52 protein-coding genes and 3 pseudogenes (2 of these 55 only partly in view) are annotated in these 57,671 nt (G+C 36.4%); 48 read left to right on the top strand and 7 right to left on the bottom strand.

Going from position 1 to position 57,671, the window contains the following annotated elements; translation table 11 throughout:
• The 19 genes and pseudogenes from B1R93_RS15400 to B1R93_RS15490 form a co-directional block, all read left to right on the top strand.
• Positions 1-577: the 3' portion of a glycoside hydrolase family 88 protein gene (locus B1R93_RS15400; RefSeq protein ID WP_088104857.1), read on the top strand. 536 nt of this gene lie to the left of the window's left edge; the window shows 577 of its 1,113 coding nt (coding positions 537-1,113); the start codon falls outside the window, past its left edge; its stop codon occupies positions 575-577.
• 24 nt (positions 578-601) lie between these two features.
• Positions 602-1,744, top strand: a complete 1,143-nt coding sequence (locus B1R93_RS15405) for a DUF2264 domain-containing protein (RefSeq protein ID WP_088104858.1) — start codon at positions 602-604, stop codon at positions 1,742-1,744.
• A gap of 406 nt (positions 1,745-2,150) precedes the next feature.
• Positions 2,151-4,316: an AraC family transcriptional regulator gene (locus B1R93_RS15410; RefSeq protein WP_165763844.1), complete on the top strand. Its 2,166-nt coding sequence runs from the start codon at positions 2,151-2,153 to the stop codon at positions 4,314-4,316.
• 419 nt (positions 4,317-4,735) lie between these two features.
• Positions 4,736-6,358 carry an extracellular solute-binding protein gene (locus tag B1R93_RS15415; protein WP_088104860.1) on the top strand — a complete coding sequence of 541 codons (1,623 nt, stop codon included), beginning with the start codon at positions 4,736-4,738 and terminating at the stop codon, positions 6,356-6,358.
• Between the two features lie 200 nt (positions 6,359-6,558).
• A complete protein-coding gene (locus B1R93_RS15420; RefSeq protein WP_088105648.1) occupies positions 6,559-7,428 on the top strand; it encodes an ABC transporter permease in 870 nt (289 codons plus the stop codon).
• A 10-nt stretch (positions 7,429-7,438) separates the two neighbouring features.
• Entirely contained in the window at positions 7,439-8,314 is an 876-nt protein-coding gene (locus B1R93_RS15425) for a carbohydrate ABC transporter permease (protein WP_088104861.1), read from the top strand.
• Positions 8,315-8,885: 571 nt separating this feature from the next.
• Positions 8,886-9,104: pseudogene (locus tag B1R93_RS15430) on the top strand (alanine dehydrogenase); the annotation flags it as partial.
• A 310-nt stretch (positions 9,105-9,414) separates the two neighbouring features.
• Entirely contained in the window at positions 9,415-10,104 is a 690-nt protein-coding gene (locus B1R93_RS15435; RefSeq protein WP_088104863.1) for a GntR family transcriptional regulator, read from the top strand.
• Positions 10,105-10,243: 139 nt separating this feature from the next.
• Positions 10,244-11,254, top strand: coding sequence for an ureidoglycolate dehydrogenase (gene allD / locus B1R93_RS15440; protein ID WP_088104864.1), 1,011 nt, complete (start codon positions 10,244-10,246; stop codon positions 11,252-11,254).
• A 103-nt stretch (positions 11,255-11,357) separates the two neighbouring features.
• Positions 11,358-12,392: a TRAP transporter substrate-binding protein gene (locus B1R93_RS15445; RefSeq protein WP_088104865.1), complete on the top strand. Its 1,035-nt coding sequence runs from the start codon at positions 11,358-11,360 to the stop codon at positions 12,390-12,392.
• Between the two features lie 97 nt (positions 12,393-12,489).
• Complete coding sequence (locus tag B1R93_RS15450) at positions 12,490-12,963, top strand: TRAP transporter small permease (protein ID WP_088104866.1); 474 nt, start codon at positions 12,490-12,492, stop codon at positions 12,961-12,963.
• A 2-nt stretch (positions 12,964-12,965) separates the two neighbouring features.
• On the top strand, positions 12,966-14,240 hold the full coding sequence (locus tag B1R93_RS15455; RefSeq protein WP_088104867.1) for a TRAP transporter large permease: 1,275 nt from the start codon (positions 12,966-12,968) through the stop codon (positions 14,238-14,240).
• Between the two features lie 23 nt (positions 14,241-14,263).
• Positions 14,264-15,280, top strand: coding sequence for a zinc-binding alcohol dehydrogenase family protein (locus tag B1R93_RS15460; RefSeq protein WP_088104868.1), 1,017 nt, complete (start codon positions 14,264-14,266; stop codon positions 15,278-15,280).
• A 62-nt stretch (positions 15,281-15,342) separates the two neighbouring features.
• The gene (uxuA, locus tag B1R93_RS15465) at positions 15,343-16,407 is read left to right on the top strand and encodes a mannonate dehydratase (RefSeq protein WP_088104869.1); all 1,065 of its coding nucleotides are present in this window, start codon (positions 15,343-15,345) and stop codon (positions 16,405-16,407) included.
• 50 nt (positions 16,408-16,457) lie between these two features.
• Positions 16,458-17,306: an SDR family oxidoreductase gene (locus tag B1R93_RS15470; RefSeq protein WP_088104870.1), complete on the top strand. Its 849-nt coding sequence runs from the start codon at positions 16,458-16,460 to the stop codon at positions 17,304-17,306.
• Positions 17,307-17,706: 400 nt separating this feature from the next.
• Entirely contained in the window at positions 17,707-21,462 is a 3,756-nt protein-coding gene (locus tag B1R93_RS15475) for an alpha-L-arabinofuranosidase C-terminal domain-containing protein (RefSeq protein WP_088104871.1), read from the top strand.
• Between the two features lie 507 nt (positions 21,463-21,969).
• Complete coding sequence (locus B1R93_RS15480) at positions 21,970-22,767, top strand: hypothetical protein (RefSeq protein ID WP_088104872.1); 798 nt, start codon at positions 21,970-21,972, stop codon at positions 22,765-22,767.
• A gap of 33 nt (positions 22,768-22,800) precedes the next feature.
• Entirely contained in the window at positions 22,801-23,646 is an 846-nt protein-coding gene (locus B1R93_RS15485) for a hypothetical protein (protein ID WP_088104873.1), read from the top strand.
• Positions 23,647-23,870: 224 nt separating this feature from the next.
• A complete protein-coding gene (locus tag B1R93_RS15490) occupies positions 23,871-24,845 on the top strand; it encodes a quinone oxidoreductase family protein (protein ID WP_088105649.1) in 975 nt (324 codons plus the stop codon).
• Positions 24,846-25,085: 240 nt separating this feature from the next.
• On the opposite strand, the gene B1R93_RS15495 is transcribed toward B1R93_RS15490, so the two are convergent.
• The gene (locus tag B1R93_RS15495) at positions 25,086-25,397 is read right to left on the bottom strand and encodes a hypothetical protein (protein WP_088104874.1); all 312 of its coding nucleotides are present in this window, start codon (positions 25,395-25,397) and stop codon (positions 25,086-25,088) included.
• A 206-nt stretch (positions 25,398-25,603) separates the two neighbouring features.
• On the opposite strand from B1R93_RS15495, the gene B1R93_RS15500 reads away from it, so the two are divergent.
• Together B1R93_RS15500 and B1R93_RS23060 are read left to right on the top strand one after the other, a co-directional pair.
• Positions 25,604-26,167: a CBO0543 family protein gene (locus B1R93_RS15500; protein WP_088104875.1), complete on the top strand. Its 564-nt coding sequence runs from the start codon at positions 25,604-25,606 to the stop codon at positions 26,165-26,167.
• Between the two features lie 287 nt (positions 26,168-26,454).
• Positions 26,455-26,622 (top strand): hypothetical protein, encoded by a 168-nt coding sequence (locus B1R93_RS23060; RefSeq protein ID WP_165763845.1) that lies wholly within the window; start codon positions 26,455-26,457, stop codon positions 26,620-26,622.
• Between the two features lie 70 nt (positions 26,623-26,692).
• On the opposite strand, the gene B1R93_RS15505 is transcribed toward B1R93_RS23060, so the two are convergent.
• The 4 genes and pseudogenes from B1R93_RS15505 to B1R93_RS15520 form a co-directional block, all read right to left on the bottom strand.
• The gene (locus B1R93_RS15505) at positions 26,693-28,168 is read right to left on the bottom strand and encodes a rhamnogalacturonan acetylesterase (protein WP_088104876.1); all 1,476 of its coding nucleotides are present in this window, start codon (positions 28,166-28,168) and stop codon (positions 26,693-26,695) included.
• 396 nt (positions 28,169-28,564) lie between these two features.
• A pseudogene (locus tag B1R93_RS15510) lies at positions 28,565-29,193 on the bottom strand (transposase); the annotation flags it as partial.
• Between the two features lie 21 nt (positions 29,194-29,214).
• Positions 29,215-29,370 carry a hypothetical protein gene (locus B1R93_RS23065; protein WP_165763846.1) on the bottom strand — a complete coding sequence of 52 codons (156 nt, stop codon included), beginning with the start codon at positions 29,368-29,370 and terminating at the stop codon, positions 29,215-29,217.
• A 456-nt stretch (positions 29,371-29,826) separates the two neighbouring features.
• A complete protein-coding gene (locus B1R93_RS15520) occupies positions 29,827-30,735 on the bottom strand; it encodes an AraC family transcriptional regulator (RefSeq protein WP_088104878.1) in 909 nt (302 codons plus the stop codon).
• Positions 30,736-31,058: 323 nt separating this feature from the next.
• Here B1R93_RS15520 and B1R93_RS15525 point away from each other — a divergent pair, with 323 nt between their 5' ends.
• The 11 genes from B1R93_RS15525 (at position 31,059) to B1R93_RS15575 (ending at position 44,141) form a co-directional block, all read left to right on the top strand.
• On the top strand, positions 31,059-33,335 hold the full coding sequence (locus B1R93_RS15525; RefSeq protein WP_088104879.1) for a glycoside hydrolase family 127 protein: 2,277 nt from the start codon (positions 31,059-31,061) through the stop codon (positions 33,333-33,335).
• Positions 33,336-33,818: 483 nt separating this feature from the next.
• Positions 33,819-35,426 (top strand): extracellular solute-binding protein, encoded by a 1,608-nt coding sequence (locus B1R93_RS15530; RefSeq protein WP_088104880.1) that lies wholly within the window; start codon positions 33,819-33,821, stop codon positions 35,424-35,426.
• Between the two features lie 187 nt (positions 35,427-35,613).
• Positions 35,614-36,471, top strand: coding sequence for an ABC transporter permease (locus B1R93_RS15535; protein ID WP_245308339.1), 858 nt, complete (start codon positions 35,614-35,616; stop codon positions 36,469-36,471).
• A gap of 43 nt (positions 36,472-36,514) precedes the next feature.
• Complete coding sequence (locus B1R93_RS15540; RefSeq protein ID WP_088104882.1) at positions 36,515-37,414, top strand: carbohydrate ABC transporter permease; 900 nt, start codon at positions 36,515-36,517, stop codon at positions 37,412-37,414.
• Between the two features lie 619 nt (positions 37,415-38,033).
• Positions 38,034-39,299: an extracellular solute-binding protein gene (locus tag B1R93_RS15545; RefSeq protein WP_088104883.1), complete on the top strand. Its 1,266-nt coding sequence runs from the start codon at positions 38,034-38,036 to the stop codon at positions 39,297-39,299.
• Between the two features lie 65 nt (positions 39,300-39,364).
• Complete coding sequence (locus B1R93_RS15550) at positions 39,365-40,243, top strand: carbohydrate ABC transporter permease (RefSeq protein ID WP_088104884.1); 879 nt, start codon at positions 39,365-39,367, stop codon at positions 40,241-40,243.
• A gap of 46 nt (positions 40,244-40,289) precedes the next feature.
• Positions 40,290-41,135: a carbohydrate ABC transporter permease gene (locus B1R93_RS15555; RefSeq protein ID WP_088104885.1), complete on the top strand. Its 846-nt coding sequence runs from the start codon at positions 40,290-40,292 to the stop codon at positions 41,133-41,135.
• Between the two features lie 75 nt (positions 41,136-41,210).
• Positions 41,211-41,651 carry a hypothetical protein gene (locus B1R93_RS15560; protein WP_088105650.1) on the top strand — a complete coding sequence of 147 codons (441 nt, stop codon included), beginning with the start codon at positions 41,211-41,213 and terminating at the stop codon, positions 41,649-41,651.
• A gap of 177 nt (positions 41,652-41,828) precedes the next feature.
• On the top strand, positions 41,829-42,803 hold the full coding sequence (locus tag B1R93_RS15565) for a glycoside hydrolase family 43 protein (RefSeq protein WP_088104886.1): 975 nt from the start codon (positions 41,829-41,831) through the stop codon (positions 42,801-42,803).
• A gap of 165 nt (positions 42,804-42,968) precedes the next feature.
• Positions 42,969-43,331 carry a VOC family protein gene (locus tag B1R93_RS15570; RefSeq protein ID WP_088104887.1) on the top strand — a complete coding sequence of 121 codons (363 nt, stop codon included), beginning with the start codon at positions 42,969-42,971 and terminating at the stop codon, positions 43,329-43,331.
• A gap of 267 nt (positions 43,332-43,598) precedes the next feature.
• Positions 43,599-44,141: a hemerythrin domain-containing protein gene (locus B1R93_RS15575; protein ID WP_088104888.1), complete on the top strand. Its 543-nt coding sequence runs from the start codon at positions 43,599-43,601 to the stop codon at positions 44,139-44,141.
• Between the two features lie 133 nt (positions 44,142-44,274).
• On the opposite strand, the gene B1R93_RS15580 is transcribed toward B1R93_RS15575, so the two are convergent.
• Positions 44,275-44,994, bottom strand: coding sequence for a YwiC-like family protein (locus tag B1R93_RS15580; protein WP_088104889.1), 720 nt, complete (start codon positions 44,992-44,994; stop codon positions 44,275-44,277).
• 125 nt (positions 44,995-45,119) lie between these two features.
• Between B1R93_RS15580 and B1R93_RS23070 the strand changes: the two genes are divergently transcribed.
• From B1R93_RS23070 to B1R93_RS15640, 15 genes and pseudogenes are all read left to right on the top strand, one after another.
• A complete protein-coding gene (locus B1R93_RS23070) occupies positions 45,120-45,266 on the top strand; it encodes a hypothetical protein (RefSeq protein WP_165763847.1) in 147 nt (48 codons plus the stop codon).
• A gap of 290 nt (positions 45,267-45,556) precedes the next feature.
• The gene (locus B1R93_RS15585) at positions 45,557-46,642 is read left to right on the top strand and encodes a hypothetical protein (protein ID WP_088104890.1); all 1,086 of its coding nucleotides are present in this window, start codon (positions 45,557-45,559) and stop codon (positions 46,640-46,642) included.
• Complete coding sequence (locus B1R93_RS15590; RefSeq protein WP_088104891.1) at positions 46,629-48,821, top strand: molybdopterin oxidoreductase family protein; 2,193 nt, start codon at positions 46,629-46,631, stop codon at positions 48,819-48,821. Before B1R93_RS15585 ends, B1R93_RS15590 begins: the two co-directional genes overlap by 14 nt.
• Positions 48,822-48,823: 2 nt before the next feature.
• Positions 48,824-49,384 (top strand): 4Fe-4S dicluster domain-containing protein, encoded by a 561-nt coding sequence (locus B1R93_RS15595; protein WP_088104892.1) that lies wholly within the window; start codon positions 48,824-48,826, stop codon positions 49,382-49,384.
• A gap of 37 nt (positions 49,385-49,421) precedes the next feature.
• Positions 49,422-49,946 (top strand): Rieske (2Fe-2S) protein, encoded by a 525-nt coding sequence (locus B1R93_RS15600; protein WP_088104893.1) that lies wholly within the window; start codon positions 49,422-49,424, stop codon positions 49,944-49,946.
• Entirely contained in the window at positions 49,936-50,139 is a 204-nt protein-coding gene (locus tag B1R93_RS15605; protein WP_088104894.1) for a hypothetical protein, read from the top strand. The genes B1R93_RS15600 and B1R93_RS15605 overlap by 11 nt, the downstream gene beginning before the upstream one ends.
• Positions 50,140-50,454, top strand: coding sequence for a hypothetical protein (locus B1R93_RS15610; protein ID WP_088104895.1), 315 nt, complete (start codon positions 50,140-50,142; stop codon positions 50,452-50,454).
• Positions 50,438-50,587 (top strand): hypothetical protein, encoded by a 150-nt coding sequence (locus B1R93_RS23075; protein WP_165763848.1) that lies wholly within the window; start codon positions 50,438-50,440, stop codon positions 50,585-50,587. The genes B1R93_RS15610 and B1R93_RS23075 overlap by 17 nt, the downstream gene beginning before the upstream one ends.
• 211 nt (positions 50,588-50,798) lie before the next feature.
• A pseudogene (locus tag B1R93_RS15615) lies at positions 50,799-51,903 on the top strand (nitrate/nitrite transporter); the annotation flags it as partial.
• Between the two features lie 15 nt (positions 51,904-51,918).
• Entirely contained in the window at positions 51,919-52,248 is a 330-nt protein-coding gene (locus B1R93_RS23490) for a PAS domain-containing protein (protein WP_245308341.1), read from the top strand.
• A 135-nt stretch (positions 52,249-52,383) separates the two neighbouring features.
• Positions 52,384-53,043, top strand: coding sequence for a sensor histidine kinase (locus B1R93_RS15620; RefSeq protein ID WP_088104896.1), 660 nt, complete (start codon positions 52,384-52,386; stop codon positions 53,041-53,043).
• 79 nt (positions 53,044-53,122) lie between these two features.
• Positions 53,123-53,779 (top strand): response regulator, encoded by a 657-nt coding sequence (locus tag B1R93_RS15625; RefSeq protein ID WP_088104897.1) that lies wholly within the window; start codon positions 53,123-53,125, stop codon positions 53,777-53,779.
• 14 nt (positions 53,780-53,793) lie between these two features.
• On the top strand, positions 53,794-54,240 hold the full coding sequence (locus tag B1R93_RS15630) for a GAF domain-containing protein (RefSeq protein ID WP_165763849.1): 447 nt from the start codon (positions 53,794-53,796) through the stop codon (positions 54,238-54,240).
• Positions 54,241-54,263: 23 nt separating this feature from the next.
• Entirely contained in the window at positions 54,264-55,982 is a 1,719-nt protein-coding gene (locus tag B1R93_RS15635) for a PAS domain-containing sensor histidine kinase (protein WP_425348984.1), read from the top strand.
• Positions 55,983-56,093: 111 nt separating this feature from the next.
• Positions 56,094-56,756 (top strand): NAD-dependent epimerase/dehydratase family protein, encoded by a 663-nt coding sequence (locus B1R93_RS15640; RefSeq protein WP_088104899.1) that lies wholly within the window; start codon positions 56,094-56,096, stop codon positions 56,754-56,756.
• Positions 56,757-56,910: 154 nt separating this feature from the next.
• On the opposite strand, the gene B1R93_RS15645 is transcribed toward B1R93_RS15640, so the two are convergent.
• Positions 56,911-57,057 (bottom strand): YjcZ family sporulation protein, encoded by a 147-nt coding sequence (locus tag B1R93_RS15645; RefSeq protein ID WP_088104900.1) that lies wholly within the window; start codon positions 57,055-57,057, stop codon positions 56,911-56,913.
• Positions 57,058-57,294: 237 nt separating this feature from the next.
• Between B1R93_RS15645 and B1R93_RS15650 the strand changes: the two genes are divergently transcribed.
• Positions 57,295-57,671, top strand: the 5' portion of a protein-coding gene (locus B1R93_RS15650; RefSeq protein WP_165763850.1) for an FBP domain-containing protein. 1 nt of this gene lie beyond the right edge of the window; 377 of the gene's 378 nt are visible here — the first part of the coding sequence; its start codon is at positions 57,295-57,297; only part of the stop codon is in view: it crosses the right edge, with 2 bases visible at positions 57,670-57,671.

Raw genomic sequence — 57,671 nt, forward strand, 5'->3', positions numbered from 1 at the left:
GACATTACAATATGGAATCAGGGATGATGGTTCAACTAGTCATATTTTATCTTTCAATCCTGATACAGGAGAGTTTATTGAATCCGTTGGTGGGCAAGGAAATGCAGGTGACTCAGCATGGAGTAGAGGGAATGCTTGGGCACTATACGGATTTGCAAATACGTACAAACATACTGGAGAAGTACGATATTTGAATGCAGCAAAACGAGTGGCTCATCACTTTATTGCAGCTCTTCCAGAAGATTATGTTCCACATTGGGATTTCCGACTTGAACAAAAAGAAAATGAGCCAAGAGATAGTTCAGCCGGTGCTATAGCTGCTTCAGGGTTATTGGAAATCGCCGATGCTGTACCGGCAAATGAGAGCGGTATGTATAGAGTGGCTGCACTAAATATCCTAAACTCTTTGACTGAAAACTATGGTACATGGGAACAACCAGAGCACCAGGGGATTCTTCTGCATGGGACCAGTCACAAGCCTGCTGATGCTAATGTTGATGTATCGCTCATCTATGGTGATTACTACTATGTTGAAGCTATCGCTAAGCTTAATGGTTGGAAGAGAAGAATTTTCTAAACAGTGAAAAAGGATGTGTACAAAATGAAGGCGTCTAGTGAACGGGAATATTGGATCGCTACATTACAAAAAATTGCGGATCCAGTGCTTACTTCCTTAGCAAACAAACAATTAAAACTCCTTATGCCCGTCGAAGCACACCCCCACGTCCGAGATAGAGAAGACTATAGTCATCTGGAGGCGTTTTCAAGATTAGTGTGTGGAATGGCTCCATGGATTGAACATGGTCCAGATGAAGGAGAAGAAGGTCTTTTACGAAAGCGCTATGCTGAGCTTATTAGAAAAGGGATTGATGCAGCAACAGACCCACAATCTCCTGATTACATGAATTATTCATCTGGAATGCAGCCTATCGTCGATACCGCTTTTTTTGCACATGCCATTCTTCGAGCGCCCGTTGAACTTTTTGAAAAACTTGAGCCAGAAGTGAAGTCTAATGTAGTCAAGGCTTTAAAATCTACCCGTGATAGAAAACCCTTTTTTAATAATTGGTTGTTATTTTCAGCAATGACTGAAACAACGTTAATGTTAGTAGGAGAAGATTGGGACCCGATGAGGGTAGATTATGCTTTAAAACAACATGAACAGTGGTATGTAGGTGACGGGGTGTATGGAGATGGTCCGGCGTTTCATGCAGATTATTATAATAGTTTTGTCATACAACCGATGCTGGTCGACATTATCGAGAAAATGTCTAATCAATCAGGTGATTGGAAGGAGATGAAACAACCGATTCTCGAGCGTGCTAAACGTTTTGCCGTGATTCAAGAAAGAAGCATTTCTCCTGAAGGGACGTTTCCGATTGTAGGTCGCTCTATCGCATATCGCTTTGGAGCATTTCAACACTTGGCGCAAATGGCATTACAACATCGCTTAGATAGCTCTCTGATGCCTAATCAAGTTCGTTGTGCATTAACGGCAGTGATTAAACGCTTAATAGAAATGCCAGGTACGTTTGACGATAACGGTTGGCTCCAAATTGGTCTTTGTGGGCATCAGCCTGAATTAGGAGAACCGTATATTTCAACAGGTAGTTTATATCTATGTGCTACAGTATTCCTTCCACTTGGATTATCTGAAGAAGACTCTTTTTGGCAAGGCGAGGAAGAGTGGACAACGAAAAAGGCATGGTCCGGGAAGACGATTTCAATTGATAAAGCTTTGTAGACAAAACAATATTCGTCTGAGTACAATCAAAATTTAATGATAGAGCTACTTTACTAAATATATTGTCTTCCCCTCCCTACTTAATGGGAGGGGAAGAAATAAATTTTTTAAAACAGACAATATAAAGTAAGGCGAAATATCGCTTTTTGACAGTAGCATTCAAACTATAATGAAAACAAAACTCTTGTTTTAAGGCTTTTTATGACTTTTTCCGTTGCAAGGGTTTTTTGTGTATAGTTTAAAAGGGGGTCTTATTATGTATTTTTGGAATCGCTTTAATTCAGTTAAACTCAAAGTGAGAGAAAGGCAAAAGACTATTTTAATTAGACTGCTGACCTCTTATATACTAGTTTTGATTTTACCAATTGTCGTTGGCGTAATTTTATTCATTAAGATTGAATCCATCATGATTGAAAATGCGAACAGATCAAATACTGCTATGTTAGAACAAGTAAAACAAGTTGTTGATAACAGGTTAAAGGAAGTAGAACAGTTTTCCATCCAGGTATCTAAAAATCAAAAGTTAATAAAGCTTCTGAATGATGAGGAAACAGAGAATTACAATTATGTTAGTTTGATTCATGAGCTTGCAAATTATCAAACCGTTAGTACGATTATCAATGATTATTATGTGTATTTTTCAGAGTCTAATACAATACTTTCGCCAACAATGAAAACAACCCCCTCGATGTTATTAAATCATATCAAGCGATACGATAACGTTCCCTATGAAGAAGTCGTTAAGGAAAAACTTTCTGGATTTCATTTCAATCAATATTATCCATCGGAAAAAGTAGTGATGAATTCTGGAGAGAAAAATCTTATTACATTTGTTCAATCATTGCCATATGGAGAAAAGTCAGATGTACAGGGTATGTTTATTGTTCATATCGATGAACAACAAATAAGAGACCTGTTTCATCAAATTGAAGGTTTAAATAGTGGGTTTATGTATATTGTAGATGAACATAAAAATATCATGATGTCTACTAGTACAAATGAAGATAATATAAATCAAATTACCCCATTACTTACTAAACAAGTAGGTTTTTTTGAAAAGAATATCGCAGGAAACAAAATGATTGCTTCTTACACAACTTCTGAAAAAAATGGTTGGACTTACGTTTCAGTCGTTCCAAAAAATATCGTCGTATCACAGGTAAGCAAAGTTAAATTGTCGGCGATGGTTGTAATGATCGTCTCACTTATTATAGGGATATTATTGTCCTATTATTTGGCTAGTAAAAATTATCGTCCAATACGAGAAGTAGTCAATACCGTCATTGGGAAAAGGCGTCCAAAAGGGGAATTTTCAAATGAAATTGAGCTAATCAAGCAAACAATTGTAAATTCTATGAAAAAAGAAAGTCAATTAAATCAAATTGTTTCACAACAGGAACCGGTAATAAAATCCAATTTTATATATAGAGTGTTAAAGGGTCAGGTTGATGTGCAGAATATGTCTGAAAAAGATTTAGAATTTATGGGAGTTGATACACCTTTAAATTATTATGGCATATTACTTATTCAAATTGATGGACATTGTCAGTTTAATAACGAGAATCTAGAAAAGAAATGGGCTTTAACACGATTCATCATCGCTAATCTTAGTAATGAACTTTCAAATGAGAATGGGTTTACGATTGATATTGAACGAGACAAATTAGTCATAGTTCAGAGTTATCCAAGAAATACAAATGAAGAACAAGAAAGACAATTAGTCTTTATAAAAAGATTAAAAGAAATATTGGAAGAAAAATTTGATATTAATATTACAGTGGCTATAAGCCATCTTCATCATGGGTTTAAAAATCTCTCGCAATGTTACGTTGAAGCATCAATGGCCTTAGATTATCGGATGGTGAAAGGGTTAGGCTCAATTATCTTCTATAATGATGTAAAAGATAATAGCGGCTATGATTACTACTATCCAATGGAAACAGAAATGCAACTAATAAATTACGCAAAGTCTGGAGATTCGACAAATGTTGAGAAAACGCTTCATGATATTTTTAACAATAATGTGCAAAAACAAGGAATGACTCCAGCCATAAGTAAGTGTTTATCTTATGATTTACTAAGTACATTAATAAAATTAGTTAGTTTATTGGATGATAAGAAACAATCGTTAGAGCTAAATCGCTTGATTAAAATGATTGCAGACAGTGGTACAGTTGATGAAATACAAGAAAATATAAAATTACAATTTCATATGATATGTATGAAAATGAAGGAAAAACAACTGAGCCAAGGAGAGCGCCTCTATCAAGAAATTAAAAAATATATTGAACATAATTATGCCGACGACAATCTAAGTCTTACGATGATTGCTGAGCACTTTGGGATGAATGCATCTTATTTATCTACATTTTTTAAAAGACAAGGGAATCAAACCATTTCAGACTATCTTGTGAAGGTTCGAATTACTGAGACGAAAAAAATGTTATCAAATCAAATGCTCACTATAGCTGAAATTGCTAAAAAAGTAGGTTATGCCAACAGCGTTGGACTAATCAGAGTATTTAAAAAATACGAAGGTGTAACACCAGGTCAATACCGTGAAATTATGTGAAAGTTAAAAATAAAGTTACGGATTTCATTAACTAGTATTCGGTTTACACGAAGAACATATGCAATTCACTTTGATGAAAAATAGTCGAAATGTTCACTCGAATTATTTGGTAAACAATTGATGTGTTTCATAGTCAAGTTAGAAATGCCTAACCAAATTAACAATCTAAATTGGTTAGGTATTTCTTTTTTGTTAAAAAAGATTGTCATCCTGTTTATTCAAGATTGATAGCCAACATGTAGGTAGAATCTCCCTGAGTAAAGATTAGATAACGTAAACAACGGACGTTTAATGGGCTTTCTAACAATCAGATAATCTATCTAAAGTATAAGCTATATCGTTTGTGATAGCTCTAATCTATAGTGAAATCAAGTCATTCGACTTAATCAACAAACACTTTATAGAAGGAGGGCATTAATATGGCCATCAGAGAAATGAAAACGCTTTTATTATCACTTTTGCTTTTTATTTTCGTTGTAGGATGTTCAAACAATGAAGAAGCGAATCAGTCAGAGGAAGTACCAGAGGCAACAACGAATCCTGAAGACGTTGGTTATCCAGATGAAATAACATACTGGACAGAACTTCATCCAAGTGTTGCTAATAGTTTAGAAGACTTAAACGGTGTTGGTGTTTACCAGGAGCTTGAAAAAGCGACAGGGACGAAGGTGAGTTTTCAACATCCATCTGGTGAAGGGACTCAGATTACGGAACAATTTAACTTACTAATTGCTTCTGGAAATTTGCCTGATGTTATTGAGTACAACTGGCATGCTGTTCAACGAGGTCCTGATAATGCGATTGACTCAGGAACGATTATTAGACTAAATGAGTTAATTGAAGCTCATGCTCCGAATTTATCTAAATATCTCGAAGAGAATCCAGAAGTTAAGAAAAGCATTACGACAGATGGAGGAAATATCTATGCATTTCCTTTTCTACGTAGCGATGAAAAATTAATGGTATTTATGGGTCCGATTATCCGTCAAGATTGGCTTGATAAGCTAAATCTAGAAATGCCAACGACGATAGACGAATGGGAAAATGTGTTGCGAACAATTAAAGATGGGGATCCTAACGGTAATGGAGAGAAAGATGAAATTCCTTTATTGTTACATCCTGATCAATTTAAAAATCTAGGTGCATTTGCAAGTGCATGGGGAATGACACCAATGTTTTATCATGAAAATGGAACTGTTAAGTTTGGCTCAATCCAGCCAGAGTATAAAGAGTTCTTGTCAAGAATGAATAGCTGGTATGAAGATGGTTTACTTGATGCTGACTTTGCAGCAACTGATTTGAAATTGCAAGATGCAAAAGTTACAAACAATCAACTCGGAAGTTTATATGGTTATACAGGTGGAGGAATTGGGAAGTACACTGGTTTAATGGCTGATAAAAATCCGGAATTCAAATTAGCTCCAGCCCCAAATCCAAGTTTAAAAGAAGGTGAAAAGGCGGCAAGAGGGCATAGGGATTTTCCATATTCAGGTTGGCATAGTGTAGCGATAACAGGAAATGCTGAAAATCCAGAGGAAATTGTAAAGTGGCTTGATTATGCCTATTCAGAAGAAGGACATTTCCTATTCAACTTTGGTGTTGAAGGTGTCAGTTATGAAGTAGAAGATGGTTATCCAAAATATACAGATGAAGTTATGGAAAATCCAGATGGGTTACCTGTTTCAGATGCATTAGGTAAGTATGTGCGTTCTTCGTATGGTGGACCATTTATTCAAGATGTTCGGTATCTTGAGCAATATTTAGAGCTACCTGAGCAAAAAGATGCTATTCAAATATGGAGTGATTCGGCTGAAAATGAGATTCTCTTACCACTTATTACGTTGACAGCTGAAGAATCACGTGAATATGCTTCGATTATGAGTGATTTGGAAACGTATTATGATGAAATGGTTGTTAAGTTTATTATGGGTGCAGAACCGTTAGAGAACTTTGATAAATTTGTAGAAACATTAAAGGGTATGGGGATTGAACGTGCAATTGAACTTCAGCAAGCAGCTTTAGAACGTTACGAGCAAAGATAGAGATGGTCATCATGCTAGACGTGTTAAAAGTATTCCCGACACGTCTAGCATTTTAAAAAAAGTACCAGAAGAAAGGGAGTGGAAAATTGGCAAAGCTAGAAAGGAATCTCGATTATGATCCTGTAGAATCGCCTAAAGGGTTTCGCGGGAGAGCTCTCACATTTGGAGAAAATGTAGTAAAAGATTTTAAACGGAACAAAATGATCTATTTGATGGTTTCTCCTGTTGTCTTGTATTATATTATTTTTCAATATGGACCAATGTATGGATTGCAAATTGCCTTTAAAGATTACTCCCCTACACTAGGTTTTTTAGGAAGTCCGTGGGTGGGGTTTCAGCATTTTATCGATTTTTTTAACAGTTATTACTTTTGGAGATTATTAAGAAACACTCTTTTACTGAGCTTGTACAGTTTGATTTTTGCCTTCCCTGCAGGTATCATCCTTGCATTACTACTAAATGAAGTAAAGAGTAAGGTATTTAAACGAAGTGTACAAACGATCACGTATATGCCACATTTTGTGTCTCTTGTTGTTATTGTCGGTATCTTATATGACTTTACTGCTAGAGACGGAATGGTAAATCAAATTTTAGTATCTTTATTCGGAATTGAACCGATTGCATTCATGAGAGAGGCTGCATGGTTTAGAACGTTGTTTATTGGTTCAGATATATGGCAAAACGTTGGGTGGAGTTCCATAATCTTTTTGGCTGCGATGTCAAATATTGACCCATCACTATATGAAGCGGCTAAAATGGATGGCGCCGGTCGCTTTAAACAAATGTTCCATATTACGATACCTGGGATTATGCCGACAGTTGTCATTCTCTTAATTTTAATCATTGGGAAATTTATGACCGTTGGTGAAGAGAAAATACTATTAATGTATAATTCTCTAACGTATGAAACAGCTGATGTTATTGGAACATACGTTTATCGAAAAGGGATTCTCGAAGCAAACTATAGCTTTAGTGCTGCAGTTGGGCTTTTCAAGGCATTGATTGCATTTACGTTATTAGTTATTGCTAATGGCATTGCTAGAAAAGTAGGCGACACAAAATTATGGTAAGGAGGATAAAATGAAAAAGCCATTGAGTGAACGAATATTTGATATTCTTAATATAACGTTTTTAATAATTTTGTCTATTGTTTCAATCTATCCTTTGATTTATATCCTTTTTGCTTCAATAAGTGACCCCACATTCGTTGCACAAGCTAGGGGAATTCTGCTTGCCCCGAAGGATATAACACTTGAAGCATATCGACTTGTTTTTAATAATCCAATGATTGTTACATCCTATTTGAATACACTTTTTTATGTAATCGCTGGGACAACGATTAATATTCTATTAACATCGTTAGGGGCATATGCTCTTTCACGTAAAAAAGTGATGTGGAGTAACTTTATTATGCTTATGATTGTGTTTACGATGTTTTTTGAGGGTGGAGTCATTCCGTTGTATTTGTTGGTTAATGAACTAGGCCTCCTAAACACACGTTGGGCAATTATCTTACCAACAGCGATAAGTGCGTTTAACCTAATTATTATGCGTACCGCTTTTCAGGGGATTCCTGACAGTTTAGAAGAATCAGCTCGGATTGATGGTGCAAATGACTTCACTATCCTTTTTAGAATCATTATACCTCTATCATTACCGGTTATTGCCGTTATGGTTTTATTTTACGGAGTGTACCATTGGAATTCATGGTTTCATGCGATGATCTTTTTACAAGATCGAAGTCTATTTCCATTGCAAATTATTTTACGTGAAATATTAATAGCAAATGATACGAGTAATATGACGACTGGTATAAGCTCTGCTGATGTGTTACCAATAGGGGAAACTGTAAAGTATGCAGCCGTTATTGTAGCAACCTTACCAATTCTCTGTTTATATCCATTTCTGCAAAAGTACTTTGTGAAAGGTGTTATGATAGGGGGAGTAAAAGGGTAAGACTTATGCAGTTTTAATATTATTTTGTCGTTTAAACTACTCTTGGAAACAGTACTACAACTGGCTTTGTGAACTCTCTTCAGATTATTGAACCTAGGCTCTTGTATTAACGGAGTGCAGGTCATTGGTTCGAGTCCAGTACGGGTCATTCAAAGAAATAACTATTATAGCACGTGTTCTCATGAATTGAGACGCGTGTTTTTTTTTGTATTAGGGGTGCAGTATTTCGAATTTTTGGTAGTAGAAATAACTAGATGGAAGAACGTAGCTTCTAATAAAAGATTAATTAAGTTATGGAACAAGTCTCCAAGTTTTGGTCAGACAATTAACATAAAAAAGGGGATTTCCGTTTATTATCGGAAATCTCCTTTTTTAAATTTAGCAAAATTGTACTCTTTCTTAGGAAGGACCTCATAGTGTCATAAAATTCTCTGCATGCATTTAACGATGTGTCTAATGTAGTGTAACAACACAACCCTTATCCTTATTTTATAAACCTATCCGCAACAAAGATGGTCATGGAAGATTAAAAGATTTTAGACAAAAAATACTTTTTGGAAGGAAGATAAAGGTGATTATTGGCGTACCTCGTGAAGTTAAAAATAATGAAAATCGTGTAGCTCTAACACCAGCAGGAGTAATCTCTCTTTTAGAGGCTGGACATAATGTAATAGTTGAAATTGATGCTGGGATTGGTAGTAGTTTTACAAATGAAGATTATATTAGTGCTGGCGCAGAAATTATTGAAGCTGCCGAGGTTTGGTCTCAAGCGGAAATGATTACGAAAGTGCTAAGTCAAAATAAAAAATGGCTCGAGTTTTAATCATTTTTAAGAATGTACGTATGAAGTGATGTTAACGCAATTGTAATGCCTTATTCTTATTCAATTTGCAAAGTCTTAGCAGAAGTGAAACTGCTTAAGATGAACGCGCCTGCTAATACAACACTGAAAAATTAATTCCTTAGTAATTTGGATTTATTAATTAATCAAAATTTAAAATTTTTTCACTTCCTACATTGACAACGCTTTCATGATATACTAGTATACAAGTATGGAAGAGGGATTGTTTTTAATTTAAAGAACTGTGGGGGCACTAAATATGACTGTTATAGATTTTTCAAATAAACAAAATCTTTCTATGGGAACAAGAGTATATGAATTTTTGAGGTCTGAAATTGTAAGTTTGAAGCTGTCGCCAGGAAAATCAATTAGTGAAAATGAGATAGCTGAACGGTTGCAAGTTAGTAGAACACCGGTGAGAGAAGCTTTTTTAAGACTCTCTCAAGAAGATTTAGTAAATGTATTTCCTCAGAAAGGTTCTTTTGTATCCTTAATTGATTTAGAACATTTAGAGGAAGCAAGGTTTATGAGAGAACACTTAGAAGTTGCTACAACTAAATTAGCTTGTGAGTTATTTACAGAAAAGAATCTAATAGATATTACTGCCAATTTAGAGGCTCAGAAAATGGCTATTCAAACAAAAGATATTGAAGGATTCTATGAATTAGATGATAAGTTTCACTCAATTATTTTTTCGAGTTGTAAAAAGTCTAGAGTTTGGGAAGTTATACAGAACATGATGAGTATTAACTTTAATCGTATGCGGTATCTGAGTTTAACTGAAAAACTTAATACAGATATGATTATTTCGCAACATCAAGAAATAGTTGAATCGATTAAAGAGCAGAATCCCGTAAGAGCTGAGAAAGTGGTACGTGAACATTTAAATCTAGTAGTGATTGATCACCAGGCATTAAATAAGAAGTATCCTAATCATTTCAAAGGTTAAGCAAGATTGGATGATGGTTGTAAGTGAGAAAGGTGACTATGAGGGTCTCTTTCCTTAGAAGATTTACTGGTCAAATTAGAAGAGCAAGAGTTTATTGAGCAGTTAATTTAAACACTAGGGAACTTTGAAAGGAAATGTTATGAACAATATTAAAGTAGAAGCTCAAGAGTTAGAAAATTTAGTAGTAAAAAAATTAACAGAAGTGGGTTTAAATAAAGAACATGCCTGTATTGTATCAGAGGTGTTGGTTCACGCAGATTTAAGAGGAGTTAGCTCGCATGGGGTTTTGCGTACTGAACATTATGTAAAAAGACTGACTGAGGGTGGGCTTAATCCTAACCCGAAATTTTCCATAAAAGAAACAGGTCCTTGTTCTGCTGTTTTTAATGGTGATGACGGGATCGGGCATGCTGTTATGAAAGAGGCTATGGGGCATGCAATTAAAATGGCAGAGAAGAATGGGATTGGGATGATTACAGTGATGAATAGTAGTCATTGTGGAGCGTTATCGTATTTTGTTCAACAGGCAGCTGAGAAAAACATGATCGGTGTAGCGATGACGCATACGGATAAGGTTGTAGTTCCTTTTGGGGGGGCCAGCCCATTCCTTGGTACGAATCCTATCGCATATGGCTTCCCGGCAAAACAGAATAAACCAGTTATTTTGGATATGGCTACTAGCAATGTAGCTCTTGGGAAAATATTACATGCGAGAGAGAGCGGCTCATCCATTCCAGCAGAATGGGGAGTAGATGAAAACGGTAAGGGAACTACAGATCCAAATAACGTGGAAGCGCTCTCTCACTTTGCAGGGCCAAAAGGATACGGTTTAGCCTTGGTTGTTGAGATTTTTTCAGGACTTTTAGCTGGAGCTGCTTTTGGGCCACACATTACTAAGATGTATGGTGATTATCATAAGCCGCGTAAGTTAGGGCATTACCTATGTGTCATTAAGCCATCCGTTTTTATAGAGGAAAATCAATTCTTAGAAAACATGGATTCGATCATTAATGAACTTCATGAATCAGAACCGGCAGAAGGATTTGAAAAAGTAATGGTGCCAGGTGAGCCAGAACAGTTAAAAGAGGAATTGGCCAAAAAAGAGGGTGTGGCTGTTTCGAAGAACGTATATGAGTATCTAGTCTCATAAAAAAATAGAAATTCACTTAATTTCGTAAAGGGGGTGCATGTGGTTCTCGCTAGAATAATAATCTTCACTTATTTATTAAAAAACAAATAGGGGGAAATGAATTATGAAGAAAATGAAATTGTTATCTGTCTTTTTTGCAGGAATGTTTATTATGTCAGCATGTGGGTCTAATGGATCTTCCTCAGAATCACCTAAAGATAAATCTGAGGCACCGGCTAAAGAAGAAGCTGTTGAATCTATTACTTGGAAATTCGGACATTTAGCAAATGAAGATCATTTGTGGCATCAAACAGCAGTTAAGTTCAGTGAATTAGTAAGTGAGAAAACCAATGAGCAAATTAAAATAGAAATCTATCCTAATAACCAACTTGGTGGGGAAACAGATACAATTAATAGTATTAAAGCAGGAACTGCAGATCTTGTGATATCTGGAGAGACTATGGCCAACTGGGCACCGAAAGCTGCACTAATGGCGGTTCCATATGCTTTCAAAGATGAAGCGCATTTAGTGAGTGTCATTGAAGGGGAAATTGGCCAAGGGATTGAAGAGGAGATTATTGAAAAAGTCGGGTTAACACCACTTTATTATCACACTCGTGCACCACGAAATTTAACGTCTAATAAACCAATTTCAACTCCCGATGATTTAGATGGATTTAGAATGCGTGTTCCAAACGTTCCTTTATTTTTAAGTGTTTGGGAGGCGGCAGGAGCAAGACCTCAAGTAATGGACTTTAACGAAGTATTTACTGGGTTACAACAAGGCGTTATTGACGGACAAGAAAATCCACTTGATTTAATTCATAGTGCTGGATTTGCTGAAGTACAAGAGTATGTCAACGAAACAGAACACGTATATTCTTGGATTTACATTTTAGTAGGTAACGAGCAATTCGCAAAATTATCTGACGAATTACAGGAAGCAGTTATGGAAGCCGCTGCCGAAGCTCAAGTATATGGTAAAGAACTTTTTGATGAAGAATTTAGTAATTATAAAGATGCATTAATCGAAAAAGGGATGCTCTTTAATAGTGATGTTGATCAAGATGCATTCCGTGAAGCAATGCTTCCAGCAATTAAGGAAAGTTTATCTGAAGAGCAGTATACACTGTACGAGCAAATTCTTGAAGTAGAATAGTAATAATTGGTTACAAAAGCATACCACTTACTTGTAAAAGATCACGATGAATGAGTGAGTGGTATGTTTTTATTTTATTTATAAAGGGCTGAGAAAAGTGAGGAGTAAAAAACTATTAGAACGCACGTTGGAGACGGCAACAATAATTACCTTTACTGCGCTAATTATTGTTGTTGTTATCCAAATTATTTCTCGATACTTACCATATTCATTTGTATGGACCGAAGAATTATCTCGTTTTTTATTTCTGTTTTCAATATCCTTCGGTGCTCCATTGGCTTTAAAGGATAAGGAATTTATTAATGTAGACTTACTACTTAATTTTCTCCCAAGAAGAGTTAGAGAAATTTATGAAGGATTTGTCTATTTATCGATTGCTTTATTTTGTGCAGTTGTAACGTATTGGGGATTTAAGTTTATACTTATTGGTCGGGGGCAAACTTCTGCAACGATGGCAATTGATATGTCAATTATTCATGCCTGTATCTTTATTTCCATGTTATTTATTGGGATTTATGCTTTGCTTCATATGATTAATTATTTTAAAAGCCTCCAGAGGGGGAGTGAGTAGTAATGTTGGGGTTAATATTATTTGTTTCCTTTATTCTATTGATTTTCTTGGGTGTCCCAATTGCTTTTAGTTTAGGTATCTCTTCCATTATTTATTTATTAATAGCAGATATCTCTTTATCTATTATCCCACAACGAATGTTTGGTGGATTAAACTCTTTTGTTCTTTTATGTATTCCTGGATTTATCTTAGCGGGTAATCTAATGAATGCAGGTGGTATTACAGAAAGAATTATACGGTTTACAAATAATATTGTCGGTCACATTCGAGGTGGCTTAGGTTTAGCGAATGTAGGTTCATCGATGGGGTTTGCTGGCATTTCTGGTACAGCTTTAGCTGATACTGCTAGTATTGGTTCAGTCTTGATTCCTGCAATGAAAAAGCAAGGGTACGATGCGGATTTTTCGGCAGCTATTACTTCATCTTCTTCAACAATCGGTCCTATAATACCGCCTTCGTTACCACTAATAATTGTTGGTACATTGGCAAGTGTCTCAATCGGTGACTTATTTTTAGCTGGTGCGATACCAGGTATCATACTCGGTATTAGTTTAATGGTAGCTGTCTACGTTATTTCTGTAAAACGTAAGTATCCTAAAGGAAAAAGACAAAAATTATCTGTTGTAGGTAAATCATTTATTGATGCATTTTGGGCTTTAATGATGACAGTGGTCATTATGTATGGAATATTAGGAGGGTATTTCACGCCGACAGAAGCTTCTATCGTTGCCGTTGTTTATGCGTTAATAGTAGGTTTATTTGTATATAGGGATCTTAAAGTAAAGGCAATTCCTTCTATTTTATTAGCTTCAATGAAAAGTACAGCTTCTATCATGATACTAGTAGGGTTGGCGAATTTATTTGGTTGGATTTTAGTAAGCGAAAAAATTCCACAACTAGTTGCCAATACAATTCTAGCTATTTCGGAAAATAAAATAGTCGTAATTTTACTCATTATTTTGCTTTTGTTATTTATTGGAACATTTATGGAGACCATTGCAGCATTAGTCATTTTATTCCCGGTTTTACTACCAGTGGCTACATCTGTTGGTATGGATCCAGTTCATTTTGGTGTGTTAATGGTGCTGGGTTTAATTATTGGTCTTTCAACACCTCCGGTAGGGGTATGTTTATTCGTGGCATCTAGTATAGGGAAAGTATCTGTGGGTAAAACATCTATTGCGCTAATTCCGTTCTTGTGTGTCAGTATTTTTGTTCTATTATTAGTTGCTTTTATACCAGAGTTAACACTTTTCTTACCTAGTTTGTTTGATTAAATTTGTAGGAGTTGAATAGAAAAATGAAAGCTGTACAAGTAGCAGGAGCAAGGAAACTTGAAATTATTGAAAAAGAAAAGCCCGTTATTACTGAGCAAAACCAGGTCTTAATAAAGGTTAAGATGGTTGGTATTTGTGGATCAGATATGCATATTTACCATGGAACAAATCCACTAGCGACGTTACCTAGAATCATTGGACATGAGGTAACTGGAGAAGTGGAAGAAGTAGGGGCGGGCGTTACTAAGTTAGAAGTAGGTGATAAAGTTGTTATTGAACCGATTAAAACATGCGGTAAGTGTTATGCATGTCGAAATGGGAGACAAAATGTTTGTAACGAGATAGAAGTATTTGGAGTTCACCTCGAAGGAGGAATGCAGGAATACATTGTAATGCCAGATAACTTGGTTCATAAGGTTGACAGTCAGCTAGATTGGAAGGAGGCAGTATTAATTGAACCCTTCACAATTGGGGCACAAGCTAATTGGCGTGGAAATGTAAAAGAAGGAGATTCTGTGCTTATTATGGGTGCTGGTCCAATTGGACTCTGTTGTTTAAAAATCGCTAAAGCTAAAGGGGCAACTTGTTTCATCACTGATTTAAGCGAGGACCGATTAGAATTTGCAAAGTCATGGGGCGCTGATGTTACGATTAATGCTACTCGTGTGAATATAAAAGAGGAAGTACTAGAACTAACAAATGGTGAAGGCGCAAATGTTGTCATTGATGCAGTTTGTATTCCAAAAACGTTTGAAGATGCCGTAGACATTGTTTCTCCAGCTGGTTATGTGGTTGTGTTAGGTTTTGACCAAGCTCCTTCTAGTATCCCGCAACTACCTATTACAAAGAAAGAAGTAACGGTTGTAGGCTCTCGACTTCAAACAAATAAATTTCCTGAAGTGATCAAAATATTTAATGAAAAATCTTTAGGAATAGAAGACATGGTTACGCATGAGTTTCCAGTAGAAGAAATCCAACAAGCGATTTCTCTAATTGAGAATTCTCCAAATGAAATAAGGAAAGTGGTTATTACCTTTTAATTCAAGAAAGGTAATATGGTAAATATAGGATAATGTAAAAGAGCGAATATGGAGTGGTTAAAATGAAAATGGTTTTTAGATGGTTTGGGGAAGGTAATGATAATGTTCCATTAAAACATATTGTTCAAATCCCAGGGGTTGAGGGGGTTGTATGGGCACTCCATGATATTCCTGCTGGAGAAGAATGGCCAATGGACAAAATTATAGAGGTGAAAGAGCAAGCTGGGAAATATGGATTAAATATTGACGTTGTTGAAAGTGTGAATGTTCATGAAGATATTAAGTTAGGTCTCCCATCACGAGATAAATACATTGAAAACTATAAAAAAACGATAGAAAAGTTAGCAAAGGTTGGAGTTAAGGTTATTTGTTATAATTTTATGCCTGTGTTTGATTGGTTACGTACAGATTTATATAAAGAATTGGAAGATGGTTCGACAGCACTTTTTTATGAAGGATCCAAAATTGAGAATATTGATCCAAGGGAATTAGTAAAAAAGATTAGTGAGAATTCAGACTTAACGATGCCAGGTTGGGAGCCTGAGAGACTTGAGCATCTTTCTATATTATTTGAAGCGTACAAGGATGTAACAACAGAAGATCTATGGGATAATCTCAAATATTTTCTCGAAGAAATTATTCCAGTTGCCGAAAAACATGATATAAAAATGGGGATTCATCCAGATGACCCTCCATTTTCAATTTTTGGTTTGCCGCGAATCGTTACAAATAAGGAAAATCTAAAGAGAATCCTAAGTCTTGTAGATAGTCCTTATAATGGGTTAACACTTTGTAGTGGTTCATTAGGAGCAAATCCTACTAACCATGTTGGCGAAATGGTACGTGAATTCTCAGATCGAATTGCATTTGCACACATTCGAAATGTAAGAATTTATGAGAATGGAGATTTTATTGAAACATCTCACAGAACAGAAGATGGTTCAGTTGATATATACGATATTGTAAAGGCTTATCATGAAACTAGTTTTACAGGATACGCAAGGCCAGACCATGGAAGGCATATTTGGGATGAGAATTGCCGCCCTGGATACGGTTTATACGACCGAGCGCTAGGTATTATGTACTTATGGGGAATCTGGGATTCGCTTGAAAGGCAAAGTAAATAATAAATTTAACTTTTATGCGTCGGTTAGATGTAATTAAGGGGAGGTAATCCATGTTAACGATAAATGAAAATTTAAAAGGAAAAGTGGCAGTAATTACTGGTGGCAGTGGCGTACTTTGTAGCGCAATGGCTAAAGAGTTAGCGCGACAAGGTGTGAAGGTAGCCATTCTTAATAGAACTGAAGAAAAAGGAAAAGAAATTGAAAGAAGTATTAAAGATGCTGGTGGAGAGGCGCTAGCTATTGCATGTGACGTATTAGATGTAGCGAGTATAAAAAGAGCAGAACAAATCGTTACAGAAGCATTTGGCGTTTGTGACATATTAATTAATGGTGCAGGTGGAAATCATCCAAAAGGAATAACCACGAATGAAATCTTTAATAAAGAAGATTTAGAGGATAACAATGTTTCTACCTTTTTTGATTTAACGAGTGAAGGATTTGGTCATGTTTTTAATTTAAATATCTTAGGTACAGTTAATCCTACACAAATCTTCTTGAGAAAGATGATCGAAAAAAATGAAGCAGTAATTATTAATATTTCATCAATGGCTGCTCCATCACCGATGACAAAAGTTCCGGCCTATAGTGCAGCGAAAGCGGGAATAGATAATTTTACTCAGTGGCTAGCAGTTCACATGGCTCAATCTGGTATTCGGGTTAATGCAATTGCCCCGGGTTTCTTCTTAACTGAGCAAAATAGAAATCTATTAACAAATGAAGATGGTTCTCTCACAGAAAGAGCAGAAAAAATTATTACACATACACCAATGAGAAGATTTGGTGTGCCTGAAGATTTACTTGGAACACTTTTATGGCTTGTTGATCACAATATGTCTGGTTTTGTAACTGGAGTCACAATTCCTGTTGATGGTGGTTTTATGGCATATCCAGGAGTGTAATTTCGGTAATCCTCGTAACTTAATAAGTCCATTAGGGTTACAAGATATATGGGAAATTAGACCATGGAATGGCGTATGTCCGTTCTATGGTCTTTTTATTGATGGTCGCTTCTTGATACTTTAATGCGCTTTCTAAGACGTGTGAAACTATGTCCATGGTCGTTCCGATTTTTAAATCCCAAAAATGAGCTTTAAGTGTTTGCCTTTAAAGATCTTGATCGTTCTGAATGAAGGTTTTTTATACAATTTTGAAAAACTAGGGGAAATCTGTTGGGAATTTTGGTAGTTAGCTATTATAATAGTGATAAGTGCATATTCGCATTTATGTTATTTGTTTAACAAATTAATTAACATTAACCGAAAAAGTCTTTACACTATTACTCGGCAAAGGAGAGCAGTCATGAAACAAAACAAGGGAACTATTTCATTTAAGGACCGCATCATTGCCCATTATTATTTTGATGATCCTGACAATGTCGGAAAAGACAGTTCAGGAGGAGGCAATGATGCAACACCAGAGGGGATAATAAAACCTTTAGTAGAAACAGTAGGCGGCAGACCAGCTGTTACGCTGGCCGGCGGGAAAAATGGAACTTCTTATCTGAAGCTGCCTTCCGGTTTTCTTACGGATATCAACGATCTTACCGGAATTACCGTTAGTACGTGGGTTTACTTAAGAAAAGGCACGAATGTATGGGAGAGAATTTTCGATTTTGGGAAAGATTCTACAGGACCATACCTTTTCTTGTCTCGAAATTTACGAGGTGTTTGTTTTTCAGAAGCAGATCTCGTTGCCGATGCCGGAAGAACCTATTCTTCGGGAGAATGGATCCATGTTGCTATGTCAGTTAGAGGAACGGAAGGCGGGACGTTAAGTAGTGCGGGGCCTGTTATTTACGTAAACGGTGAAGTTGTGGCAGATGGTTCTATTAGCCAGACTTCGAGTGGTACTTATAAGAGACTGCGTAGTTGGTTTGAAACGTTCTCGGATCCAGCAACTTACAGCAATAATTTTATCGGAAAATCCCAACATGCGGTGGATGACGATTTTAACGGTTCGCTATCCGATTTCCGTGTTTATCAAGCAGGGTTAACGCAAGATGAAGTTATCGAAGTGATGTGCGAATCTCTTACAGATGGAGAAATCGTTCAACTTGCTAAAGATAAATATTTATCGTTTCCAATCACTATTGTATCGAAGGATCTTACGTTGCCTTCTTCACTCATGGGAGGAAAGGTCAAAGTATCTTGGAAATCCAGTGATTCCGAAGCGTTATCGCATGACGGAATTATTGGGAAAATTGACGTGCCAAAAGGTGTTACCTTGACTGCTGTCTTAAGCAAAGGGAATGACACGAGCGAAAAAGAATTTACCGTGTCGGTCCTTCCTTCAGGGGTCCCTTCTCATCTATTAACGATTGATGGAAGCGAAGAAGTTTTAGATATTAGTGACATATTATATGGATTATTTTATGAAGATATCAATAACGCAGCGGACGGTGGTATTTATGCGGAGCTTGTTCAAAACCGTTCCTTCGAGTCCTTCGCATTCGATACGTATTCTCACGCTTCAGGCGAGTGCGGGTGCTCTACAGGTAGAAACCATCAACCACTGCATGCTTGGTTTGGAGATGTAGAGCAAGTAATCGTCAAGAGTACGGGCGGATTGAACGAGTTTTTTGGAGTTGACGATAAAGAGGTTAATTCTCATTATATAACCGCACCGAACGGCAGCACGATTATAAACAAAGGGTTTACCGATTCTAATCATCATTGTGCTATGTTTATTAAACAAGGTGATCGATACGATTTTACGGTATGGGCTAAAGCGGAATCCACGGGAAGCATCACATTGCAGCTGCAAGATCAGGACGGTGAGTCGATTAGTGATGTCGTTACGGTACAGGTAGAAGGCGGTAACACGTGGAAAAAGTACGGTATAGATTCAAAGATTGTCTTAACTGGTTCGAAAACCGTGCTTGGTCAGCTTGCTTTAACGTTCGACGGTGAGATATCGATCGACATGGTTTCGTTGATGCCGCAAGATGTATGGGGTGCCACTGAGGAAGAGCGTTCAGAAACGGCTCATTCAAATTACAAAGGAAATCCGAACTATCGTTTAAGAAAAGACTTAGTGAATGCACTTGTTGACTTGCATCCGACATTCCTGCGTTTCCCTGGCGGATGTATTTCAGAAGGTTCCTATATTTGGGAGAACGTCTATGAGTGGAAAGACTCTGTTGGCGACATTGAGCTACGTAAAGAAAACTTTAATGTCTGGGGTTACATGATGACGATGGGGTTAGGTTACATGGAATATTTCCAATTAGCCGAAGACTTGAATGCAACTCCACTTCCTGTTATGGCTTGTGGTGTACTCTGCCAGGCTCGTTCCGATTATGTCCATCCGGCAGGCGGGGAGCTTAGAGATTATTTTGTGAAGAGCTTTACGGATTTAATTGATTTTGCGATTAGCACTGATTTTGAGAATAACGAGTGGGCTGCCCTGCGTAAACATATGGGGCATGAAGCACCATTCGATTTACGTTATTTAGGAGTCGGAAATGAAAACTGGGGCACCGAGTTTTTTGCAAACTTCGAATACTTTAAAGCTGCGATTGATGACTACATGGACGTTCATTATCCAGATCATGAATTGATCATCCTTTCTACTGTCGGTGCACAGGCTGATGACGACGCTTATCAGGAAGGTTGGAAGTTCCTAAGCGGTAATCTAGAAGGAAGCGCAACTGTAAACTTTACGGATGGCAAAACGGTTACGGAAGAAACGGTTACTTGGTATGAAAAACAACCGAACTACATGGATACGATTGCGGATGAGCATTATTACCGCTCCAACGAGTATTTGTTAAACAATGCTGACAGATACAACTATTATTACAGAGCCTATGAGTCGGATGGTAGCTTGAATGAACGTGAAACATCAAAGGTTTTCGTTGGTGAATTTGCCTCCACGGATAAGAATACATTGGCCGGTGCTATTGCAGAAGCAGCTGTGATGACCGGTTTTGAAAATAATTCTGATGTGGTGAGATTAGCTGCATATGCGCCGTTATTTAACAAGGTATTAACTGATGGAACGTATCGCTGGACGCCGGATTTGATTTGGTTTGATGATGAAACTGTTTGGTACACGCCAAACTACTATGTACAGCATCTTTTTGCGAAATACCTTGGCACGACATTGTTAGGTACTTCTTTCTCGGCTTACCGAAATGGAAAACTATCAGAGCTCACTCCACGTGGTGGAATTGAAATTGCGGCGGGAAATGCTGAAATCCATGTGAAGTATGTGAAAGTCATCGATAATATCAACGGTACGGTGCTATTTGAGCAAGATTTTACGAAGGAATTGAATCCTGAGTGGGGAGTGATTCCAGGTTCGGCTGGATATACGTTGGATCCACAAAAAGGTCTGATTTTACAGGCGCAAAACGGAGGATTAAACGGTTTATATATCATAAATGAGAGCTGGACTAACTATAAGGTTGAGGTGAATGCAACAAAAGCATCTGGAGACGACGGTTTTTATGTAGGTGTCGGCTTGACGGATATTTCACCAGAGAAAAAGGATGTTCTTGAATACGCGATAGGATATAACGGAAATGCCACTGGGGTGAAAGTGTACAAGGAGGGCATTGAAGGTTATATGCTAGGTGATTATTCATCCAGTACGGCAGCCGGTAACTTACGATCAAGCTGCTATGAAGAGCTGGCAGATCATACTCCATATACCATTTCAGTTAATTATGGCGGAGGTACGGGGGAGCGTCTCATCTGCTCTTACACGGATGGTCATTTTACAAGTAAGGTGTTGGATTACAAGTTAGAAGCTTATAACCGTGAGATTTTCAACTCGGTCACGAAAGATGATCATCACGTCTATATAAAGCTTGTCAATGCAGATCCATTCGAGAAAACAACGAAAATTTCGTTGAAGGAGCTTAACGTAGCAGCAGAGGGTCGAATGATTACAGTGACCGGGGATTCATCCCTTGTCCATACACCAAATGTTAACAAAAAGAACGCGGAACTGGTCGTACCTTCCGAAACGAAAATCAAGGTTGATGACAATTGCGCTGTCGTCACTTTATCCGCAGATTCAGTGAATATCATTATTTTAGATGTAAAATAAAAAGGTAAAAGGGACATGTTTGTGAAAACAAGCATGTCCTTATTTGTGCTCCCGAGATGTATTATATAAATTAGAAACTTAAAACTGAAAATAAGGGAGTGCAGGTGACCACCATACAGAATGATTTAATGAAAACAAGAGTATTTACAATTTAAAGTAGGTTGTTAGGTTTTTAATTTCTCGAAGAAAAAATATTGAATTGAAGGGGAAAAACTGCAAAAAAGTTTGTAAGACGATGTAAAATGCACGAGTCATGTTCTTTATTTTATCCTCAACTGTTAGACTATAATTGAGCAATAGAAAAGAGCTCAGTATGTTTATCGTTCTGAAATCTAGGGTAATGAAATAGCGTTAGATAAGGAAGCCACTGAAAAAGGTAAAAACCAGAGGACATGGAAAAGGGAAAAGCACCCTTTTTCAGTGCCCTCTGAGATAAGTCTATTATACATATCAAATAACGTTGCCGCTTATAAAAAAGTGGTTTTGAAAGGGGGTGAATGTGTCGGAATGAACCGAATGATACTAGCAACCTTTTTCTCTATTAGTTTCGCGGTGTGTTTTATCTATCCGCAGTCATCGCATGCATTGGGCTCAACCGTACCTGCTGTGAATGAAGTCGTCGAAGAGGTTGAAGCTTCTACAGAACAGTTGAATATTGACGAAGAGGCCGAACGGGAAACTCAATCAGAGCCCAAGAGCAAACCTCTGATTAACAATGTAAAAGATGCAGCCGAACAGGTTGTCTCAGATACGGCCAAGACAGTAACAGCAACCGCGAACGATGTTACGAAAAAAGTGGACAAAACCGTTCAAGCTCCCGCCGTGAATGAAGTCGTTGATACAATTGAAGAGGTTGTTGAAACGGAAACGAGTGAAGAAGTTGTTCGTCCACCACAGGTAGAACCAAAAGTGGATATCGAGAGAGAACAAGAACGTACCGAGGATGATACTTGGCAAGTCGTAACGAAAGAACAATCAGTTACGGATTCGGAGCCTAAATTGGTTGAAAAGAAAAAGAAGACACAAGTGGATTCAAATTCGCGGAAATCAATGTCAAAGAGAGCGCTATTCCCATCGTCCGAAATAGGATTGCATACAGGTAACCCAGGACAAGGTGGGACGGGGACTAATTCAAGCTCAGGCCAATCAATCTCTTCTTTTTATTGGCTCGGTACGGAAGGTTGGGAGCATCTTGAATCAAGCGCCATGCCTCGAGGAAGCCGTATATCATTTTACTATGATCAATGGTTCCATGCTCCTCCGATACCACCACCACAAGCGATCTCCTTCTTACTCATAGGATAAAAATAAACCTAAAAAAGAAGGAGAGAGTAAATAATGAAAAAGCATATGTTAAAAACGTTGGTGGTCACTTCAGTATTGGGAGCAGTTGTATTAGGAAGCGCGATAAAAGGTGAAGCGGCTGAAAACAGCTCCGCATTTGAACTAGGAATTGTATCAGATGTAGCTGGAGATATTTCACTGCAGTCTAGTGATTTATCAAGCTCTATTCAAGCAGAAGTCGGGTTAGAGACTGAGGTGAAAGGGGAGACTTCTAGTGATAAAATCAACACGAAGTCTCAATCAACAGTCGAAGCAGAAGCAGGGACGGAACAAAGCGGAACGTCCACAAGGGACACAACTCACATCGAGTCTAACTCCAAGGTAGAAGCGGGTCTTAGCTCTAAAGTAAATGAGTCTACAGACCATGAAACGCAGTCTAAATCAGAGCCGGCAGTAGCAGCAGAAGTAGATGGAGAGACTGATGCGAAGGGGTCAGTGAACGCTAAAGCAGACAGTCATTCTCACGTAGATGCAGAAACTGGGATCGAGTATGAAATCCGTACAAAATCCACAAGTGGATGCCATACTATTGAGTCTCGCTCAACAGCTGACAAAGGTCTTAGCCTTCTTACCGATGGAAACCTCGTATCAAACAATGGGGCAGATACCATCAACTTTAGTGCCTTTAACAATACTGACCTAGATGTAGAGCTTGGGATGAACCTAGGGTTTATGACTTTTTCGGACATATTAAACAACCAATGTGTATTTACAGAGGTTCCGACAAAAGTAGAACTTAATCCAATCGGACAATCCAACTCAAATCTTAGTGCACCAGCGCTGGACACAAATGCAGAACTGAAACTAGGGCTCGGTCTTCAAACAACATTTCAGCAATAACATAATAAGAGCACTAGCGTGGGGATTCCCTCGCTAGTGCTTTTTTATATTGAATAAACGATATTCACTGTTTTGCCGTCTGCCATATTAGTATAATAGTGACAAGTGTTGTATATTTCTCTATTAAATTTTTTGGAAAGAAGTGTTTTAAAAGAGCTTTTTTAAAGCAAGGAGAAAAGTAAAAAGTATTCCATTTCATAATGATAAATGAAAGGGTTGGTAAAATGAAAGCAGTATTAGTAACGGAGTTTGGTGGCACTGAATTTTTAAAATATGAAGAAGTAGATATTCCGTCAATTGGGGATAACGAAGTATTAATTAAAGTTGTAAAAACAAGTGTTAATTTTGCAGATATAAAGTCTAGATATGGAAAGAAAGGTGCTAAGCTCCCTTTTATTCCAGGCTTGGATGCTGCGGGGTATGTAGAAAAAATAGGATCGAATGTATCTGATCTTAAAGAGGGGCAAAGGGTCATTGCGTTTCCTAAGAATGGTTCATATGCAGAATATGTTGTAGCATCTGAAAAATTAGTGTTCCCGATACCAGAAGAATTGGATTTTAGAACTGCTGCTGCTTGTCCTATCGTATCATTTTTGTCCCATCGATTACTTTACAATGTTGCAAGAATTCAGCACGGAGAGTCCGTATTAGTTCACGCTGCGGCTGGTGGTGTAGGGACTACAGCGATACAACTAGCAAAGTTAATGGGGGCAAAAACAGTTATCGGGACCGTTGGACGGAAAGACAAGATCCAAACAGCTAAAGAAAGTGGTGCTGACTTTGTTATCTGTTATGAGGAAGAGGATTTTGCCAAAAAGGTTAATGAGCTTACACATGGCAATGGGGTAGATATCGTCTTAGATTCGATATCTGGGACAGTTACAGAAAGTAGCTTTCATTGTTTAGCTCCTTATGGAAGATTAGTTCATTTCGGTAATTCAAGTGGTGCGATAGGAACTATTAAAACAATCGATTTACATTCTAGCTGTAGAGCTGTTCTAGGTTTTAGTCTAGGTACAACAAGAAAGTTAAAACCACATTTATTACAAGAAACTGCTGAACATGTCATTCCATTTTTGGCTACTCAGCAATTAAAGATAAAAGTAGGTCACGAATATTCATTACATGAGGTTGCGAAAGCTCATAATCTAATGGAAGATAGGTTAAACAGAGGTAAAATTATTTTAAACATTTTATAAATAAAACATTATTTTTGTCCATCTATTTTCGGCTTTCGATATAGCTGCTTTTCTTATTAATTAGTCGTAGTGGCTTCAATGCCGCTACGATTATTAATTTTCAAAGATAAAGTGGTTCTTTTAACGAAAACAAACTATTTTTTCTCAGTTAAAACTATCCTCACTAAACAAAATCCGATTGCGAACCATAAAAAAGGAGGAATTCAGAGAATAAATCTCAGATTCATTCTCTAAAAACATTTAATAATTATGATTGTAATACTCGGGGAACGAGCCGGAACTTTGTCCAAAGGAGTAACCGTGATGATTGAATTGATAATCGTGTTTATAAATTGACTGAGGTTTAGTGGGTTTATTTTGAGCTTTCATTTCATGATTCATTTGATAATGATGCGGTTCTTGAGGTTTGTTATACCAATGGTGTCCATGATGAACACCTGGATTGTATCCATGTCCTAGATAGAAACCTGGATGATGCCAAATGTACCCATAATGGAAACCGTGTCCATAGTGGGTAGTCGGACCAATTACGTGTAAACCAGTTGTATACATTTAATCACCCTTTTTTTGAGAGATATGATAGTTTATTGACCAAATGTTTGATTAGAGCTAGTCCTAACTAAAATTAGGCATTTGATGAGATAAAGAATGTGCTTGAATGTATGATTTAATAAGTAAAGTGGAGAGAGTATATTTTAGAAACATTAGGTAAATATAAAGTTTACGCTGACTAAAATATTCGACAGGGAATGCTGAAAATGGATAAAAAATTGGAGAATATGTGGAGGATTTTAGAGATACAGAACAAGGCTGTTCAATTAGATATACAGGGGTGGTTAATGTATGAGGTGTTCACATGGAGTTGGTGGGTTCTTTTAGCATTTTTAATCATCCCGTGGATTATCTGGGGTAAACTAGTTGACAAAACTAGAATGTTAGAAGTGTTACTTTTGGGAACAATCGTTGTGATTATTACTTTATTTCTTGATGCACTTGGGAATGAAATCGGTTTTTGGGGCTACCCTACCCAGCTTATTCCACTTACACCAGAGGCTATTGAATTTGATATGTCAATCATTCCAGTAGGCTTTATGTTGATATTTCAATATTACAGAACATGGGCATCCTATGCTATTGCGCTCTTAGTGATGTCTGCTATTTTTGCTTTTATTGGAGAACCTTTAACTCATTTAATAGAAGCGGTTCTGTATTTAAAATGGACTTACTTTTACTCGTTCGTATACTACATTATTCTCGGTATAGTTACAAAAGCAATTGTAGATAAAGTAACAAGTATGTACGTACCAATTAATAATAATTAAACTGTTATTGAAATATCTTCTTTTGTTTAATTCGAATATAACTTCCCGTATTTTGCCAATGTCTATAGCACATTATACAGTTTCTGTAAAATGTTTTTTGGAAAGATTAGCCAATATAGAATCATTTATCAAAAGTCATGATGTAGGATTTAAAGAGTATGAATACTGAGTAATATCCGATTTATTTCTTAGGAGCCATATAAATTATTTCAATGGCTTCTTTTGTATGTCCTTAATAAAAGTTACAGAAAATATAACTACAAATAAAAAAGAAGGAGACAAGGACATTGGAATTATCCAACTATCAATGGCTTGTGTTAGAAAGGAATATAGAGGTAGCCTTAAAAGAAAAGATCATTTCTGATTATTCTTTGCTTGCAAAAACGAAAAAGCAAACTTTAACTGTATCTGAATTAGCTTGGTTAAATAATGTTATTTTACAACAGCGGAAATAATAAATAGGCAATACTATAAAAACGCACCTGACGAAAGAAAGGTAGGGATATGTCCCTACCCAGTTAGTATTCATTCCTCATTCCCATTATACTCTTTAAGCATTATATGAAAATAGAGTTTATATAAGTAAGCAGCTGCCTCTCCTTTGGTCATGAGGGCACCTTCATGAATGGCTGCCTCAGCTTGTAGGAATTGATTGTCTACATCAGGAAACCCCATGTAAGCAGCTGCTGAAGCTGCGAAATCGAAGTCTAATAATCTGTCTTCAGGAACATCAAGTTTCGTCATCTTAATAGCTTCGTTCGGTGTTTTAGAATTCTCCATTTTCGCGAGAGCAGATAAAAATTCGCTTACTAAAATGTACGCTTCCGGATGGAAATGGCCGTCCTCTTCTCCAGTCATGTATCCTAAGCGGACCATTAATTCAACCTGGTCGCGAGCCCAATAATCCATAGTATCTGGGAACACTTCTTTTAATATATGTTGAGGATTTAATGTATAAGGACGTAAGTCTGCGAGCTTTTCATCAATTTCTTCGATTACCAATCGTGCAATTTGTTTTGCTCCTGCTTCGCGAAAATGGGTGTTGTCATCTAAGCCATCTGGGTAATTAGGATGTTCACCTGGACGCAACTGCATAAAGAGCGGGTCTGTATTTTTCAGGCCAAGGGAATTAAAAAAGGCTAGACTTCTTTGATTTAACTCAAGCAGAGTTAGGTTATTTTCATTTGCTACTTCTCTCATCGCCAAGGTATAGCTAGGGAAGGAGTCAATAAATGCCTCGGTGTCCTCGTGAATTGATCTTCTGTTTACAGATGTCATACAGACTGGAATAGCACCACGTTGTTTTGCTCCTTTAATATACTTGTTGTTTAAATAATCCTTGTATTGTTTGACGCTTACGTACCGTTCGGGCTTTTCTTGATTCATATCATTATGTGCAAATTGGATAAACATATAATCACCGGGTTTAATATCGACTAATAAATCATTCAATCTACCTTCTGTGTAGGCTAACTTCGTACTTCTTCCACCCATTGCACGATTCTCAATATGTATTTCTTGTCTAAAAAAGCGGGAAATAACTTGTCCCCATCCCGCCATTGGTGATTGATCAATAGCATATGTTTTCACCGTGGAATCACTAATTAAATAAATGACAGGATCTTTACTAGCTGTACGTTTTTGTAGGAGTGTAATGGATAGCTCGCTCACTGCCTCGAAAGATGCGGGAATATCAATAATTAAACTTTTTTCAATTGCCGCAAACGTAAAGCTCATGATGGAAACATTGTCTTCCTCCAGCCAGCCTCTTTTCATTTCAACTTCATTTACGAATAAGCCCTGTTCATTTGTCATTTTCCTATTAATTTTTAAGCGAATTAGATAGTCTTCACCTGCAATGACATCTGCACGAAAGGAAATAGAGGTTTCCGTTTCCTCCTGTTTTTGTAAACCATAGCCTTGTTCAGAATGATAAAATGTATTGCGTGTTATGATTGTATAGTCTTGCTTTTTCTCTCCAAAAATATAATATTGATTCACACCATTTTCCTCCTAGTCTATTAAACATATCTCTTCCTCATGAAAAAGTATTATTTAAAACGAATTTATATGAGAAGAAAAGTGATACTACAGGAGGGCACTGAAAAAGGGTGTTTTTCCCTTTTTTAATGCCCTTGATACAGCTTCTTTTTAAGTATTGTAATACGATTTTTAAGTATTAGGAACAATCATAAAACCATATTTTTAAGCGTATTTGCTTTATAATCTATTTTTTATACAACATCTTATAATATGATTATTGTTTAATTAAATCTATAAGCACTTTCTTCAATGTTAGTTATCTATCCTGTTCCGCTTTTTTGTGTGAAAGTCGTCTGACCTAAAGGGTACATCAATTGTTTATAGGTATAGGTAAATCTAGATTTAATCAGTTAATTAAGCATCCCAATTTATTTGGGATGCTTCAGACCGTAGACAAAACGCCTTTGAGAAAAGATTCTCAAAGGCGTTTCTACGTGATTTTGTTTATTTGTGGTTGGTGACACTGGAGGATGAGTGTTTCTCCAGTGCCAATTCGCTAACTTCTTCAGGTTCATGGAAGCGAAAACAAGCATCGCTTGCATTGAATTATTTTCCAACCCTTTTAGATTGGTCCAACGCAAACCATGCTTCTGTGTTGAGATCGGCAAAGACGCGTTCGATGGTTTCCTTCCGCTTCGCGTAAATCTCTTTATTTAAATCCGTATGTCGCAAGTGTTCAGCATCATCTAAGGCACCCTGCCAAATGTGCCGTAAAACTAGCTTCTGATGGTTTTTACTTTTCGTACATTGGTGTAACACAGGACAGTCCTGACAAATGGATGGATTCGATATGGGAGAATCTGATCTTCTGGACATATGTAACAATCATAGTACTCATCATAAACAAACTCGTGTTTTCGGAAATAGCCTGGAGGCGTCATTGGACGTTTATACGGCATGACAGCTCGTGTTGCCTCATCTTGAAGTTTCTTCGCAATACTCGGTGTCTTGTATCCAGCATCTACTTCAACCATTTGAGGTTTGTCACTTTCTCTTTTAGTTGATCAAATATTTTGTGAAATACTTGAGACGATGTTATAGATAAAATCAAATTCCATCGAATGATCCAATTTACGAACAAGGTGGTCTTCAGGAACTAACTTTTCAATCCAGACCATCTCCATTTGCATCCGCCTATCTTCCAACTTTTTTGACATCATCGCCCATTCACCCCAGTCTTGTATTCATCCGTATTATAGAAAAAAACCAGTCAACTGTCTCACATTTTTGAGTATAAAGGATGATAAAAAGGAAGTGGATTCGTATTTCTCCTCTGAAAAAGCGGACGGGATGGGAGGGCCGACTCCTGCAGGAGGAAAGGGCAGGTGGAAATCCACCGGCGGAGCCGGTTAGTTCCACGCCCGCCTGCGGAAAGCGTGCCCCCCATCCCGGTAGCGGATTCGAAGCGTCTTATCATGGCAACCCACAAAAATACTAAAAGCTTGTCGACTGTCTTGTTATAGAGACTTTGTCGACAAACTGAAGCATCCCAATTTATTGGGATGCTTAATTATTTTAAAGTATAAATTCCTTTGTAACATCTAGTTTCTCGAAATAGTTTATGAACAAGTACTTATTGAGGAAAGTATCTATATTGTTCACCGGGGAATTAGTTTTCACTCATTATTCATAGGCATACGATAATAGGCTTTACGAAAATCTGAAGGCGTTACTTTTTCGTATTTTTTAAATAGTCTAGTAAAATACTTTTCATCATAAAAGCCTACTGTGTTGGCGATTGTTTTAATACTTTCATTGGTACGTGTTAGTAATTCTTTTGCTTTTGTTAGTTTAAGCGTATGGATATATTCTTGAACACTCATTCCTACTGTGTGTTTAAAAAGTCGAGTTAAATAATCCTTATTATAATTAAATTCATCTGCAATCATATGAACTGAAATGTTGTTAGTTAAAGCATGAACCCTTATCCATTCAAGAATCATGGCTAGCTTTTTATCTTTGTTTGATTGTTCAAATGAAGTATTGAAATTCGTAATAGTTTGTTCGGATAACTCAATTAATAACGCGGTCGCTAAATAATTAACACAATAACTGTTATAGTAATTTGCATTTGATACATCTAATAATTGCTTACAGAGGATTTGAATTCTTTCGATATGCTTTGGGGTTGAATGGACCGGGAGTAAAATCGAAGGATTCATCCTATTTGTATGGGTATAGCTAGAGGAGCGTATTGCCATGATTTGTTGATCCATTTTCTCCTCATCTAACAGCTCAACAGGTGATGGGAAATAAAAATGGAACCAATAATAAGAGGTGCCAATATCAGAATTTTTATATCCGAAATGTAGTTGCTTTGGTAATAGAAAAAAAACATCACCTGGGTTTATCTCGTACTGTATACCGTTTTGCTCTATATATAAAACATTATTGATATTAATAATAGCTACGTAAAGATCATCGATGTTTCTTTTCATATGCTTCCAAGGTTCATTTGAAATAAAACGCCCCCCGCTAGTAAACTCAACAGGTTTACTTACATCTGTTTTAAGATATTCCCCCATTATTCGTCCTCCTTTTCTATATAGCTAAACCAATAATCTAGATAAATCTTTCAGAGGAAAGTATAGAAAACCTACTATTTAACTTTAATTGGATACTAGATACAATGCAATGGTTAAACATAGATTCTCTTATGAATATATGTAGAAAAAAGGTCGGATTTGTCTACGTAATGTTTTTAATGTTATACCGACAATGTCTTTAAAACATGGTATTATTGATTCACATTAAAATAATGTTTGGATTAACCAATTAATTAATATAAATATCTCGTTAAGATAGTAAGGTAAGTATTAGTTGTAGACAAAAAAAGGAGATCAATCGAATGGATAACGTTAAACTACTTGATGGCATTTTTAAAGATTCCCAGGAGAAAGGAAAAGAGTATCTCGTTTACTTGGATGTCGATCGACTTGTGGCGCCATGTTATGAAGCAGTTTCGCAACCCCCTAAAAAACCACGTTATGGAGGTTGGGAGTCGACTGGAATCAGTGGACATTCTATTGGTCATTGGCTTTCAGCTGCGGCCCAAATGTATACGGTAACAAATGATCATGTCCTTAAGGAAAAGGTTGAATATGCAGTAAATGAACTTGCGCATATTCAAAGCTTTGACAAGGATGGTTACGTTAGTGGATTTCCGAGAACTTGTTTCGATAAAGTGTATACAGGAGATTTTGAAGTTGAACATTTTAATTTAGCTGGTCAATGGGTACCCTGGTATAGCATTCACAAAATTTATGCAGGACTTATTGATATTTATAACCTCATGGGGAATGAGAAAGCACTAGAGGTTGTTATAAAGCTTGCTAATTGGGCGAGTAAGGGAACAGACAATCTTAATGATGCGCAATTTGAGAAGATGCTCATTTGCGAGCATGGTGGTATGAACGAGGCCATGGCAGATCTTTATCTTATCACGGAAGATGAAAAGTATTTAAATCTGGCAAAAAGATTTTGTCATAAAGCGGTTCTTGACCCTTTAGCTAAAGGCATAGATGAACTAGAAGGAAAACACGCCAATACTCAAATCCCTAAAGTAATTGGAGCTGCCAAATTATATGATATTACTGGGGAACAGAAATATAAGGATATGGCGATTTTCTTTTGGAATGAAGTAACGAAACATCGCTCTTATATTATTGGGGGAAATAGTATAAATGAGCATTTTGGACCGATTAATAACGAAAAACTCGGTATTCAAACAACTGAAACATGTAATACCTATAATATGCTTAAGCTTACGGAGCATCTATTTCATTGGTCTCAACAAGCTGAATATATGGATTATTATGAAAAAGCCTTATACAATCATATTCTTGCGTCACAGGATCCTGATTCAGGAATGAAAACATATTTTGTTTCGACACAGCCTGGCCACTTTAAAGTGTACTGCTCGCCAGATGATTCTTTCTGGTGCTGTACGGGAACAGGAATGGAAAATCCAGCTCGCTATCCAAGAAATATTTATTATAAAAAAGATGATCAATTATTTGTGAATTTATTTATTGCTTCTGAAATGATAACAGATGACCGAAAGCTAAAGATAAAGCAAGTAACTGACTTTCCTAATTCTACAAAAGTGCAGCTTTATGTTGAAGAGGTGCAAGTTGACTTAACAACTATTCATATACGCATGCCTTATTGGTTAGCCGGAAAGGCGGAGGCTGTCATAAACGAGGAGGAAAGATACTCCGTCGTTGAAGATGGTTATTTAACGATTGAGCGAAAGTGGTTACCAGGAGATAAGATTGATATAGACCTACCGATGAATCTTCACACCTATATTGCAAAAGATGATTCAAAAAAAGCTGGAATCATGTATGGACCCATCGTACTTGCTGGTGCTTTAGGGAGAGAGGGTTTTCCGGAAAGTGACATTTTAGATGACCATTTAAAATTAAACAATCATCCACTAATAGATGTTCCAACTCTTGTTGCAAGTAAAGATAGTTTAAATGAGTGGATTAAACCGATTAAAAATGTCCCATTAACTTTTGAAACGGATGCAGTCGGACAGCCGGGTAATGTTAAAATCACGTTAATTCCATTTTTTAATTTACATCATCAACGTTATACATTGTATTGGAATTTAATGAACGAGGAAGCGTATCGCACATTTGTAGATAAAGAAAAAGAGGAGCTCGATCGGCTTAGAGCAATAACTGTGGATGAAGTTCAGCCAAATGAACAACAACCTGAAGTAGAACATCAAATTAAGAAACAAAATTCGAATTCTGGGTATTTAAACATTGTCCAAAAGGGATGGCGTGATAGCCGCGATGAAGGTTTTTTTAGTTATGAAATGGCCATTGAGCCAAAAAGACAAATGTACTTACAAGTTACGTACTTTGGTGGGGATCAAACCTTTTTTGTAGATGGAAAGAAATATGAACGAGAATTTCAAATAGTCATCGATGGAACGGTAATTGCGGACCAAAAGCTTGAAGCGAGTGGACGGCCAGATGATACGTTTGATATTTGTTATGAAATTCCTAAATCTTTAACTAAAGGGAAGACAAAAGTTGAAGTGAAATTTACCTCTAAGACAGGAAAGGTCGCTGGAGGAGTGTACGGTCTTAGGATTGTAAATGAAATATAAAAAGAAATACGAATATCTATATAATTAATTTTAAAGTGTAATCAAATTGACCCCGGAGGAGAATTCCCGGGGTTTTTTGTTATGTCATTGTTTATAGGAAATATCTGTTAAGTTAATGAAAATGATGACAATTGAACATCAATTTGTTATTGAAAGAATATGTGATAAAAAAATACAAAAAATTTAAAATTAAGTCGTATTCGTCTACTAATTCTTTGACTTTTCGTACCGACAATTGTGCTGTCTTAGTGGTATTATAAACTTAAATGTAAAGCAATCAATAATTTCAAAAAGGGGGAAGTTTTGGAATTGTCTTGTCTTACAATGTCAAACGTCTAATTCAGTTTATGTTGAAAATGAAAGCGTATTCTATTTTCTGAATAGTCGGACTGTATGTGGGGTTTTGGTGCATCATAGTAATTTGGGACAATTAGTAAAGTTGTTTTAAAAAGTAGAAAAACGTTAAAAACAGGGGGAAACCAAATGAAAAAGTATATTGCAGTTTTTCTAGTTTTTTGTTTACTTAGTATAGCTTTAATAGGTTGTAGCAAGGATACTAGCAAAGAACAAACAGAGGATGGCAAGGTCATCTTAACTGGTCTCATACTTAAACATCCACTTACTAAAAATATTGCTGAAATGGAATGGTTACAAGAGGCAGAAGAACGTGCAGGTGTATCAATTAAATGGGAAGAAGTATCAGCAGATTGGGACCAGAAAAAAGGGGCCATGCTAGCTGGTGGTGATATTCCTGATTTAATCGTTGGGCCAAATGCGATAACTGATGCCGATTTTGCTAAATTTCCAGGTTTGTTTCAGGATTTAACTGAACTCATTGCTGAACATGGACCCAATGTGCAAACAATGTTTCATGAAAAGCCTGAGACTGAAATCATTGCAACACAGCTTGATGGAGAAATTCTTGGTCTACCTAAATACCAAAGGTTTTGGCCAGAGACTGCAACAAGACAATTTATAAATAAACAATGGCTGGATAATTTAGGTTTAGATATGCCGACAAATTGGGATGAATTGTATCAAGTGTTGAAAGCGTTTAAAGAGCAAGATGCTAATGGTAATGGTGATCCAAACGATGAGATACCAATGGATTTTGCCCCAACAGGTACAACTGGATTTGGTTTCTTTCAACCGACAGTTCTTTTGGGAAGTACTGGAATGACTATTTCCGGTGGTGGTGGCCAAGGTTACTTTGTTGAAGATGGTCAAGTGAAAAACTTTTTGATAGACGAACGATATAAAGAACTAGTTCAATTTTTAAACAAGCTTTGGGCTGATGATTTGATTAATTCCGAAGTGTTTACGCAAGACTATTCTAGTTTCCAATCAATTTCTCGTGGTGAAGGCTCTAACGCCAAGATTGGCTACACGTATGGTTGGGAGTTAACTGACAGATTTGGTAATGAATTATCGACACAATACGAACCAATGCCACAAATCAAGGTATCAGCTAGCTCAGCTGATGAAGTGTCGTGGAGCTATGATTATAACCAATTAAACTATGGTATTAATATGGTTCAAATGTCATCAGCTACGAAAAATAAAGAAGCAGCGATGAAATTTATAAATGAGTTGTACGATCCGAAAGTGAGTATGCAGGTGTTATTCGGTTCAATTGGTCCGAATATTTCAGATAATGGGGATGGCTCTTATAGTGTATTACCACCGCAAGATGAATCGATGGATCCGGGTACATGGAAGTGGACATCAACTTGGGCCGATAATGGACCGATGTATATTTCAGACTCATTAGAATTAGAGCTAGGTACTGATATGCAATCAGTTGATTCGCAAACTGAACCATTAATGAGTGCATTTGAATCAATTGATACGGTTAAAGATGTGTATCCAGGAATGTTCGTTAAGTACACGGATGAAGATAATAATAAAATGAGCTTAACAAACACTGAACTCATGAATCTAGCAATGGCTAAGTATTCTCAATGGATTACAGAAGGTGGAATAGAAACTGAGTGGGATTCGTATGTTGAGCAATTAAAGAATATAGGGATTGAACAAAATATTGAGATTATGCAATCTTACTACGATGACTATGTAAGTGCTATTCAATAAGTAGACTAGTTGGAGGATGCTATACCAGTTATCAAAAAGGTATAGCATCTTTCATCATAAAGGGGAGAATCAATTTATGGCCTTTATAAACTCTCAAACCAAAAAAGAGACTCAGTTACCAAATTTAAAGGTTGAAAAAAAACCGACGATTGCCAATACATTTAAACGCGATTATCAATTATGGCTGATGATCCTTCCGGCAATTATTTGCGTCATTATTTTTAATTATATTCCAATGTATGGCATTCAACTGGCTTTTCGAGAATATAACTTTGCTGCAGGTCTGACTGGAGGAGAGTGGGTAGGTTTAAAATACTTCTATCAATTTATTGAAAGTCATATGTTTGGTGACCTAATTAGAAATACTCTTCTTATTAGCTTAGCCACAATTATTGTAGGTTTTCCAGCTCCTATTATTTTGGCGCTGTTAATAAACCAAATTACATTCAAACGAGCGAAGAGAGTATTACAAACGACTGTTTATTTACCACATTTTATTTCGATTGTTGTGTTAGTAGGTTTGTTAAATGTCTTATTATCACCAAACACAGGGATTATTGGACATTTTCTAAATGTGGTTGGTTTGGGTAACGTAAATTTATTAGCATCTGTTAACGCATTTATACCCGTTTATGTTCTTTCTGATGTTTGGCAGCATGTTGGCTGGAATAGCATTATTTATTTGGCTGCGCTTGCTGGTGTTGATCCACAGCTGTATGATTCGGCTAAGATTGATGGAGCTAGTAGATGGCAAATAATAAGGAATGTAGAGATTCCCGCTATCATACCAACAATTATCATACTGCTTATCCTTAACATGGGTACGATTATTAGTACGGGCTTTGAAAAGATCTATTTAATGCAGAACACATTAAACCTACCTATTTCAGAGGTAATCGAGACGTATGTATACAAAGTCGGGATTATGTCTAATCAATTTAGTTACGCAGCAGCCATCGGGTTGTTTAATACACTCATTAATTTTTCACTGCTAGTAATGGTCAATTATATTGCAAAAAGAACGTCAAAAATTAGTTTATGGTAAGGGGATTTAGTGAATGGATTAAACCTGTAAGGAGGAAAAGGTCATGGATATACTTAAACGCAAAAAGCCTTCAGACTTACTGTTTGATATATTTGTTTATACAGCATGTTTAGTGATTTTCTTAATTATTGCATATCCATTATATTTTGTTATTATCGCGTCAGTTAGTGACTCAACGATGGTCTCAACAGGCCAAGTATTATTATTTCCAAAGGGATTTAGTTTATTTGGATATCAGGAAATTTTTCAGGATTCAAGAATTTGGACGGGGTATAAGAATACATTAATCTATTCTTTCGGAGGTACTTTTGTTAATTTACTTTTAACGTTGCCGGCAGCCTATGTTCTTTCGAGATATGAATTTAGAGCGAGACGGTTTTTAATGTTTTTCTTTGTATTTACGATGTTTTTTAATGGAGGGTTAATACCTACTTATTTATTAATGAAAGATTTAAACTTAATTAACACGATGTGGGTATTTATTTTTAACCCAGCAACAGTTAATGTATTTAATCTAATTATTACGCGAACCTTCTTTGAACATACGATCCCAAGAGAAATGTATGAAGCTGCGTCGATAGACGGTTGTAATCACTTTAAATTTTTTATAAAAATGGTATTGCCTCTATCAAAAGCAGTAATATCTGTTATTGGCTTATATTATCTCGTATTTCATTGGAATAACTTCTTCACGGGGTTAATTTACGTACGAGATTATAGTTTACAGCCACTGCAGATTGTATTAAGAGATATTCTAATTTCCAATCAAGTATTTGCTGAAGGAGCTGGAAGTGGAGGAGCATCTGGAGGGTACGCCCAGAGATATGCGGATCAAATTAAATATGGTGTTATCATCGTATCAACTTTACCGATATTAATCATATACCCATTCATACAAAAATACTTTGAAAAAGGTGTATTAATTGGCTCGGTAAAAGGATAATACTCAAAATTCCATTTGGATTATCAATTGCTCTAAATAAAAGATAGGAAGGCAAATGTATCGTCATCTTAACTGGGTAAGACATAAGCTTTTGAATAGTGTTGATTAATAATAAAGGATAAAAAAAGAACCTCTTATAGCAGGTTCTATTTTTTTATGAATTTATTTAAAGTCAATTAAATAATGAAAATGTTAATTGCGGAGGTGTTCTATTAGACAAAATAAATCAGAAATAGACAAAAAGACTTATATATAACCTTTTATTGTAAATTATATAGTTTTTTTATAGTTGTTTTTTGTTATTAACACTTATCGTTCGATTGATTTTATAGATTTCAAATTACAAATTTGGTAAAAAATTCTCATGAGGGTGTCAATGATTTCTAGTAATATTAATTTGTTGGTAAATATATTAATAAGTATATTTATATTGTGATATATGTCAATTATTTACCGATTGGAGACTATTTGTTTAAGGAGGTTTAAAAAGGTTATCTGTCATTTTATGATGAAGAACAAAGTACGAGTCAAGAACATGTAAATTTTGAAACCGCTTAAAGTGTTAGTTACAAGCTTATAGCTAGGAATCTAAAAGTGGTAAAACGAGGGGGAAAAACAAATGAAAAAAGGATTAATGTTTTTATTTACGTTGTCATTGTCCATTTCACTATTAGTAGGTTGTGGTGGTGGAAATGAAAATACAATCGAATTTTGGACACCGCTAACAGGTGATGACGGTGCTTACATGGATCAACTAGTTAAGGATTATAATGCAACTGAACCAGAATTTGAAGTGAAGCATGTGATTACATCTGATATGTATACAAAGATGTATACCGTTTTAAATTCAGGAAACGGAATCCCTGATTTAGCAATTATTCATGCCGATCGTGTCCCGAACTTTGTTAAGCAAGGTTTATTAGAGCCAATGACCAGTGTCATGGAGGTTCAACCAGAATTAAAAGAAGAGAATTACTTAGCGGAAGCATGGAATTCAGGTAATGTTGATGGAACGCAGTATACAATTCCTTTAGATATTCATAGTAGTGCAATGTACTATAATAAAGAATTACTTGCTAAATATGGAGTAGAAAACTGGTTAGATGATGATGTGGTTACGTTCGACGAAATGTTAACTTTACAAGGTAAACTTGATGAAGGACAATACGTGCTTAACGATGCGTTATTAAGCTGGGTTATTTTTGCACAGATTCAAAACCTAGGTGGAGATATACAGGATGAAAATGGAGAACCAGCTGTAAATACTCCTGAAATGAAACAAGCAATTGAAGCGGTGAAAGAACTTAAGGATGCAGGCTTAATGACACCTTATGGTGAAGATGGCTACTTAATGTTCCAATCTGGTGATGTATTATTCTCTACAGACGGTACTTGGAGTTCAATTGGACATTCCCAGGTTGAAAATTTGGACTTTGGTGTAACAAATGTTTACTCATTTGATCCTGAGACGTTCCATAACAGAGCTTCTTCTCACTTGTTTGCAATGTTAAGTAGTGAAGATAGAACAGATGAAAAAGAGCAAGGGATTAGCGAATTTTTAGAATTTATCCGTCAAAATTCGATCGAATGGGCAGAAGCTGGCCAAATCGTAGCAAGTGTTGATGTGATTGAAAGTCCAGAATATGGGGACTTTATCCAATCATTCTTTACTTCTAGTGAAAAACAAACAGAATCTTTATACATTTACACATATGAGCACTATCCATATATTGCAGAAGCATTAGACAGCTATGTTGCTGATATGGTTCATGGAGAAATCGATATTGATACAGGATTAGCAGAAATGCAACGATTCGTTGACGATAAGGTTTCTGAAGGCGCATTAGATATAGAAAACGTGGTAACCGAAGAAGAGGGAGAATAGATACTATAAAGTAATGTGCCAATTCTTTTGGCACATTACTTTTAAACAAAGGAGTTTGTATAGCGATGAAAAAGAAAATGAATCTGACACCTGTTTTCTTTGTCGGTCCCCATATCATTTTATTTGCTGTTTTCATTTTATTACCAACCATTTTCGGTATATATGCATCATTTACTAAATGGAATCTAGTTAGTGATCCTGTTTGGGTTGGACTTGATAATTATAAAACGATATTATTTAACTCGGATTCGACCTTTTATTATCAATTTTATAACGGGATGAAAAACACGTTAATTTTTGTTGTCTTAAGTGTCCCGTTAATGATTATTATTCCGTTATTAATTGCAGCTTCTTTGGAACATAAGGAAGTCAAATTCAAAAATTTATTTCAAACACTTGTTTATGTGCCGGGATTAATATCGATTTCTGCAGCGGCGCTTATTTGGTCGTTAATTTTTAACAAACAATTAGGGGTCGTGAGTAATGTATTTGGTTCGGAACCAGTATGGGCTGCAACTCAGCCATATGCTTGGATAACGATTATTGTAATTACGATTTGGGCTGGTATTGGTGGAAACATGATTATTTATCGTGCTTCCATTAATGGCGTTTCAGAGGATTTATATGAATCTGCAGAAATTGATGGTGCGGGTCCAGTTCGGAAATTCTTTAGTATTACCTTACCGTCTATTCGTTTTCCGTTAATTTATACGCTAGTTATGACAACAGCTGGAGCTTTTAATGTTTTTGCTCAACCTTTAATGATGACAGATGGTGGGCCGCGGCAAAGTACGACTGTTTTAATGATGTATATTCGTGATCTAGCCTTTAGTCATGGTGAATCGATAGCAGGTATTGCTTCAGCTATGGCAGTTATGCTTGGATTGGTTTTATTAATTATTTCCGCAGTTCAATATTATTTAATGAATCGCAATGCTGTATAAGACAACGGATTGATTTAAACGGAACAAGAAAGGTAGGGCTAACAAGATGTTAAAGAATATTAAAGTATCAAAATATTTAGCATACTTATTTCTAATAATCGTAAGTGCAATATGGGTCGTTCCTGTTATTTTTGGGATTACAACGTCATTTCGCTCTCAAACAGAAGTTGTCAATGAAGGGTTTAGAATGTTACCAGTTAACTGGATTGTCGAAAACTATGTCAGTATTTTAGAAAATACATCAACAGCCCCAATCTTACAATGGATTTGGAATTCGATTTTTATAGCGACAACCCATACTCTTTTAGTCATTGTCGTTATTTCGATTACGGGCTATGGCTATTCAAGGATGAATTTTAAAGGTAGGGATTTATTATTTTTCACTTTGTTAGGGATTTCGTTTTTCCCTAATGTTGTTAACTTAATCCCATCCTATAAAATAATTGATGTGTTAGGCTGGGTTAATACACCTTGGGCAATGATTATTCCTGGTTTAGCTGGAATGGGTAATATATTTTTAGTTAGGCAGTTTATGAAAGGTATACCAAAGGAATTAGATGAATCTGCTCGGATTGATGGTGCTAGTGATTTTGTGATATTTTCAAAAATCATCCTACCGCTCATTAAACCTATATTAATTGTTTGTGGATTATTTTCTTTTGTAGGGTCATGGAACGATTTCCTATGGCCGGTTATCGTTTATACGGACGTGCAAAAAATGCCTGTTACAGCTGGTTTATTGCTATTACAAGATGTTTACGGTAACTACCGCATGATTGGACAATTAATGGGCTCTGCTATTTTAGCGATTATTCCAACATTGTTGCTGTTTTTCTTTGCACAAAAATATTTTGTGTCAGCTATTAATTTAAACTCAGGAATTAAAGGATAATTATAACGCCTGAGGTTGGTTTAGCTAGATAAACGACAATTCTTTATTTAGGGAATGATGAGCATGGAAAAAGTGATGAGTAGAGGAATAGAAAGAATATTATTAATATCCGGCTCACTATGGAATTTAGTTACGTCATTATTAACGATATTCAGTTACTATTCATGGTTCAATATAGAAGGTGCTAAACGGTTAGAAAGTGCAGACTTAAACACTATGATAGCTGGATCACAAATGGTTAATAATATACTACAGATAATTTTAATCTTTGGTTTATTTATGTTTGTTGGCGCGATTGTGAACTTTCTAATTGCAGTGAAAATGAAAGATAACGAGATTCAATATAAAGTATTAATTTGGATAGGGGTTTGGGGAATTGTTCAGTTATTTTCTATGGATTTAATTGGTTTTGCTATTTTTTTAGTGGCATTTGTTATTTATTTAGCAAAGAACAAAGCGATTAGGCTAGCAAAAGCACAATCTAAACTAAATATGCGCGAGGCTTCGATTGAATAAATCGGGAGTACGGGTTTGGTATATGAAGTAACGACGAAATAGAGCTCCAAATAACCTTATAAATAAATATTAATATATTTAATATATGAATCATTTAATGTTATTTAACACCAGTTTTTGAATACCATTTAGGTTATTTACAAGAAAATAAAATTAATTGAGATAGGAGTAAGTAAAATGAGTATAAAACAAGAGTACATTAATCCCATTGTTGAACAACGAGCTGATCCTTGGGTGTATAAGCATATGGATGGTTTTTACTATTTCACTGCTTCAGTCCCTGAATATGATCGAATTGAATTAAGAAGATCGAAAACAATTCAAGGTCTAGATGAAGCAACACCTGTTGTTGCTTGGAGAAAGTATGAAACAGGACCAATGAGTGCAAATATTTGGGCACCAGAAATCCACTATATTGACGGCAAGTGGTATATTTATTTTGCGGCAGCAAGGACGACAGAAACAAACAATGGATTATTCGATCATCGAATGTTCGTACTTGAAAATGAATCAGAGAATCCTCTAGAAGGAAACTGGGTTGAAAAAGGACAAATTAAAACTAAGTGGGAGTCATTCGCTCTTGATGCTACTCATTTTGAACATAATGGTGTGAAATACCTAGTCTGGCCGCAAAAGGATCCGGAAATTGTCGGTAACTCCAATTTATATATTGCTGCAATGGAGAATCCTTGGACAATTCAAGGAGAACCTGTCATGATAACGACTCCTGAATACGAGTGGGAAAAAATAGGGTTTTTAGTAAATGAAGGACCAGCCGTATTAAAAAGAAATGGGAAAATTTTCATTACTTTCTCGGCAAGTGCTACAGATTATAATTATTGTATGGGATTATTAACGGCGGATGAATCGAGTAATTTATTAGATCCCCAATCATGGGCTAAACATCCTGAGCCAGTATTTCAAACAAATGAAGAAACAGGTCAATATGGTCCTGGTCATAATAGCTTTACTGTTTCAGAGGATGGAACACAGGATGTATTGATTTATCACGCAAGAAATTATAAGGAAATTGAAGGAGATCCTTTGTATGACCCTAATCGTCATACTCGTGCTCAAGTGTTTACATGGGATGAAAATGGATACCCTCATTTCGGTGTACCTGTTCCAGATGGAAAATTGGTAAAAAATTGATACAGTGCTAGAATTATTTTAGACTGATTGAAGACTGTGCCAAAAGGTTAAAAAACAACTTTTGGCACAGTCTCTTTTTCTATTGAAATAAAGATGAGAGAAAAGGTTTTTTTGTAAAAGGAGAGAATAATTAAATCATCAATATAATTAGAGGAGGCAAATGATATGGGGATCATTTCAAATAAAGTTGGTGCAATTTTCATCCCTGTAAGTGACATTTACAAGGCGAGGGAATGGTATTGTTCGATTTTAGAATTAGAACCTACCTATGAGATTATTGTTGGTCATCTTTGCTGTATACCTTTGGATAATAACGGGTTAAACATTGTACTTGATAGTAAAATCTACACTGAGGATGCTTATGCAAGAACACCGATGTTTCATTTCAACACAGACGATATTCACAAAGCTTATCAATTCATGAAAGATAAAAATGTGGAAATTGTAACGGAAATTGAGCACGGACATTCGTTTAATATAAAAGATCCTGATGGGAATATGTTAATGGTTTGTATGATTTCAGAGTAAATACTTTTTAGGAAAGGTAAGTTTCAGTTTTTAGCAAATCTATAGTAAAAAATATAGAGAATTTAATCGGAATTAAATGACACTAGGAGCTTTTCCTTGTGTTTTTTTATTTAAGGATTGAACATCTAAATTTAACCCATATTCATTCGAAGGTTAAACCTACTGTTCCTTATGTTTTTTAAGTTTGCATGAATAGCGTTAAGTGATACTAATCACATTATCCATTGAGAAGATTTGTTAATGTTATAGGTAGAGGAGGTTGTAACAATGGAAAATTTGCAAGCTTGCGGAATGATGGGAGATCCTACAATTCGATTATGTGAACCACTTGAAAGGTTAAAGAAAGAGCATGGACCATTGCGAACTCAAATGGACAAAATATACGCAAAGTCTTTAGAAATTGAAGAAGGCGACCTTGAAACGGGGCGATTAATTGACTGTATGTTTGAATTACGGGAAAAAGTAGTTCAATTTGTTAATGAATTAGAGCCTCATTCTGAGCGAGAAGAGGGAGTTCTCTTTCCGATGATGACCAATTATATAGGAAAAGAGACTGGACCGATTGCAGTGATGGAATATGAACATGAGCAGGCTAAAGCACACTTAAACCTGTTTTTAAAAGAAACCGAAGGAATTAGACCGACCCTTACTCATCAAAACTGGATTCAAATGTTAAATTTGTATAACAAAGCGTACCACATTTTAAAGGAACATTTTATGAAAGAGGAACAAATCTTATTTCCAATGGCAGAGCGCTTGCTCAATACTGAAGAGAAAAATAGTTTACTAGCGAAAATTGAATCCATTTAACTGTTAGAGTGTCCCAAGATAAACTAGCTATGGGACACTCTTATTTATTTGAGCAATTAAGGATGGATAGAGAGGGCTTAACTCAAACAAGGTGGGTGCCCTCACTTTGGACTAGCGGAGCCTTCCACCTTAATTAGTTTAAAACAAGGATGCTTATAACTAAAAAAATCAATCCATTAATAATTTCAATAATCCCTGTTACGAGTGGTTTAATTGGTTTCTTTCGTGAAGTAAACCAATCTTTTAATATACTTGGTACGTATGCAACACTCATCCATGGAGTGGATAACAACCAAGGTATTATGAATAATAAAGTATGGTAGACATGTGATTGGAGCTTAAAAAGTCGATTTTTCCGTTCTCTAATTAAGGATTTTACATAAAAAGCGCTGCCCATAAAATAAAATGTATTCCATAATAATATAAATGTGGCATCTGCTGACCAGTTATCTGTTTTTATGATGAAGGCTGCTACTCCACCAAGAGAGAATATAATAATACCACTTAAATTATTCCATAAGCTTCGTTCATTTTTCTTTTTTATAAAATAGATATTAATAATCAAAAGGGGGATAAACAAAACTGCAATTAACAAAAGCAGTGGTTTGAACCAAGCGAGCGGAACAATAAAAAGTGCAGCTAATGAGCCATATGTTACTAATAACGGTTTTAGCTGCCTTGTGCTTGGTTTGCGAATGATTGCTAAAAATGGAGTGGAAAATAAGTAAATAAAAAACCAACCAATGAGAAGCGGAAGATGAATTAACTCCGGTCCAGCTAATAACATACCGAATAAAAAAGGAAGAAAGAACATCATCCAAGTGCCATGCTCTCTAGGTAAAACAACCCCCATAAAATTCCACCTACCTTCTCGTTATCTCATAAACTTATCTTAGCATTGTTTTTTTAAATATCAGTGATAGCAATCACACTTTACCTAGCTAGACTGATTTGTTTAATTATAGGTTTATTTAAAAAATGATTTTAATAGAAGGTGGCTTAGGATGGATTATTGAAGAAGTAATTCGTCAAAGACGTGAGGTACTAGCTTTCAAGAGCTTGGATTTAAAAGGATTAATTGAAGAAATGGATGGGAGAGAAGTAGGAGTATGGAGGAAGTTGTAGGAGAATGTACATTGTGTCGTAAACATGTATTTTGTGAGAATGGCTTTTTAAATGGATATATTTTAGATGGACTACTTCTTTGTTTGTCATGTTATAAATCGACCAAGCAACGTGAAACCCTTTGATTTAAGAGAACAGCTTTGAATGGCTGTTCTCTTATTTGTTTTAGTGAATTTTAGAAGTAAGGGTTTTTTCCCCTAAGGATAGGGAAGTTCCCTGATAACAATAAAAAACATCTTCCCTTACTATAAAGGCAAGATGTTTTTTTATTTCAAAGAGGAGGAAACAGAATGCAGCCTGTTAGTAAAACTGAATCTGAAAAAGTCGAGAATCAATTTGACCGCGCCTTTGCTTCAAAATTTGCGAAATCAATGTTTTTATCAATAAGCGGTTTATTTATTTTATCGATAATTGGAACAAGAATGTTTACGCATGTTGATTTAAATCTTTATGGGTACATGGTTGGTACGGTCGTGTTTTTAGGAGGATTTTTCTATCGCTTTATTGCTTGGGGGGAAAGACCACCTACTAAAATTATTTTAAAGAAAGGGATAAAGCTACTAAGACGAAAATCAACTCCAAGGACATCAACGGAGCATTTGCTTACCTATCGTTTTATTTGGAATCGAGGGTTTTATCGTTGGACGCAGCACGTTCTGATAGGCTTTGGCTGTATTTTATCCTGTTTCGTGACCTTCCCACTTGTCTTTGGTTGGATGTACTTTACGATGAGTGAAAATGGCTACTACACCGTTGTCGGCATGGGAATGGACTTAATGACAGTAAAAGCAGATGGTATACTCGCTTTCTTTTTCTATAATGCCTTAAATTTCACCGCGATTATGGTTATTACAGGCGTTTGCATGGCGTTATACAGACGATTAAAAAATATGCAAGCACGGGCAGAACAAACCTTTGTTTATGATTTTATGCCATTGTATTTATTGTTATTTGTCAGCCTCACTGGATTAGCCCTAACGTTTATGAATGTTTTTCTTCACGGGTGGGGTCAACCGGTCATGTCGCTTATTCACCAATTCGCGGTTATTGTTACGTTAATTTATTTACCATTTGGGAAGCTAGCTCATATTCCATTTAGACCAATGAGTGTCCTTGCTCGAAATTATCGTGAGCATTATGCAGAGCAATCGATGAAAAAATGTAAGGTTTGTGGAACTGGGTATGTCTCAACAGAACAAGCGAACGACGTTGTTGACGTATTACGTCAAAATGCGTTTGATTTCAAAACGAAAGAAGGATTTTATTTAGCAGAATTATGTTTGCCGTGTCGCAGAAAATATCGTATTTCAAGATTTACCGGGATAAACACCCATGAAATCAACGTAAAGGAGTCAAATCAAAATGCAAAGGGATAAATTTTATAGAGATATAGAAAATGTAAGGCACCCTAATGAAAAACTCGTGAAAACTCATTGTAGTTATTGCGGGATGCAATGTGGGATGAATCTACGTATTGATACGTCAACGAATAAAATTATCGGGGTCGAGCCTCGTTATGATTGGCCTGTTACAGTTGGAAAAATGTGTCCAAAGGGTGTTACCGCCTATCAACAGACGAATCATAAAGACCGAATTTTACGTCCGCTTATTCGTGATGATGCTTCTAAAAAGGGAACAAAAGAAGGGTTTAGAGAAGCTAGCTGGGATGAAGCGTATGAGTTAATTGCAAAGAACTTTAAAGATCTCCAATCGAAATATGGTAAAGATACATTATCTGTCTTTAGTGGTGTATCAATGACGAATGAAAAATGTTATTTAACTGGGAAGTTTGCACGGGTAGCATTGCAAACAAGGTACATTGATTACAACGGACGATTTTGTATGTCGAGTGCTGCAGGTGGATTTTTACGTTCTTTTGGTGTAGACCGTGGTTCAACACTTCCGTGGACCGATATACACGAAACGGACTGTCTGTTTATCGCTGGAAGTAACACAGCCGAATGTCATCCGACTTCGATGTTCAGGGTTTGGGAGGTACAGGACCGGGGAGGGTATCTTATTGTTGCCGACCCTAGAGAAACGCCAATCGCAAGAAGAGCCGATGTTCATTTGGATTTAAGACCCGGTACTGATTTAGCGTTAGCAAACGGCATTCTCCATTTACTTATTAAGCATGACAGCATTGATCAAAAATTTATCGCAAATCATACGAATGGATTTGAGGAGACGAAAGAGGTCGTTAAAGAATTTACACCCGAATATACAAGCGAAATTACTGGTGTAGCACCAGAGAAAATTATTAGAGCAGCGGAGATATATGGAAAAGCACCAAATGCTGTCGTGATGTTTGCTAGGGGGGTAGAACAACAGCATAAAGGAGTCGAAAACGTAAATGCTTACGTCAATATGGCTCTTATTACAGGAAAAATTGGAAGACCGAAATCAGGTGTCGCGACATTTACAGGACAAGGAAACGGGCAAGGTGGCCGTGAACATGGTCAAAAGTCTGATTTACTTCCAGGTTATCGAAAAATTACAAACCCAGAACATGTGAAAGAGGTTAGTGCGATTTGGGGGATCTCTCCAGAAGAAATGCCTGAAGCTGGTGTTTCTGCTTATGAAATGATTGAACTGATGATGGGTAAAACGATTCGTGGGTTGTACCTTTTATGCTCGAATCCTGCTGTTTCAGCTCCTAATTTAAATTTCGTTCGGAAGGCCTTTAAAAATTTAGACTTTATGGTTTGCTCTGATTTTTATTTATCAGAATCAGCCGAATTTGCTGATGTCATCTTGCCTTCGGTTACATGGTCTGAGGATGAAGGCACTGTGACTAACCTTGAGGGAAGAATTATTAAAATCAATAAAGCTCAAGAGCCAATAGGAGAGTCAAAGCCTGATTGGAAAATACAAATCGAGTTAGCGGAAAAGTTAGGGCGGGGTGAGTATTTCCGTCATTTGAAATCTGCCAAAGATGTTGCAGAAGAATTTCGTTTAGCAACAAAAGGTGGGTATGCCGATTACTATGGTGCCACGTGGGAGAAGATTGACAAGCAGGATGGGGTATTCTGGCCATGTCGCAATGAGAGTGATCCAGGAACACCTCATATGTTTTTAGATAAAAAGTTCTATCATCCAGACGGGAAGGCGAAGATTTTTGCCTTACCTTATCGTCCGCCAGCTGAGGAACCTTGTGTAGATTATCCGATACGTTTAACAACCGGGCGAGTCGTTTATCATTATTTATCAGGAAATCAAACGAGACGAATCCCTTTTTTACGAGATATGTGTCCGGAGCCTTATGTTGAGGTGCATCCAGAATTAGCCGAACAATATAAGATTGAACATGAAGAGAGAGTCTGTTTAATGACTCGTCGTGGTAAGGGAATTTTCAAAGTTAAAATAACAGAAGCCATTCGAAAAGACACCGTTTTTGTCCCATATCATTTCGGTCATGATCAATCCATTAATCTATTAACGATTGCAGCATTAGATCCATTTTCTAGAATGCCTGAGTTTAAAGCTTGTGCAGCACAAATTCAAAAAATTGCACAGGATGCTAACCAAATCAAGAACCAGGTACAGGGGGTGTAGTCATGAAAAAATTACTTTATATCGAAATGGATAATTGTATCGGTTGTCGTTCATGCCTAGCTGCTTGTACGCAATGTGGTGGACACGAGCAAAAAAACAGAAACTACGTCATGGATGTAAATCCTTTAGTCAATCGTCAAACGATTCCATTGATGTGTTTACACTGCGTGAATCCAGCTTGTGCTAGAAGCTGTCCTGCACAAGCGATTCAAATTCATGAGACAGGAGCCGTGCTTTCAGCTCTAGTAGAAAAATGTATCGGTTGTCAAAATTGTACGATTGCATGTCCATATGGTATTCCGAAGTTTGATGAAGAGGAAAATTTAATGTATAAATGTGACCTCTGTATCGATCGAACAAAGGATGATATACCGCCAATGTGTGCTAGTGTATGCCCGACAAATACGTTGCAATGGATTACCGAGGAGGAGCATTCACAAAAAAGAGAGAGTCACACTTTATCAAATGGTACATGGCAATCAAGTGTGCCTTACCTTGAAAGTGAAACAAATGTAAAAGTAAATTTACCAGGAATTTTACAAGGGAAAGTCAAGTTGTTCTAATCGTCTAACTCTCACTATTGGATAAGGAGTGATTAAAATGGAAGGTAAAAAAACTCGTATTCCATTTAACGAAGATAATTATACACATAATATAAATCGAAATAATGAACGAAGTCTAGACCGGAGAGGCTTTATGAAAACGATGGTCGGTGCAGCGGGCTTGTTTGCATTATCAACACTCCCATGGGGAACCGTAGCGGCGAAAGAGCTTCTTGGTCTAGGGAATAAAGAATACCCAGAACTGGCGATTGCCAAGGTGAATGATGTAAAGGTTGGCGACGCAATTGAATTTCACTACCCAGGTGAACATGACAGTGCGTTATTGATTCGTTTAGGGGAAAACGAGTATAAGGCGTATCAGAATGCATGTACTCACCTACGTTGCCCAGTTTTTTGGAGTAAAGGGGATGGAGATTTAATCTGTCCATGTCACCATGGGAAATTTGATGTTCACTCTGGGGCACCAACGGCTGGGCCACCAACGAGGCCATTACCGGAAATCCTCGTGAAGGTAGAAGCAGGTACAATTTATGCGACAAGGGTGAAGAGATATGATGCGTAGTTATCGAGGAGTCTTGTTGTTATGTGCGGTTTTAATGTTGAATATTATTTTTACACAGCGGGCGATTCATCATTATTATTATGAGAATTATGAGCAAACGATTATGTTTGCAATCGCAAATGTGATTATGGTTCCGATTGCATGTTTAATTTATAAACAAGAACGCTTTGTCACGTCAAAGGAGAAGAAGTAGATGAGGAGTGAAGTTGTTTTTGATTTATGTTTTATTCGACATCAGTTACGTGATTTCGATAAAACGATCCATCAAGAATTACTCTCTATTTTTGGGAATAAGCTCAAATGGTATTTGGATTATAAATGTAAAAACGAATTGGAAATCGTTGTTGCAGAATTAAAAGGCGTAGGGAGCTGGGAGACGGAGGATGAGCTTATTTCTTATGTTGAAAATAAAGCATCTCAGCAATTCTTCACTTGGTTGCAAGGATATAAACTTCAGCTATTTCCAACGAAAAAAGGAGGAGGTAGTTGCTGTGCAAAATGTAAGTAGCTTAGAAACGATTTATTATAATGGAGACTTGCATTCTTTCTTATCGGCATCAATATTTATCAAAATCCTAGATATTGCAGAAGATGCAGAGTCTCAAAGCGCACCTGAGGTCAAAAAAAACTTAAAAAAATAGAGGTGTGTCCTGATCATACACACGTACGATTTTATTTTGACGAGATAGCCTTTGTTGCAATTCCTTTTACAAGCGAAGCAACTTGTAATGACAGTGAATTTCTAGCATTAGATGCGAAAGAAAAACTTCAATACTATATTAGAATGGAGAATTAGACATCGTTTCAAGAATTCAATTACCGCTTCAAACGTTAAATCTTGTTGTAGGCTTTATGATTTGGGTGATTATCTCCTCATTGATCCCCTTTATAAAGGAAGATATTTTATTAACATCAAGTCAAGTGGCGTGGGTAACAACCATCCCAGTCGTATTAGGATCTTTACTACGAATCCCAATCGGATACTTTGCGAATTTGTTAGGTGCAAGAACCGTATTTTTATTTAGCTTTATTTTACTAGTGATGCCTGTTTTTTATGTGAGCATCGCTAGTAGTTTTCTAGATTTATTAATAGGGGGTCTTTTCTTAGGGTTAGGTGGAGCGATTTTCTCAGTTGGGGTTACTTCCTTGCCTAAATACTACCCGAAGGAAAAACATGGATTTATTAACGGGATTTATGGGGCTGGTAATATTGGTACAGCGATTACGACGTTTGCAGCTCCGCTTATCGCTTCGTCAGTAGGTTGGCAAATGACCGTGCAGTTTTATCTTGTGCTATTAGCCTCCTTTGCATTTTTAAATTTCTTTCTAGGTGACAGAAAGGAAACAAAGGTTAAAACACCTTTAATAGAGCAAATTAAAGGTGTTTATAAAAATGATAAACTATGGCTCTTTTGTTTATTTTACTTTATTACGTTTGGATCGTTTGTAGCGTTTACGGTTTATTTACCAAACTTTTTAGTTTCCCATTTCGGTTTAGAAAAGGTAGATGCTGGGTTACGGACAGCTGGGTTTATCGTCATTGCAACTGTTCTTAGACCGCTTGGAGGATGGATGGGAGACCGTTTTAATTCGCTTGTGATTATGATGTTTATCTTTGGCGGCTTTACAATTGCAGCTATTTTGCTTGCATTTTCTCCAGCATTCGAACTCTATACGTTTGCCTGTTTAACAATTGCTGTATGTGCCGGTTTAGGAAATGGGGTTGGTATTTAAATTAGTACCGATGTATTTCAATAAACAGGCGGGCATTGTAAATGGAATTGTATCAGCAATGGGCGGTTTAGGTGGTTTCTTCCCACCGTTAATTTTAACAACGCTCTATAGTTACACAGGCCATTATGCAATTGGATTTATGGCATTATCCCAATTTGCATTAGCAAGTCTCATTTTTATCTTGTGGATGTTCTATCAAGACAAAGTTCGATTGTCTAACAATATTATTGAAAATACAGTGGAAGGTATATTAGTAACTGACATCCATGGCAAGATTCAATCTGTGAATCCGTCTTTTACGAAGCTTACTGGCTATAAAGAGAAGGAGGTAATCGGTAAAACGCCTGCCGTTTTAAAATCGGGTAAGCAAGATTTGGATTTTTACAGAACGATGTGGCAGCAGATTAAGAAGAATGGGTATTGGCAAGGGCAGCTTTGGAATCGTAGAAAAAACGGAGATGTTTATTTGGAATGGTTAACGATTAGTGCCATAAAAAATGAAGCTGGTGAAGTAAAATATTATGCTGGTATGTTCAGTGATATTACTTTAAGCTTAAAAGAAAAATAGGAGTTTTTAGTGAAATACCCCAACACTGCAATGGATTTAGGGTGTTCTTAAGCAATTTGCTGCTAGGAACACCCTCCTTTTCCTTACTCCAGTTTTTCGATTTTTAATGATCAGTTTTGTGGAAGGAGGATATGGATGGAATCACATGCTGTAAGTAAAAGGGTTACTTCTTATATTATTCAAGCACAGGAAGAAGAAAATAAACGTATTGCAAATGAACTTCATGATGGAATTGCTCAGACTTTATTTAGTATTTTTACAGGCTTACAAATTATTGAAAGTGGAGTTGAACAAAAGGAAATTAAAAAATTCACGAGGGAATTGCGACAACAAACAGAAAGAACTATTGAAGAGTTACGTTGGCTTTCAACAGAAATTTATCCACTTTCATTAAAAAAATTAGGATTGGTTTCAGCATTAAAATCATATTTGAAAATTTATACTTCAACCTTTGGTATCATGACTCAGGTTGAAACAGTTGGTGAGGAACTTAGCTTATCTGAAGAAGTGAATATCACCCTTTTCCGTGTGTTACAAGAAACACTTAATAATACCGCAAGATATGCGGATGCAAGTCAGGTGAGACTAGCGTTTCGTTGGGAGTCTGACCGTTTGCACATTTCCATAGAAGATGAGGGAATCGGATTTGATCTAGAAGAGGTTTTTGCAAGTGGTAATCATTTAGGACTTGATTCAATGAAACAAAGAGTGGAGCTTTTCAGTGGGACTTTTCATATTTATTCTGAAAAGGAAAAAGGGTGCAGGACCGATATTTATGTACCACTCGTAAAATAATATAGTTCAGCACAGTACCAACTGTTTGGATTTTTAAATGATTAGACTAGAAAAATGATGTGAAGGGATGATGAAGTAGATGATAAAACTGTTATTAGTTGATGACCATGCCGTCGTTCGAATGGGCTTAACGATGCTATTAAATGCTCAACCAAACATGGCGGTTGTTGGTGAAGCATCTGAAGGAAATGAAGGAATTCAAAAAGCACAGGAGTTAAATCCAGATGTCATAATTATGGACTTAAGTATGCCGCATGGAAAGGACGGTTTATCCGCAACCTCCGAACTAAAAAAACAATTACCTGACACGTCAATACTAATATTAACGATGCACGATGATGATGAATATATCTTTAGGGTCATCCAAGCAGGGGCTTCAGGATGTATTTTAAAAAGTGCTCCGCATGACGAACTTATAGCAGCTATTGTCTCAGTTTCAAATGGTCAAGCGTATTTACACCCTACGGCAACAAAGAGATTGATGGAAGAGTATTTAGTCAAAATGAAACAAGGCGAACAAATTGATACGTTTGAGCAGTTATCTGATCGTGAGAAGGAGATATTGACTTTTATTGCAAAGGGTTATGCAAATAAAGAGATTGCCGAACAACTCTTTATCAGTGTCAAAACTGTTGAAACGCATAAAGCAAAGCTTATGGGGAAATTAAAATTAAAAACTAGACCTGAATTAGTAAAGTATGCAGTGAAAAAAGGGTTATTAGACTATGGAATTTAGATAGGAAGCTGATGGTGTTGATTCATTTAGATGAACAATTAATAACAATTTGTCATGATATCTCTCTTGAGTTACCGGCAGACTTTGTCGGGTTAGCCATTTATGATCATGATGGCAATCATTTAAAGTGGAAGTATGCGGTCGGCAACAGAAATGATAAATATAAGCGTATTGTGGTACGCTACGGAAAAGGGATATCAGGTCACGTAATTCGTAGTGGTAGAAGTATGATGATTACTTCTTTCCCTCATTTGATTATCGGAAAGCCGACGGAATATCCAATTATGTTAGCTGAACAATTAATAGCGGCTATCGCAGTCCCTATTTATTATAAGCAATCACCATGGGGAGTTCTTTTAGGGGGGAATCGTTATAAATATTCGTTTACCTCTAAACACTTGTCTCTATTAAATAAAAAAGCACAGGACATTGAGAAGATTCTTCAGAATTGTATAGACTAAGGCTAGATGTAGTTGAGGTGAAAGTGTTGGAGATTAATCGTAAGACGTTAGATGGTAATATTATAACGGATCATGTTGGAATTATACTTTCAATGGATGAACAGGCAAAGCAGATGTTTTTAGTAACGGATTGGAAAAAAGGGATGAACATACAGGAGTTAATTCCTGAGCTTAACGTAAGGAAGGAAGAAACCTCCGATGTTTCACTAGGAATCGGTAGAAAAAGAAATGGTGAGACCTTTCCAATCTCATTTGTAATCAATAGGGTTATGACGCATGAAAAAGATAGAGAGTTCCTCTCTTTAATTATAAAGGATAATCATTATTCGAACATCGTTCAGAAGAAATTAGATCGTAGTCTTGGTGAAATTGATGAATTGAAAAATGCTATCGATGAAGCCTCTATTGTTGCGGTAACGGATGAGCGAGGAAAAATAACGTATGTGAACAGGAAATTTTGTGAAGTCTCCAAATACTCTGAGGATGAGTTACTTGGCCATGACCATAGAATTATAAATTCTGGCTATCATTCGAAAGAGTTTTTTTCAGATTTATGGAAAACCATTACGAAAGGCTCTGTCTGGAAGGGGGAAATTAAAAATAAAGCGAAGGATGGAAGCTATTACTGGGTTGATACAACAATTGTTCCTTTTTTAGATGAAGCGGGTAAGCCTTATCAATATCTTTCTATACGAAAGGAAATAACTGAGAATAAGGTTAATGAGCAAAAGCTTCGCGAATCTTTACATGAACTGCTCGATTTAAAGGCAGCTCTAGACGCTTCAACCATCGTCGCTGTAACTGATCAACAAGGGACAATTACGTATGTAAATGAAAAATTTTGTGAGGTTTCTAAATTCTCGCAAGAAGAGCTGATTGGTGCAAATCACCGTATTATTAATTCAGGCTACCACTCAAAAGAATTTTTTATTGACTTATGGAAAACGATTTCTAAAGGGATGACTTGGAAAGGTGAAATTAAAAACAAAGCAAAGGATGGAAGTTACTATTGGGTTGATACAACCATCGTTCCATTCTTAAATGAAAACGGTAAGCCATATCAGTATTTGGCTATTCGCCATGAAATCACAGAACAAAAAAAGGCCGAGGAAGAGCTGCAATTAATGATGACCAAAATGATTAATATTCAAGAAGATGAGAGAAAAAGACTATCTAGGGAGTTACATGATGGTCTTGGACAAAATTTATATAGTATGCTGATTACGATTAATCGAGTAAATACTGTATCCGCTCATCCGTTGTTATCACAGTTACAAGAAGATGTTTCAACATTAATTGAAGAGGTGCGAGGACTTTCTTGGGAGTTAAGACCATCTATATTAGATGATTTAGGATTAATTCCTGCTACTCGCTCGTTTATTAATCGTTATCGTCAGCATTATGGAATCACTGTTCATCTAAACATTCAAATTAAACGCAGATTGGAATTACAGGTGGAGACTAGCATTTACCGAATTATTCAAGAAGCGTTAACAAATATTCAAAAGTATGCAGGTGTTCAGGAGGCGTTTGTAAACGTAGTAGAGGATCAAAATGAGTTAACTATTACAATAGTAGATAAAGGGAGGGGCTTTAATTTAGAAATCCGTCCAAAAGGAGTCGGATTATTTAGTATGGAGGAGCGGGCTCGCTCGGTAGGTGGAAGACTTTTTATTGAATCAAATGAAAAGCGTGGAACTAAAATAACGTTTAAACTACGTCTTACTGAGAAACATGAATAAGCTTTAAGGAGGTTGTCTAAGGTTCTATACACTTGGGACAATCTTTTTTCCTTGTAAAAAAAATCCGCTACACCATATAACTGAAAATGAACGAAAAGGATGGAATAAGAATTGAATGGAAAAACGGCGCTTTTAGCAGGAGCTACGGGATTGGTAGGTACTAAATTGCTAGCAATATTACTTAAAGAGAGCAATTATGAGAAAGTATATGTTCTCGTTCGAAAACTTCTTAATGTCAAATGTTCTAAACTTATTGAGATAATGACAGATTTTAGGAATCTAGAAAGGGTTCAACAACATTTTGCTGTCGATGATGTGTTTTGTTGTTTAGGAACAACGTTAAAAAAAGCCGGTTCAAAGGAGGCTATGTACCTGGTAGATGTGGAGTATCCCTTTCAGTTGGCTAAATTAACAGAACAGCAAGGAGCAAAACAGTTTCTACAAATAAGCTCGATGAATGCGAATCCACATTCATTGTTATGGTATCCAAAAATGAAAGGGGAGCTTGAAGAAAAAATAAAATTAATTCCTTTTCAATCAATGGCTATTATAAGACCGTCTCTACTTCTTGGTAAGCGAAATGAACATAGATTAATGGAGGAGTTGGCAAGTACGTTAATCCGAGGGCTGAACAAAATGACAGGGAAGGTAAATAGGCGGTTAGCAATTGACGCTGAGGAAGTGGCTTTAGCGATGTTTTCAATAGCTCAAATGAACCGTAAAGGGATCGCTGTCTATTCATCTGAACAGCTTGGCACTTTTGCTAAAAGGTAGAGTAATGATTATAGTATTTAGGAATAAAAAACCAAATGGACGATTTTACCTCTTATAACAACCTGAAAGCTACATTTTTTAAAAGTCCTACTATGATTTTGGTTCTCATAGTAGGACAGATACTGAGCCACAAAAAACAGTGTTTACGTTCGACTTAGTAAGATTTTACGTAAGCCGAGCCAACAATGATTAATAAAATGAATAGAACAACAATTAAAGGGAATCCGCCTACAGGTGCCGCAGCTGTTGTTGGAGCAACTGCAGTTGGTTGTGCACCGTAGCCATAACCATATCCGTACATGATATCCCTCCTTCCCTAAGCAGATAATATATACTATGAAACAAGTATATATTGGAGTAGGTGAAGGATGTAGTTTTAATAAAAACAGGCAAGAGTAAAGACATGGAAAAGGAGATTGGGGTTCTCTGTACTATTCAATTCACAATCATATTTATTAACATTTGGGTAAAGTAGAAAACCAGTATTGGACGACTTTCTCAGTATGTTATTCCGTTTCCTACTTTAAGTAGGGAGGAATTGAAGAAGCTGTTTCCAAAAAATAAAAAGTTAAAATATCCCAACTTATCTTCAGTTCAATTGAATTTTCTTACTTACCTAAGCTGGAATGATGTAGGGACAAATAAAAAGTATATTGTCTACTCACGAAACGGTCAAATGGTTGGGATTGAATGTAAATACTTCCTACTTAATAAAGAAAGTTTATGCTCTTTTTGCCATCGACATGGTCAGGTTGCCTTTATTACTACGATCACGAAAGCAAGAAAATTGAATAATCCGGATTATTATAAGGCTATCGGAAACTATGTTTGTTTTGATAGTTCTACTTGCAATCAGCATATGACAAGTGTTGAAGTATTAGAGTCATTTCTGGAAAAGTCTTTAAAAGAAAGTTA

Origin of the sequence: Halalkalibacter urbisdiaboli (genome assembly GCF_002156385.1) — a bacterium.
In the GTDB taxonomy this organism is placed as follows: Bacteria; Bacillota; Bacilli; order Bacillales; family Bacillaceae_D; genus Halalkalibacter_A; species Halalkalibacter_A urbisdiaboli.

Excerpts from the sequence above, each read along its gene's own strand:
- B1R93_RS15405 (WP_088104858.1), top strand. The coding sequence starts at position 602 with ATGAAGGCGTCTAGTGAACGGGAATATTGGATCGCTACATTACAAAAA.
- B1R93_RS15410 (WP_165763844.1), top strand. The coding sequence starts at position 2,151 with ATGATTGAAAATGCGAACAGATCAAATACTGCTATGTTAGAACAAGTA.
- B1R93_RS15415 (WP_088104860.1), top strand. The coding sequence starts at position 4,736 with ATGGCCATCAGAGAAATGAAAACGCTTTTATTATCACTTTTGCTTTTT.
- B1R93_RS15420 (WP_088105648.1), top strand. The coding sequence starts at position 6,559 with ATGATCTATTTGATGGTTTCTCCTGTTGTCTTGTATTATATTATTTTT.
- B1R93_RS15425 (WP_088104861.1), top strand. The coding sequence starts at position 7,439 with ATGAAAAAGCCATTGAGTGAACGAATATTTGATATTCTTAATATAACG.
- B1R93_RS15435 (WP_088104863.1), top strand. The coding sequence starts at position 9,415 with ATGACTGTTATAGATTTTTCAAATAAACAAAATCTTTCTATGGGAACA.
- allD (WP_088104864.1), top strand. The coding sequence starts at position 10,244 with ATGAACAATATTAAAGTAGAAGCTCAAGAGTTAGAAAATTTAGTAGTA.
- B1R93_RS15445 (WP_088104865.1), top strand. The coding sequence starts at position 11,358 with ATGAAGAAAATGAAATTGTTATCTGTCTTTTTTGCAGGAATGTTTATT.
- B1R93_RS15455 (WP_088104867.1), top strand. The coding sequence starts at position 12,966 with ATGTTGGGGTTAATATTATTTGTTTCCTTTATTCTATTGATTTTCTTG.
- B1R93_RS15460 (WP_088104868.1), top strand. The coding sequence starts at position 14,264 with ATGAAAGCTGTACAAGTAGCAGGAGCAAGGAAACTTGAAATTATTGAA.
- uxuA (WP_088104869.1), top strand. The coding sequence starts at position 15,343 with ATGAAAATGGTTTTTAGATGGTTTGGGGAAGGTAATGATAATGTTCCA.
- B1R93_RS15470 (WP_088104870.1), top strand. The coding sequence starts at position 16,458 with ATGTTAACGATAAATGAAAATTTAAAAGGAAAAGTGGCAGTAATTACT.
- B1R93_RS15475 (WP_088104871.1), top strand. The coding sequence starts at position 17,707 with ATGAAACAAAACAAGGGAACTATTTCATTTAAGGACCGCATCATTGCC.
- B1R93_RS15480 (WP_088104872.1), top strand. The coding sequence starts at position 21,970 with ATGAACCGAATGATACTAGCAACCTTTTTCTCTATTAGTTTCGCGGTG.
- B1R93_RS15485 (WP_088104873.1), top strand. The coding sequence starts at position 22,801 with ATGAAAAAGCATATGTTAAAAACGTTGGTGGTCACTTCAGTATTGGGA.
- B1R93_RS15490 (WP_088105649.1), top strand. The coding sequence starts at position 23,871 with ATGAAAGCAGTATTAGTAACGGAGTTTGGTGGCACTGAATTTTTAAAA.
- B1R93_RS15495 (WP_088104874.1), bottom strand. The coding sequence starts at position 25,397 with ATGTATACAACTGGTTTACACGTAATTGGTCCGACTACCCACTATGGA.
- B1R93_RS15500 (WP_088104875.1), top strand. The coding sequence starts at position 25,604 with ATGGATAAAAAATTGGAGAATATGTGGAGGATTTTAGAGATACAGAAC.
- B1R93_RS23065 (WP_165763846.1), bottom strand. The coding sequence starts at position 29,370 with ATGATGTCAAAAAAGTTGGAAGATAGGCGGATGCAAATGGAGATGGTC.
- B1R93_RS15520 (WP_088104878.1), bottom strand. The coding sequence starts at position 30,735 with ATGGGGGAATATCTTAAAACAGATGTAAGTAAACCTGTTGAGTTTACT.
- B1R93_RS15525 (WP_088104879.1), top strand. The coding sequence starts at position 31,059 with ATGGATAACGTTAAACTACTTGATGGCATTTTTAAAGATTCCCAGGAG.
- B1R93_RS15530 (WP_088104880.1), top strand. The coding sequence starts at position 33,819 with ATGAAAAAGTATATTGCAGTTTTTCTAGTTTTTTGTTTACTTAGTATA.
- B1R93_RS15535 (WP_245308339.1), top strand. The coding sequence starts at position 35,614 with ATGATCCTTCCGGCAATTATTTGCGTCATTATTTTTAATTATATTCCA.
- B1R93_RS15540 (WP_088104882.1), top strand. The coding sequence starts at position 36,515 with ATGGATATACTTAAACGCAAAAAGCCTTCAGACTTACTGTTTGATATA.
- B1R93_RS15545 (WP_088104883.1), top strand. The coding sequence starts at position 38,034 with ATGAAAAAAGGATTAATGTTTTTATTTACGTTGTCATTGTCCATTTCA.
- B1R93_RS15550 (WP_088104884.1), top strand. The coding sequence starts at position 39,365 with ATGAAAAAGAAAATGAATCTGACACCTGTTTTCTTTGTCGGTCCCCAT.
- B1R93_RS15555 (WP_088104885.1), top strand. The coding sequence starts at position 40,290 with ATGTTAAAGAATATTAAAGTATCAAAATATTTAGCATACTTATTTCTA.
- B1R93_RS15560 (WP_088105650.1), top strand. The coding sequence starts at position 41,211 with ATGAGTAGAGGAATAGAAAGAATATTATTAATATCCGGCTCACTATGG.
- B1R93_RS15565 (WP_088104886.1), top strand. The coding sequence starts at position 41,829 with ATGAGTATAAAACAAGAGTACATTAATCCCATTGTTGAACAACGAGCT.
- B1R93_RS15570 (WP_088104887.1), top strand. The coding sequence starts at position 42,969 with ATGGGGATCATTTCAAATAAAGTTGGTGCAATTTTCATCCCTGTAAGT.
- B1R93_RS15575 (WP_088104888.1), top strand. The coding sequence starts at position 43,599 with ATGGAAAATTTGCAAGCTTGCGGAATGATGGGAGATCCTACAATTCGA.
- B1R93_RS15580 (WP_088104889.1), bottom strand. The coding sequence starts at position 44,994 with ATGGGGGTTGTTTTACCTAGAGAGCATGGCACTTGGATGATGTTCTTT.
- B1R93_RS23070 (WP_165763847.1), top strand. The coding sequence starts at position 45,120 with ATGATTTTAATAGAAGGTGGCTTAGGATGGATTATTGAAGAAGTAATT.
- B1R93_RS15585 (WP_088104890.1), top strand. The coding sequence starts at position 45,557 with ATGCAGCCTGTTAGTAAAACTGAATCTGAAAAAGTCGAGAATCAATTT.
- B1R93_RS15590 (WP_088104891.1), top strand. The coding sequence starts at position 46,629 with ATGCAAAGGGATAAATTTTATAGAGATATAGAAAATGTAAGGCACCCT.
- B1R93_RS15595 (WP_088104892.1), top strand. The coding sequence starts at position 48,824 with ATGAAAAAATTACTTTATATCGAAATGGATAATTGTATCGGTTGTCGT.
- B1R93_RS15600 (WP_088104893.1), top strand. The coding sequence starts at position 49,422 with ATGGAAGGTAAAAAAACTCGTATTCCATTTAACGAAGATAATTATACA.
- B1R93_RS15605 (WP_088104894.1), top strand. The coding sequence starts at position 49,936 with ATGATGCGTAGTTATCGAGGAGTCTTGTTGTTATGTGCGGTTTTAATG.
- B1R93_RS15610 (WP_088104895.1), top strand. The coding sequence starts at position 50,140 with ATGAGGAGTGAAGTTGTTTTTGATTTATGTTTTATTCGACATCAGTTA.
- B1R93_RS15620 (WP_088104896.1), top strand. The coding sequence starts at position 52,384 with ATGGAATCACATGCTGTAAGTAAAAGGGTTACTTCTTATATTATTCAA.
- B1R93_RS15625 (WP_088104897.1), top strand. The coding sequence starts at position 53,123 with ATGATAAAACTGTTATTAGTTGATGACCATGCCGTCGTTCGAATGGGC.
- B1R93_RS15645 (WP_088104900.1), bottom strand. The coding sequence starts at position 57,057 with ATGTACGGATATGGTTATGGCTACGGTGCACAACCAACTGCAGTTGCT.